A 54,110-nucleotide genomic window follows, 5' to 3' on the forward strand; every position below is an offset into this window, starting at 1 on the left:
TACATGACGGTCATACCACCGATTATGGTTTGACAACGGTTCGATTCCGTTGATCGGCGTTAGGGCGGCCACAGCGGCGGGGCACCTCCCGTACCCATCCCGAACACGGACGATAAGCCCGCCTACGTATCGGTGAGTACTGGAGTGAGAGATCCTCTGGGAAACTCGATTCGCCGCCTCCACTCATACTCATACTGAGTTGCCCCACACAGCAGCGGCTGTGTGGGGCAGTTTGTATTTCTCCAATGTGAAGTACCTTGGATCCCTGCTTATCCCGTACCGCTATACTTAAACGAACGCAGTAATAACACTCACTCGCGCCAAGGTGGCAGAGTCCGGCCGAACGCAGCGGCCTGCAGAGCCGCCCACCGCCGGTTCAAATCCGGCCCTTGGCTTATATTAGATACTTACAACCCAACCGGTTTGTAGGGATCAACCCCAACACGATGGGGTCATATTGAACTTTCCGACTTTTTCAATACAGATACCAATTAATCGCATTCCGCGATAGCAACGCCTAACCGAGGTGTCGCGACATGACCAGTCTCGCGAGTACTCTGGCGACTCGATCGACGGGACGCACCATACATCTCCGCGCGCCCTGAGCTGACGAAGAGACTGGCACTGTCGAACAGTTCATGCATTACTACAACCATCACAGACCGCATCAAACGCTCGACGGAAATACTCCAGCTGAGGAGGTTCAGAACTAGACAGTGCCAGTCATCTCAATTTCTGATAACAATGACACCTCCTAAGAAAACCGTCTGGGTGCCGATCAGTAGTTTTGTGGATGGATCCGGGACGAATGGCCATCATGGGAACGATGGTGATAATTGTGGTTCGCTCTTCTAGCGGAGATTGTTGATCTTCTGTAGCTGTCGCTCAGAAGTCGAAGAGGGCGAGGGCACCGCGCCAGCGGTGCCCATCACGAATGATTCCGCTGGATATGTTTGGCTCGGAATCGCTCGCAGCGGACCTGTTACAGCAGGTTCGCTGGCGTGACGGCGTTGAATGCCCCCGCTGCCGTTCTGACCGGACGGTCAAGAACGGCAGCTACGGGCACTTTCAACGGTATCTCTGTAAGGATTGCGACTGCACGTTCAACGACAAGACCGGCACGATTTTTGCCCACTCGAAGATCGCGCTCCGCAAGTGGTTGTTTTCGATCTACGCGTTTCTCCGGTTCAACACCAGTATTCGACAACTGCAGACCGAGATCGACGTCACGTACGAGACGATCCACCGGCACGTCGAGTGCTTCGTCACAGCGCTCGACGCGCCTCACCTCGACCTCGTCGGCCCCGTCGAGATCGACGAAGTGTACGTGACCGCCGGCAAGAAGGCTCGCGACCGCGAACGGGAGTCGCGGTCGCGTGGCCTCTCCACGCGTGGACGCGGATCGTACCAGAGCGACAAGCCACCGGTGTTCATTCTCGTGGAGCGTGGCACCGGTGACCGCTACGTCGTGCCCGCGAAATCCGCCGACGAATCGACCGTCCGACTCCTCCTCGCCGACCGCGAGGAGGAGTCGTTGACCGTCTACACTGACGGATTTCGGGCCTACGACCCACTTGACGAAGACGATGAAATCACCCGAGAATACGTCGTCCACAGCGACGGTGAATACGCCGACGACGAGGTCCATGTCAACACCTGCGAGAGCCAGGGTCGCAGGAGCGACCCGTGGCTCTCGCCCCATCGAGGCGTCTCGAAAGACAAGCTCACTCCCTACGTTCCGGCGTTTCAGCTACGCAGAGAACTGTTCCGGAAGCCGGGGAAAGAAGCGCTCAAACACGCTATCCGAGCAACGCTGTGAATCAACAATGTGCCCTAGAAGAGCGATTGTGGTTATGGAGAGCAGGGAACTGCCTCCCAGACATGAATCGACATAATGGAGCTACGTCTCCTGCTACTGCAATAATTCGCCCATCTCGCCGTAAAGAACGGCCAATTTGATAATATCGACTGGAAATAGGATACTAGTTGAACGACTCAAAATCACTGTTCGTCGAGAAGACGAGTTCATCGACTGCCTGCATGAGCGGGGTGTTATGACTGGCGCGGAGTTCATCAGAGAACAGCCGTGCCTGGAGTGCGAGATCGGGACCGTAGTGTTCGACTAGGTCCGCGAAGCCGACCAAGGCGATCGCCCTGCTCGCGATCGCCCGCACGTTCTCTGGCCGGCATTCTATTGATTGTACACGAGAGGGAACCTCTATCAACTATTATATAGTCACTTAGGTTGAATATCCTAAAGTTGGAACATAATTGATGTTGATGATATTGCCATCAGTTATATAGTCCTCTTTGTAGTTGGTTGACGATACATCATGGATCCTGCAAAATCTCACTTACGAGATTTGTTGTTCGGGCAAATGAAAGGGCAAATCCTTGGAACTGGGATAAAACTGGGCGTGTTCGAGGTTGTTGATACAGAACCCAAACCCGTTGAGGAGATTATCACGACACTAGATATCGATCCAAATCACGGATATCGGTTTCTTAGAGCTCTTTCTCACTTGGGTGTAGTAAATGAAGCTGGTGGAACGTTTTCATTGACGTCTTCGGGAAAACTTCTCACTGAGGATCATCCTCACACATTTAAGGATTATTTCCTTCTTGAGGTCAGCCAGATGAATTATTCGCTTTGGTCACAGCTTCCGTCCTTAATTGAGGACGGAGAACAGAATACGTATGTTCGTGAATTCGGGGAGCCATTATTCGATTACTTGGATTCAAACCCGGAAGTTGCGTCCTTGTTTAACGATGCAATGGAAAGTTATTCTCGACTTCAAGGAACTGAAATACAAGAATTGCTAAACGATTTCGAAATCACCGAGCAATCACATATCTGTGACATCGCCGGTGGATACGGCTACTTGCTATGTGATTTTCTTTCTACACGTCAATCTCTTACTGGTACTGTATTCGAACAACCAGAAATCGTCGAACAAGAGGCACAGCACTTAGCAACAGAGTTTGGAGTGGCGGACCGCTGCTCATATGTTGCAGGGGATATGTTCGAAGCAGTGCCTAGTGCTGATGTCTATTTTCTCAAACACATAATTCACGACTGGAGCGATACTCAAGCCATTCAAATCCTCACAACAATCCGGGAACATGCTCCCGATGATGCGCAATTAGTGCTTCTTGAACACGTGCTCCCCGAGTCGAATTCATCACATTTTGGGGCACTTTATGATATTCAGATGATTGTCTGGACGACCGGTCGTGAACGGACGCCTGATGAGTATGCATCGTTGCTTGAACAGAGTGGTTGGGAACATAATGAAACTACATTCGGCAAAAATAATCTATTGGGTGCTATCAAGGCAACTCCCACCTAAAACGAGAAGTCGAAGGATAACATCTCAGAAATCACTCTTCATTCTTGTCACTAATGCAGATAAGTACGCTATCTCCAGCTGCTAAACGAACTTGCCGACGCTACAGTTTTCTCTCTCTCTCTGAGGAGTTGTAGAAAAGCTATTCAACAGGATATTTGAAACTACTTTTTAGCGTGGTTTCGGTTGCTAAGTTGAGCTGATCGCTCAATTCGTAGCGAACGAAATCGGATATCTGCCAGCATCAACGAGGGGGGCTCTATCTCGTCGATATCGTGTTTCTCGGTGAGTTGGTGCAAGAACACCGTCCTCAGAATGGAGCGCATTCTGGTGAACTGCACGAGAGCGTGGTTCCGCTGATTTAGCTAGGACCATGATGGGGCGATTATTCTGACAACGCGAACATACCGTAGAGTTGTGTGCCGGCGAGGAGAACAACGGCGAGGCCACCGCCGACGTTGATGACGGTGACAAGCGTTCGTGTGTTCTCGAGCACGAACGGAGAGACGATGACCCAGAGGCCGAGGAGAGCGAGGAGGAGTGTGAGAGCGATATTTGGTGACTGATAGGTGTCTGATAGCAGTGCGTTGACGGAACCGAGGGTTGCAATAACCGCACCGAGAAGGACGTTGTGGAGGTTGAGGAGCCCGGTAATGGTGACGACGATGGACGAGGCCAGAAGGAGGAGGCCGACGACTGCGGTTGCACCGGCCGTTCGGACGACGATCGGGGCAACTGATTTTGCAGTTGGTGATGTGGGTGTCGCGGATTCCGAACTGCCCATAGATACCATTCGTGAGCGATCCATATAGAGCCACTGCAGGGATTGTACAAAAAGTCATTTAAACATCATATTCTGGCGATTGGGATTTGTTGGTGATAGAACGAGGCTGGGTACGATTGTAACCGACGCGAGGATGTCTCCTCTCTGCATTACGTGCGATCGCATTGCATCTAAAACTTCGCTGGTTCCAATGCTCACGCTTACAGCCGTGATCACAGTAAGAAGCGGGCTGGGCGCGATTTGAACACACGGTCGGATGTGCTTGCTCCGCTGCGCGCGACCTCCCTGCGATTCAAATCACGCTAGTCGCGTTGCTCCTCGCCTGATTGCTCGGAGCAAAAGCGGGCCGGGCGCGATTTGAACACGCGACCGTCTGGTTAAAAGCCAGACGCTCTGCCAGACTGAGCTACCGGCCCCGTGGTTTTCACTATCGGCGAGTAGTGGTTAAACGTTTCTTTCTTCGCTGCCGACTGGCCGACGGTAATAGTATATCTTCTGATGTATGATCTCCGTAGAACTGGATCCTGTGTTGTCAGCGCTCAATTCGCTACCTGCTAGTTCATTCGAAGTATTGTTCGAGTGCATCGGTGACGAGTTCACCTGGTGTGGTATCGTTGAGGGAGGCGCGGCGGCGGAGGTCGCGATAGGTGTCGGGAGAGAGCGAGAGTTCGAGTTGGCCGAGGTGGACGCCATGGTTGGTCAGGGCGCGATTGACGGGGGTTCCGTCGTTGATTGTGCTGGCGACGGTGCGGATGTCGCGGACGGTGAGGTCGCCGTCGATTGCGGCCCAGGCGAGGAGGAGGCGGGCTTCGCCGCCGACGCGGGCGATGTGTTTGGCGGCGGTGGGAGCGATTTGGCCGAGAGCGACTTGTTTGCGGACGGATCGGGGGAGGTCGTGGACGCGGGCCCATTTTCGGATGAACGAGACGGTGACGTCGGGGCCGGCGCGTTCGGCGGCGGCTTTGTAGGAGCCTTCGCCGCGGACGAGTGCGGCGCAGGCGGCGGCACCGCGGAGCATGTAGAGGTGGTCGTCTTCGGTGGTGCCGGTTGCGAACTGCGAGACGGTGTCGGCGGCGGCGTCAAGGCTATCGGGATCGGTCGGATCGAACTGGACGGCTTTGCGGGCGCGTGTTCCGGTGACGGATTCGTCGCCACGGATGACGGGTGCGCCGACGGGTGATTCGCGGTCGGTTGGAATTGGCCGTCCATCGGGACCGCGATTGCGCCCGCGTGAATTTTCTTCGGGCCGGTTGTCGGTCATGGGTCTGCACTGGTCTATGGAACAGAGGGGGAAAAGTGTCGCTCCCTGTGAAGCGGTGGGAGAGTACTCGAGTGGCGAGTATGTGTCTATTATCTATTGTCTATTGTCTGTTATCCGTTGTCCGTTGTCTATCGTCTGTTCTCTATTGTGCGAGTACCAACTGTGGGTAGGGAAACAGGGAGTATATCATCATGAGTGTTGTTATCTAATGACAATGATGAGCGTTTCACAGCAGGTAGAGAAGACAGATCGAGGCACAGAGCCGTGGTAACGCAGGGACGAGTTCAGGGCTGGGTTTTCGTCACTCCTCGTCGTCGCGCTGCTCGGCGAGGTGTTCCCAGATTTCGGTACAGCCAGCGCCTTCTTCGACATCGTCGAGGTGGGCGTCATCGCGTTCTCGGTCCTGGTCTGGTGTGTCCGAGTTCGGATTGTGGCTGGGTCGTTGGCTTTGTTCAGCCGTGTCAGTCATGACTGCTCATTTGGTTGGAGAGCGCATAAGTGACGCCTCGTGTGCAATGGATACCTGTACTCGGTTATAGCGGAGATGGTTGCCGTCATCTCGGTTCGGGAGAGTGGCATGAAGGTCGCCGTTGTCGGTCGGTTCGGTCGATCTGGAGTGTCATCGGCGAGGCAAAACGTTGCAGCCATCGACGGACAGAGGTGGGTCCAGCACAGAGTGTCCATAGATACCGATGGCGATTGCACTGCGAACGCTCGACGATGGGGCTTGGATCAGCATCAACGACTCCCGTGAGGTCGGTGTGAGTGATATCTGGGCCCTTCCGACGCGCGAGTTCTGTTCGTGTGAAACGCCCCACGTTCTTCTCGAGGCGTTTTCCGCCGTTCACGTTTCGGATCATCGAGTACTCGCGGATGCGGTGGGGATGTGTATCGAGTGTGGGACGCGGGACAGTATCGATTCGTTGCCGGTTGGTCGGATCGTTGGCGGCGAGTTCAAGCCGTACGAGCCGGCGGGTGTCCAGTCGACGATTACGGGGGCTGTGGATGGGGCGGCCTGTTCGAGTTTCGAGTCGGTGGAGTAATTCGACTCCGAGGTCGGCTGTCGTGGGGTTGACGGCGAATCCCCGGTTGTTGTGGTCGGTGCGGGCGGACCGAATCGCGTCAGTATGTGGTGGCAAAAACCTCCGCAACTGGCTAGAGGCGGCCGGGTCTGACGCGACGCACGGGCGTATAAGACTCGTGGTCTATAGACTGAGCAAATGCCTACTGATGTCGAGGAGTGGAAGGACGAGGTCTACGGCACGGACATTCGAGACCACATAGAGCGATTCGCCGAGGAAGGCTGGGAGTCGATCCCGGAAGACGAGCGCGACGCCTGGTTCGAGCGCTTCAAGTGGTACGGACTGTACCACCAGCGCGCCGGTCAGGAGTCGTACTTCATGATGCGGATCGGGCCGCCAAGCGGCGTGCTCGAGCCGGGTCAGTTCCGCCGGATCGTCGAAATCGCGGACGAGTACGCCCGCGGTCCGGTCGCGAATCCCGAGTTCGGTAACGGCTGGCTCGACGTGACGACGCGACAGGCCGTCCAGCTGCACTGGATCCGGATCGAGGACGTACCCGAGATTTTCGATGAACTCGAGGACGCCGGACTGTCGACGGTGCAGGCCTGCGGTGACTCCTGGCGGAACATCGTCGGCTGTCCGGTTGCCGGAAAGGACAAACACGAGCACGTCGATGCCAACGAGCTGGCCTACGAACTCCACGATACGTTCAAGCAGAACGAAGCACACTCGAACCTGCCCCGCAAGTGGAAGGTTTCCGTGACCGGCTGTGACGAGGGCTGCGGGCAGGGCGATATCAACGACCTGGCGTTCGAGCCCGCCGAGAAGGAGGTAGACGGCGAGACGGTGACGGGCTACAACGTCCGCGTCGGCGGCGGACTGGCGCGTAACGAACCCCGCTTTGCGAAGAATATCGACGTTTTCGCAACGCCGGAGCAGGCGGTCGAGGTCGCGGGTGGCCTCTCCAAGCTCTTCCGGGATCACGGCGACCGCGATAACCGCTACAACGCTCGCATCAAGTTCCTCGTCGACGAGTGGGGTCCCGAGAAGGTTCGGGAGACGCTTCAGGACGAGTATATCGATTTCGAACTCGAGACGGCGGGCGAGGACCTTCGGCACTCCTACAGCTACAACGCCGGCGATGCGGACGGCAAGCACGACCACGTCGGCGTCCACGAACAGGTCGACGGCAACAACTACATCGGCCTGAACGTCCTCGTCGGCCGACTCGGTATCGACGACGCCTACGAAATCGCCGACGCCGCCGAGGAACACGCCTCCGGTGAGGTCCGGCTCACGCAGCGCCAGAACATCATCCTGACGGACGTGCCGGACGAGGAAGTCGACACCTTGCTCGATAACGAGGTCTTCGACGAGTACAGCCCCGATCCGCACCCGTTCCGGCGGGGCTCGATCGCCTGTACCGGCACCGAGTTCTGTTCGCTTTCGATCGTCGAGACGAAGAACCGGCAGGTTCGGTTCTCGCGCTGGCTGGTCGAGAACGTCGACCTGCCGGCGGGCGTCGAGGACTTCCACATCCACCTCTCGGGCTGTACCGCCTCCTGCGCCCAGCCCCAGATCGCCGACGTCTCCCTGCGCGGGATGAAGACCCGCAAGGATGGCGAACCCGTCGAAGCGCTCGACATCGGTCTCGGCGGCGGCCTCGGCGAGAACCCGCAGTTCGCCTCCTGGGTTGCAGACCGCGTCCCGGCCGACGAAGTGCCGGGTGCGATCGAGAACCTGCTCGAGAACTTCGCCGACCGCCGAACGGACGGCGAGAGCTTCCGCGAGTTCGTCGCCGACCGCGACGACGAGGAGTTAGCCGAACTCGTCGAACCCGAGGAGACGAGCTACGAGGATCCGTACATGCACAACACCAAGCAGACCTGGTATCCGTACGCGGCGGAGGACGGACTGGACGACGGACCTGCGCCCGCGCGAGCGGACGGGACGCCGATTCCGTCGGACGACTAACCCGCTAACTCCCCCGTCTTCGATATCAGTAGCCGCGGCGGGTATCCATGACCCGTCGGTCGCCACTTTCCGTTCTCGGCGTCGGCATCGAACGACTGTTCGTGCCTGGTAGGCCTGGAACGGTTCCGAGTTCGCGCTGTGCCGTCGTTTCCGATCGCGGTAAACACCGCGTGGCTCGCGTCCGTTGCGTCGCTGTTCTCGATATCCGCTCGCTGAACTCTCTGCTCGAACGTGAGACCTGTCTCGTCAGCGTCGGTTAGCGGAACTCGGACACTTCGTGGGTGGGATATCACGAGACCCCGGTCTGCCCGCCGGTGGGTTGAGCCGTGTCCGTCTCCATCGTCGCCTCGATACCAGTGTGGGCTGGATCAGTCGCGTTGACCGGCGTGACGATTCCGGTCGCTCGATGCGGTCGGTGTCCGTGGCCGTGTCAACCACTCGGACCGGCCACCCGTTGGAAGTCCCTAAGTAGCCATACCCCGAGACCCTAGCCATGTCCGACCGACTGATGCGAGTCAATGCGTACACGACGCTCGACTACGTCGAAGCCACGGCGACGGGCCACGAGTTCGAGTTCGATTCCGTCGCCGTCGCCAACGCCACGACGGACCGCGAGGAGCCCGAATGCGTGCGCTTCCAGGTCGAACTCGACAACGCGACCGACCAACATTTCCCCAAGCACATGACTGAACTCGAGTTGACGCCGGATCAGGCCCGCGAGCTCGCGAGTGAACTCGAAAAGTACGCGGATCGGGTCGAGGACGCCGCGGAGTAGCCGCTTACCGGGCTCGCCGTGCGCCTGCGACGGCAGGCGTCTCGCTTTTTCGCTCGTCCGGCAAAGCCTCGTGTGATCGTCCCATGAGCGTTGACACCATTCAGGATCTGTTCGAGCACGGCCTCGAAAACATCTACCACGCGGAACACGAACTGCTCGACGCGCTCGATGAACTCGAGTCGAACACCGAGCGCGAGGAGATCGCGGAGGCGTTTGCGGAACACCGCGAGGAGACCCAGGGGCATATCGACCGTCTCGAAGAGGTCTTCGACATGTTCGGCGAACCGCCGGAGAAAGAAGAGTGTGTGGGTATCGAGGGGTTGATCGAGGAGTACGAAGAGTTCACGTCGATGGAGCCGTCCCAGGAGGTACTGGATTATCACAACATGGCGGCGGCGGAGAAGACGGAGCACTACGAGATTGCGGCCTACGGCAATTTGATCCCGCTTGCGGATCAGATTGGAATGGACGAGGCAGCGGATCTTCTCGAGGAGAACCTTCGAGAGGAACAGGGTGCACTCGACGAACTGAAGGAGTTGACCGAGACGTACGAGATGGACGCCATTCCGGCTGAGTAAGCACCGCTATCAGCGACTACCACTCTCTTTTCTCGGTGAGTGTTTCGTAAACGTACGAGATACTTATACGATGGTCCAGTCCGTTGACACAGGCAGTGGTAGATAATGTCAGACACATCCCCGAAAACGGCTCGTGACGAGTGGGGGACCCGATTCGGGTTCCTGATGGCGATGATCGGTGGCATGGTTGGTGCAGGAAATATTTGGCGTTTCCCCTACGTAATGGGGGATAACGGAGGTGGTGCGTTCGTACTGGCGTTCCTCACCCTCCTGTTTTTACTCGCAGTCCCCGGGTTGATGGCGGAGGTTGCACTCGGGCGATATACGAACAAGGGCATCATCGGCGCGTTTCGTGATGTCGTCGGCCGAGGTGGAATGGTCGGGTTCGGCGTCGTCGTCTTGCTCGTCAACATCGCCCTGATGTCGTACTACTCGCCGTTGATCGGCTGGACGCTGTACTACGCGGTTCATTCCCTGTTGTTTACCTTCACGGCACCCGGGTTCGAGGCGCAGGCGTTCATGGATAGTTTCTTCGCGAACCCGGCGCTGATGATCGCCCTTCACACGGTCGTGATGGGCTCGATCGCAGCCATTCTCGCGCTCGGTATCCGACGCGGCGTCGAGCGGATCGTCGTCTACGCGGTGCCGGCGCTCGTGATCTCGCTCGTCATTATGGCGATCCGCGGGCTCACACTTCCGGGGGCCAGCGAGGGGATCGCGTTCACGTTCGGCGTGCAGTGGGAGTACCTGATCGCGAGCGAGACCTGGATCGCCGCGCTCGGACAGGCGCTGTTCTCGACCGGACTCGGGTGGGGTATCGCCCTGACCGTCGGCAGTTATCTCCGGGAGTACGACGACGTTCCACTCGGTGGCGGGGTCTTTACCGCGATCGGCGAATCGAGCATCGCTATCCTCGCGACGCTTGCCATCTTCCCCGTCGTCTTCGCCGTCGGCGTCGAACCCGACGCCGGAACCGGTCTCGCGTTCGTCTCCCTGGTGCAGGTCTTCCCGGAGATTCCGCTCGGCGGACTGGTCGCCATCCTCTTTTTCGCCGGGTTCTTCCTCGCGACGTTTACCTCCGGCCTGCTCATCACCGAAGTGAGCGTGACGACGGTAAGCGAGGAAACCCGACTCAGCCGGACGCAGACCGTCCTCGCCGTCTGTGGCGGTATCTGGCTCCTCGGGCTCCCGAGCGCCTACTCCACCGAAGTCCTCGACTTCCTCGATTTCGTCTTCGGAAACTGGGGGCTCCCCCTCGCAACGCTCGCCATCATCGGCGTCATCGGCTGGGTTCTCGGCCCCGAACGACTGCGCGTGCTCACGGTCAACCGAAACGCCGGTATCCACATCGGTACGTGGTGGAATCCCGTCATCAAGTACGTCATCCCCGCCGTCATGCTGTTTATCATGGCGTACTTCGCCTGGGAGAACTTCCGCGAACCCGAGATGATCGCCGGGATGCTCGTCCTCGTCCTCTTCCCGCTCATCGGCTACGCGATCATGTCTCTCGTCGAGGGCCGCCGCGATACGACTGATACGGCCGGCGTCACCGGAGGTGACGACTAATGGCGCTCTCCGCAGAGGTTCTCGGCATGCTCGCGTTCACACTACTCGCGTTCTGGGGCGTCTCCCTCTGGGCGCTCACCCGAACGCTTCGCCAAGAAAGCCGCAAAGTCGACATCCTCGAGCATCAGGACCGGATGGACACCTACTCGCCGGAAGCGCTCGCCGAACTCCGCGAGTGGATCGAGGACCACCCCAACGACCCGCTCGCCGACCGGGCCCGCGCCCAGTACAACGAGTGCGTCGATGTCGTCACCCAAACCGATCGACACTTCTACGACTGGTCGGACGCTGACATCAATCGGCTCGAACGTCTCTGAACGCTCGATCGAACCATCCGTTTTTACCACCTGGCATCGTACGTTGCCCTGTGACAGTACGGGCCCCAGAGGGTGACGATCATGGCCACGGCCACGGCGACCGAAACGACGGTGAACTCGCGATCCGTCCCGCCGAACGGGCGGACCTCCTGGCCGTCGTCCGCATCGAAAACGAGTCGTTCCCCCAACCCTGGCCGTACGAGGCCTTCGACCGCTTTCTCGGCGACCCCGGCTTTCTCGTCGCCGTCACGAACGGCGATATCGCGGGCTACGTCGTCGCCGACGTGTCACCCTCGTTCGGCCGCCAGCTCGGCCACGTCAAGGATATCGCCGTCCATCCGGACCGCCGCAAAATGGGCGTCGGCTCTGCACTTCTCTCGCGATCGGTTGCCGTCCTCACTGCCCACGGCGCAGATTCGATCAAACTCGAAGTACGACGCTCGAACGACCGCGCGAAACGACTCTACCGCCAGTTCGGATTCGAACCGATCCGGCGGATTCCCGGCTACTACGGCAACGACGAGGACGCGATCGTGATGGTCCGACAGCTCGAGTGATAAGCGGCTCGCACGGACCACAGTCTCATCCCGACGGTACCGATGCCAGCGAGGGAAAGGACGAGGACGTTTTACCGTCCGCGTGCGTACGACGCCTATGGGATACGCCTGCCCGGTCTGTGACGCCGAACAGGCCGACGCGGAGCACCTTGCGAACCATCTCGCGATCACCGCATCGCTCGACCGTCCGGATCACAAGGAATGGCTCGAGGAACACGCTCCGGACTGGGCCGATCACTCCCCGGCGGAGTTAGGGCAAATCGTCCGCGAGCACGCATCCGAGATCGACACCCCCGAGTTCGAGAGCGCAGGAACGGGTGGTCACGACAACCCCGACCACGATCACGGCCACGCCCACGACCATACTCCCGGCCGTCCGACCGGAATTGAATCCGACCTCGCCGGACAGCGCCGTCAGCCAAACCGTGGCTCGATGTCGGCCGAGGCCGAACGTGCACTGCAGGAAGCACAGGAGATGACCCAGCAAATGCTCGCAGATGCGACCGACGACGCGGACGCAGCGGACCCGGACGACGAAGCGACGGACGACTAACGGCCCCCGCGAACACGCAATTGGTAACTGGCCGCCCCGCGCATACCGAGACATGCACACTGTTGGGACGGTTACGCCGGCGTCGATCGAGGAGGCACGCGAACGCTACGATGAACTCGGCCCAGCGGCGCAGACGGTCGTCCGCGAGGTCGCAAAGGCCATGTCGTTCGATCGCGAGGAGTACGACGAGCGCGTCACCAGCGCCGTCGTCGAAACCGCCCGCGACGCCCTGTTTGCAAGTCTCCTCGAAATCTCGGTCGGCACCAGCGACGAGTTCAGCGAGTGGCGCGACGGCTACGACGGCGAGGTGACGGTGGTCGGGAACGAGAACGTCGAGAACGTCGTCTGGCACGCCGGGCCGGCCGACGAGGCGGTCGCCGCAACCTTCCAGAACGAGGAGGAGGCGGCCGTCGGGACGGTGCGCCGACAGGCGTTCGGGCGGTTGTATCGCGATTACTTCGAGGCCGCCGACTAGCTGTGCGTCGGCGTTGCGGTCACGGTCGAGTCACAGTCACAGGTACGGCCGAAGCAACGCGCCGTCGTGGAGGTTGTCGGGGAGCGTGTCGAACCATCGTGCGGCCCTGATTTCGTCGGGAGAGACGCCGAGTGATTCCGCGTCTGCGATCGGCCCGTCGGCGCTGGCCGCAAAGACGACGTATGCTGCTCGAAAGGAGTCGTCGGCCGCCGAACGGTACGTCTGCCCCAGAACGAGCAGCGGGTCGTGTATCGTCGCTCGCAGTCCCGTCTCCTCGCGGATTTCGCGCCCAGCGGCGTCACGCAGTCGTTCGCCAGGTTCGACCGCACCGCCGGGAAGTACCCAGCCGTCGGCCCAGTGGTTTTTGACGAGCGCGATTCTCCCGTCACTATCACGGACGCGTGCGGCGGCGGTGAGCGCTGTTCCCTCGACGCCCCACTCGCGGAACGATTCGAACGACGGTTCGGAGAGGTGAAGCGTCTGCTCCTCGTGCGGCACGTCAGTGTCGGTGAACTCGTCGTCAAGCACGTCCGACCAAGCGCGCGCTTTCGACAAATACGTTCGGTCGTTGTCTCGTTCGAACAGTACCTATTACGTCTTCGAGCGCCCACACTCCGACGATGACTGCCGACGAGTGGAGCGTTCTCGAGGAAGTGATCGAGTACGAGACGCCGTGGTACGACGGCGGCTACGACCTGCTCGAACAACCGGATGGCACGGAAAAACGCTACTACTGGGCAGACTTGCCGTCGTCGGTCGTCGTCGTCGCGCGCGTCGACGGCCGCGTGCTCGAAGATGTATCGGACACCGAAGCCACGGCCGCACGCGATGGTGACGCAGACGGCTCCGGCAGCACCGGTACTGGAATCGACGCAACCGACGACCACCTGCTGTTCGTCGAACAGTACCGTCCACCCGTCCACGAGACCCACCTCGAACTCCCCGCCGGTATCGTCGAGGACGGCGAATCCTACACGGAAGCCGCGACGCGCGAACTTGAGGAGGAAACCGGATTTCGCCCGTCGAGTACGGTCCTCCTGCAGGAGTATGCGGTCGCGACGGGCGTCCTCCGACACGACCGCGGCATCGTCTACGCCGATGGGCTGGTGCCCGGCGAGCGTGAACTCGACAGCAACGAGTTCCTCGAGATCACGACGGTGCCCGTGACGGAGGCGCTCGACCGGGCGCGCGAGCGACCGGCGAACGATGCGACGCTGACGGCGTTGTTACTCGCGGCGGAAGACGGGATGCTCGACCTGGGGTGATTGTGGCGGTGTCCCCGCCTTCCTCCCTTTGTATCTCCGCACCTCCGCGTCGTCGCAGACGACGCACCCGACCCGTGGCCTTATTCTTCCGGCGTTCCAACGCGGGAGTGATGGATGGCGAAATCTCTCCGGACGAGGTCAAAGATCTCCTGAACACGGATACCGATGATACCGGTTCGAACGGGACGAACGGAGCGAACGCGGATGCGGACTCCGATACCGTCGTTCGAGTCGTCGATATCCGCGACGAACGCAGTTTCGCCCACAGCCGTATCCCCGGCAGCGAAAACATCCCCTTTCAGGAACTGACCGGCCGCGTCGACGAACTCGAGGACGCGGATCGGATCGTCACCGTCTGTCCGCACGGCAAGGCGAGCGTGCAGGCGGCTCAACTCCTCGGATCGTACGAAGGAACGGCGGATGCGCGAATCGAGAGTATGGCCGGCGGCCTCGAAAAATACGGGCTCAAGTACGGCCTCGCCGCCGGCGACCGGAGCTCCGATGGGAATGGGGCCAACGAGCCGGCCAGTACGAACGCCGAATCCCCGTTCTAGCGATGCTATCCTGTCCCCCGATCGACACTCTTCGAGGCGGACGCGTGTCGCCATCCTTTTCGGCGATTCGCCGTTCGGTACCGTCGATGGCGCGTTTTGACAGTGAGAGACGTTGTAGTCGGTGGCGACGCTATTCAGACCGTTGGCACTCCGGAGACTCGAAACAAAACCGACAGTGAAGTTGACGGCCCGATACAGCGGGTCGCGAGTTCGGAAGTCGTCTCAGAGCATCGCGGGCATCAGTTAGGCGACGTTGAAGCCGCGGTCCCGAAGGAACTCCTCGATGCGTCCGGTGTGGTTGCCCTGGAGTTCGATGTGACCGTCCTCGACGGTCCCTCCGCAGGCAAACTTGGACTTGAGATCCGACGAGAGACTGTCTAGGTCGACATCCTTCGGATCGAATCCTTCGACGATCGTTACCTCCTTACCGTATCTGCGCTCGTCAATGCGGATGGNCGAGAGACTGTCTAGGTCGACATCCTTCGGATCGAATCCTTCGACGATCGTTACCTCCTTACCGTATCTGCGCTCGTCAATGCGGATGGTGAGTTGCTGTTGTCCCTTGGCCACGTCCTCGCAGACGCAGAGTTCCTCGGGCAGCCCGCACGTCGAGCAGACTTCCGACATTACGTTCCTTGCTACGAAATGGCCATATTAAACACTATCGGGACCTACATGCTGTCGCGTGGTTCTTTTTCAGTAACCCGTGGTCTGATGGGCCCAGTCCGGACCGAATGCGGTCAGTGGTAGCCCGCGTCGGGTTCCGGATCGTCTGATACGGTCTGCTGTACCGATTGCCCGGCGCAAGCGCGACCGTCCTGCGGTTGCGGCGGTTGCGCCGGAACTGACTTACAGCAGTCCGTCTGCGTCCGGCCCTGTGTCTGTATCCGATCTCACGAACGGTAACCGCTCGCGTGCGAGTTCATCGACGAACTCGATGGCGGTCGCGGCGTCGTCGGGGGTGACGCCGGTCCCGTAGATGGCCTGCTCGTAGCACGCGAGGACGTGTTCGACCCGTGGATCGGTTGGGTCGGGTGTGTGTGGTGACTGTGAGTGGGTGGGCAAGTGTGCCTGTGAATCCGAATGGGCGTCTGAACGTGACTGTGGATCTCCCTGTGATCGGGGCTGTGGCCCTGACTCTGCTGACTGGTCCGACGGTAACGTAGTCGCTGCCTGCGCTCCCAGGGCACTCACATACGCCCGCGGTGATTCACCGGGACGGCGCGACCTGAACTCGCGTTCGAAGAGGCGTTCGAGGCGGCGGTAGGCGCGTTCGGTGTCCCGGGCGGGGTCGTCGTGGCGGCGCTGCCAGTACAGTCCGATCGTGCGGAAGTAGAGTTCGCGTCCGCCGGTGCGGTGGACGGCGGCGGCCAGTCCGACGAGGGCGACGGCCGTGAACGCGAGGAACTCGCGCGGGATCGTGGTCGCGAGCGGGTTGGTATCGTCGTCCTCGCCGTCGCCGTCCTGCGCGGCCGGCGTGCCGGGGTTGGGACGGGTGGGATCGGTGGTATTCGTTCCGTTGGGGTCGCTGGAGTTGTTCGGGTCGGTCGGATCGGTTGGATCGGTTCCGTTATCGGGCGGACTGGGTTCGGTCGGGTCGGGTGACGACCCGTCGTCGGGATCGTCCTCGCTGTCGTTGCGGATCGGAACGCCCTCGCTGGCATCGGTATCGACGTTTTCGTTGCCGTTCTCGCGGGCCTCCTGCAGGCGATCCATGTGCACGGCGTCGCGCTCGCCGCCCGGGGTGGGATCGAACGAGACCCAGCCGTGGTCGGGGAAGTAGACTTCGACCCAGGCGTGGGCGTCGAGACCGCGGACGACGTGGGTATTGTCGTCGACTTGCTGGCCGCTCGTATAGCCCGTGACGTACCGGGCGGGGATGTCCTCAGCGCGAAGCATTTGCGTCATCGTGGTCGCGAAGTAGATGCAGTAGCCCTCGTCCATCTCCAGGAGGAACTCGTCGGCGACGTTCCCGTTTGGTTGCTCGATGTCGAGTGAGTAGCCCTTCGACGAGCGGAGGTACGATTCGATCGTCGCTGCTGTTTCGTACGGATTGTCAGCGTCTTCGGTCACCGTGGCGGTTCGATCGTCGAATTCTGACGAGGTTCCTTCCGGCAGTTGCAGGTAGTACTCTTCGATTTCGTCGGGGTAGTCCGTCCCCGCTTGCTTGAGTGAAGCGGGATCGCTGTCGATGATCGCGCTCTCGACGACGTAGCTGTCGTCCTTGATCAGCGTCGTCGATGGGTGAACCTGGCCGTGTCGCGTCACTTCGGCGTACTGTGCGGCTCCCTCGCTGACGGACAGCGGCTGGGGGGCGACCGGCATGACGCCGAGTTCAGTTTCGGCGGTGACGACCTGCCGGGCGACGTCGTACTCGCCGGGCGGGGAGTTTATCGGTCCGTTGAGCGACTGCAACTGTCCGCTTCGGACCCATTCGTCGCCGGTAAAGCGATCGTAGACGCCGGTACGCCAGTACGAGGCCTGCTCGGACTCGACGGTGAACCGGACCTCGGGTGAGAGGTCGACCTGGCCGGTAAAGCCGGAGCGCTGGCCGGCGGAGTCGATGGCTCCCTCGAGTGAACTCGGGCCGCCGCGATCGAGCGTGACCGGGCCGGTTGCGTTTCCGGGGACGAACGTGACGGACAGCGAGAGGACGATGATCAGTGCGAAGAGGACGGCAAGCAGGTCCGCCTGGGCGATCGAGCCGCCGCGGCGCTCGAGTTCACCGAAGCCGACGGTACCCAGTGCGGCGAGAGTGCCGATCAGGGTGATCGTAAGGTCGGCGTCGCCGGTCAGGACGAGAAAGCAAAGCGCGAAGCCGCTGGGGAGCACGCTCAGGGCGTATCGACCCCGGAGTGCAAGGTACCACGAGAGGAAGACGGGTGCGGGAACGAGACCGAGCGTCAGGGCGCTGGCTTCGACCGTTCGAAGCAGCGAGAGACCGGTAACGAGCGTGACAACGTCTGCGAGCAGCGACTCGGTTGCCGAGAGGACGACGCCGACGCCGACGCCGCTGGCCTCGAGATAGTACGCAAACCCGAGGCTGGCTGCCGTCACCGCGGCGATCGTGGCAGTCCGCGGACGGATCAGGCGGGCGAGAAGCGTCGCGGCGAGCAACATCGTGCCCGCGAGGACGAACAGCGAGTCCGTTCCGCCGACGACCCGCGTCACGTCCTGTAGAACGGAGACGATCGACGCGAGCAACACCAGGACGCAGCCGAGTGCGAGCGTGCGGAACGCACCGGGGCCGACCGTTCGTCCGGTTTCGTTTCGACCCGTCCCCGTTCCGCCGAGGGAGATCGTCCGCTCCGTGCGACGAGACTCGGCGTCCGTGCTCATGTGAGCACCCCCGATCGCTGCGTCCCCGTCCCCGTCCCCCCCGTACCGTCACCATCTCCTGTCCCCGTAGCCCGCTGTCCGGCGTTCCTGCGATTACCGCCGTCAGCGGCCGGCCCCGGCCGCGCGCGCTCGCTAGCGCCTCGCAACCGCTCGAAGGGAATTTCGTGTTCGGCCTCTCCCTCGCCGATGACGACCGAAACTGCCCTCGTTCGCGCTGTAACGCGGATCTCAGCATCGCCCCGGTCGCGATCCGTGAGCGCCGCCGTCCCTGCACCCGTCTCGAGGGCGGCGAGGACGGCGAGCAGTTCGTAGTAGTGTCCGGCGTCGGAACTCGGCTGAACGACCGTTCCGTCCACGACGAGGCCGACCCGAATACTCGTCTCGCGAAGCGCCGTCACGATGCTCGCAACCGCCGTCGCGAGTTCGTCTTCCAGTCCCGTCACACATTCGGCAGCGATAGTAACCGTTTCGAGGCTCGCATCGGCAGCGTACTCCGTGACGACGAGGTCGTCTTCGGGCTGTTTGGCCGCTGCCTTCCAGTGGACATCGCGCAGCGAGTCCCCGCGGCGATACTCCCGGAGGTGATCGAACTCCTCGCGGTTGCGTCGGGCCGTCGCGTCGGCGAACTCGTGCAATCGCTTGTCCAACGCGCCCTGCAGCTCGTACACCTGCGGGTAGACCGTTACCGAACTCGTCTCGCTGAACTCGAACCGACGCGTGACGAGTCCGAAGACATCGCGTATCGTGATCGTTGCTGGTCCGATCGTTCGATCGCCACGGGACGCAAGCGCCACGTTGTAGGTTACTCGCGTCTCACCGTCGAGAATCGTTTCCGTCGCCGGGGTGTGCGTGGTCATCGATTCCGATCCGGGTGCATGCGTTCTCGTCTCATCCGTTTCGAGGACGAGTCCCGTTCCGATTTCGTCACGGACGGTCGCCGCCACGTCGCCGGTCGTCTCGACGGCGAACGCGGCTTCGCGGGCCTCGCCGACGAACCCGTCGTCCATCGGCAGCCGTCTGACCGTGGGACGGTCGAGACGGAGCGTCACGACGAAACCGGCCAGCAGGATAACGAGCAGCGGCGCGACGACGGCGTTCAGCGACCGCGGGCCGTACTGCCACCCCATCGCGACCGAGAGACAGATGATGGCGAGGACGGCCCAGCCGCGGCGTGTGAGTGTCACGTGCATACGTCCGTTTCGGTTACCTCCGGTTCGATCGCGCTCGCGCTCGCTTCGCTCGCGGCCGTGTCACCCGTCTCTCCCGCGTCATCCGTCTCGTTCCTCGACCGGGACCCGCTCGAGCGCGTCCGCGACGATATCACTGCCGTCCCGGGCACGATCGTTCGTCTTTACGCGATGACTCAATACGACGGGTGCCTCCACCTGTACGTCGTCGGGCGTGACGAACTCGCGGCCGTCGACGACTGCCCGCGCCTGGGATGCCCGGAGGAGCGAAATCGCCCCTCGCGGACTGACGCCGATGTGTGCGTTCTCGCGCGTATGGCCGACAAGCCGCGTTACGTACTCCCGAATCGGTTCTGCAACCTGCACCTGCGAGACCGCCTCCCGTGCTCGAACGAGCGTTTCCCGGTCGGTGACGGACTCGAGTTCATCGATCGGATGCGTGCCGACGGTTCGGCCCAACAGTTCGGCTTCGTCCTCGGGACTCGGATAGCCCAGATGGAGTTTCTTCATGAACCGGTCGAGTTCGGCGAAGGGCAGGTCGTAGGTCCGGTTCGGCTCGATGGCGTTCTGCGTCGCGATGACGGTAAACGGCGAGGGAAGCCCGCGCGTCTCCCCGTCGGCGGTGACCTGTTCTTCTTCCATCGCCTCGAGCAGCGCCGACTGGGTTTTCGGCGGCGCGCGGTTAATCTCGTCGCCGAGGACGATATTGCCGAAGATGGGGCCGGGCTGGAATTCGAACTCGCGGGTCTGTTGGTTGAAGACGTTCACGCCGGTCACGTCCGTCGGAAGGAGATCGGGCGTAAACTGAACTCGCCTGAAGGTACAGTCCACCGAGGTCGCAATCGATCGGGCGAGCATCGTCTTGCCGACCCCGGGAACGTCATCGAGCAGGACGTGTCCGCGGCCGAGCAAGGCTGTGATGACGTGATCGATCACGTCCTCGTGACCGACGATGACGCGCGAAACGTTCTCCGCGATGTCGGTTCCGATCGTTTCCACCGTCGAGAGCGCCAGTGGCTCAACGGCCGTCTCGTCGGCCGGAGGCGTCTCGAGTACCGTCTCGGATGTCGGGTCAGCGTCAGTCATCGGTCGAAATGAGGGCGAACTCGCGGGGAGATTCGGACACACGCCACCTGCAGACTCATCGTGCTTGTGCGACCTCCGCGTGTCGGAACTATATGCTTTGTGTCGAGACAAGTGAGTGTTTCACCTTGCGGGTGGTCTCACCGGGCGCACCCATCCCTGAGGCAGTAAGCAGACGCACCGCTGTTCGTCGCGTTGTCACTCAAAAACGAACGGTCGGAGAACGATACTGCCTTCGGATCGCCGATCTAGAGGCGCTCGACGCTCGTCGCGCGCGGGCCCTTCTCAGCCTCCTCGATTTCGAACTCGAGTTCCTGACCCTCTTCCAGATCAGGACCGCCAATGTCCTCCATGTGGAAGAACACGTCCTCGTCCGCGTCCTCGGTCTCGATGAATCCGTAACCGCCGGTGTCGTTGAAGAATGCAACCGTACCTTTCGCCATTGCACGTCAACAAACTCACGACGGAGATATAAATGTTCGGGAGATTGCCACCGAATTCGTCCGAAAACAGTCCATTACCCGCAGTCAGTCGGCACTTACCAGGTTTTGCACGCGGGGCAGACGAACGTCCCGTCGTCGCGCCAGCGGCGGGTGCTCGCTTCGCCGCACTCGCTGCACACCGCCGCATCCGCGGGCGGACTCCACGCGTACGTCGCCAGCGACGAGTTCAGTGTCTCCGAACTTGAACTCGAGGCCGAGTCCGGATCGGTATTTGAGTCGGATGAGGAGTCCGTCTCTGTATCCGTCGCCGTTGCCGACGGGGCGGGTTCGCGTTCGGACGGTTCGTCTGCGTGTTCCTCGGTCGCTGCCGTCTGAGAGTCTGAACGCGCCCTGTCATCTGTCATAGCTGGGACTATGATCGGCAGTCGGTTAGCTATCGGTGGTTTTCCCCGACTCACTCAGCGTCGTCGTTCAGGTTGCTCTCTATACCGAGCCGTTTTACTACTGATGGCGATTATTAGCAGGTTGGTATCGGAGAAAGTTTTTTCACTGAATTGGTAGAAACTCAACCAATGGGGCTCCGTGAATCACTCGCTGCACTCGGTGCCGTTCTGGAGGGCGATGAGATAACGGGCCGGCAGGCGGCGATCATCGTCGCAGTCTGGATGGGCGGGATCGCCGTCTTCGGGATCGTCGCCTACCTCATCGTCTTCGTGATCATCGGCTTTTGAGCGGGTACGGCGCACTCACATCGCGGCACGTACAACGCCCTGCCGATCGTACGGAACAGTCCTCGGAGCGGGACCGGCACGGCCAAGTACCACCGGTGACAATCCCCACGCATGGAAACCGCCGTAGTGCTGAACGTCATCGTTGACAACCTTATGGAGATGAACGAGTACTTCAGTAACGTCGCGACGGGCGAGGGAGCCGCACCGCTGCTCATTCTCGTCGGAACGCTCCTCATCGTCTTCTCGCTCGGCGTCTTCGGCGTTCTGACCCTCGGTGCGCTCGGTAGTCTCGTAACCGGTAACTGAGTTCGTCTTCTTCGTTTCTCTTCGCAACGCGAGTGCGTTTACTGACGAGAGCCACGGACGCGTGCAACCGCTTCGCTTGCGCGCTCGATCGCATCATCGAGTTCAGGACCGAGCGGCGAGCCGACGACGATCCCGTCGACGTGGTCGAGCATCGCGTCGAACCGATCCGCGACCTGCGCCGTCGTCCCGGCGACACAGAACGCGTCGATCATCGCCGGCGTGACGCGGTCGAACGCGTCGGTGAGATCGCCCTTCGAGAGCGCGTCGCCAACCGAACTCGCGGCCTCGCGGTCGATGTCGTGGCGGTCGAGCACTGGGTCGGCCGCCCCGCCGACGATAAAGGCAACCGGGGGACGTGCGGCCTCCCGCGCCGCCGCTTCGTCCGCCGCGACGCTCACGCTCGCAAACGCCAGCGCTTCGAACGCACCGCGGTCGTCGGGCCGCTCGTCCAGTCCGTGTTCGAGTTGGCCGGCCGCCCACTCGAGATCGCGCGGATGGGCGGCATTGACCAGCACGCCGTCGGCGTGCTTGGCGCTCATCCGGAGCATGTGCGGCCCCTGCGCGCCGACGTAGACCGGAATCCGGCCCGACGCTGGCTCGAGATTGAGCGACGCGTCGCTGGCCGCGAAGGTCCCGTCGTGGCTGACGGTCTCGCCCGCCCAGAGGTCGCGTGCGACGCCGAACGTTTCGAGGACGCGCCGGAGCGGTCGCTCGTGTTCGATACCGAGGTTTGCGAGCGACGACCGGTCGCCGGCACCGATACCGAAGACGGCACGACCGTCGCTGAACTCGTCGATCGTCGCCGTTTGGGCGGCGAGTTTGACTGGGTGGGTCTCGTAGGGATTGACGACGCCCGGGCCGAGTCGAATGCTGTCCGTGGCGTCGGCCATGCGCGAGAGCGTCACGAACGGGTCGCGGTTGAAGTAGTGGCTGCTCGCGAACGCGATGTCGAATCCTTCGTCCTCGGCGAGGGCCGCGAGTTCGGCGATGCGATCGACTGGGTGTTCGGGCGTGAGTTCGATGCCGACGGTCGGCTCGGTATCGGCGTTCGTGCTCATTCGTCGGCCCTCCACTCCCATCCGCGAAGCGCTTGTCTGATGAGATCGTCTTCGACCGAGCGGAAGAGTTCGTCGCTGCCGTCGAGGTCGCCGAAGGCCCAGTCGCTGACGACGACGGCGGGGGTACCGCCGGCCCCTTCGCCGGTGACGAGGTTCGCGGCGGCCGCGAGTTCGTCGACGACGGACTGGACGGTGACGCCGAGTTCGCGGCCGTCGCGGTCGCGTTCGCCGCGCCAGTCGCGGCTGGCGGGGAGGCCGTCCCAACCGATGGCGACGCCGCGCTGGCCGTGGCGGAAGGGGCGGCCGCAGGTGTCGGTGACGATCACGGCCACGTCCTCGTAGCCGCGATCGGCGAGTCCGTCCCGGATTCGCTCGGCGCTCTCGGTCGGGCGTTTCGGCAGGAGCAACAGGTCGTGATCGGGTACGTTCGAGCGGTCGATGCCCGCGTTCACGCAGATGTGACCGAATCGTGTTTCGGTGAGCAGGAAGGGGGCGTCGATCAGCAGTTCCGTGCTTTCCTCGAGAACGGCCTGTGCGAATCGGGGGTCCTTCTCCTCGCCGGTGAGGTCGCTGATGCGGTCGGCGAGTTCTTGCGCGCGGCCGCTGACCGGGTAGTCGTCGAGGTCGGCCGTTCGCCCCTCGGCCTTGGAGACGATCGTGCTGGCGACGGTGAGCACGTCGCCCTCGGCGAGGGTGTCCCCTGCCTGATCCGCGACGAGTTCGGCGATGTCGTCGCCGGGGCGGATCTCGGGCAGGCCCGCCACTGGTGTGAGTTCCATATCGGTGGGTGGGCGAGTACCGCCAAAAACGCACCGTCACCGGAGAATCGAACCAGCGGTCGGCAGCGCGTCACCCGCTCGTCGCTTATCGATCGCGTTCGAAGAGCGCTCCCGGCCCATCGATTGTGAGTCGGTTCTCGCACCCGGGGTCAGCCTCGCTCGCGCTCACGCTCGTACTCGCGCGTTCGCTCTCGTTCTCGTTTTCGCGTTCGCTCTCGCTCTCGAAATCGGCAACCCGCGCGAGATCCCACAGCGTCGCTCCGTTGCTCGTGACGACCGGGATACCGAGTTCCGACTCGAGATCGTCGACGGCGGCGAGCGAACGGTAGTTGGTACACGAGACGAAGATCGCGTCGAGGCCGCTCGAATCGTACTGCCCGACGTGGTCGACCACCTGTTGAAACGCCTCGGTCTCGTCCAGCGCGCCGATGGCCGTGTTTCGCTCGAGTCCGCGCCCGTCGATCGTCGCGACGTCGAAGCCGCGTTGCTCGAGAAACCCCCGTTCTTTCTCGTCCAGGTCAGCAGTGTACGGTGTGACGACGGCGATTCGCGTCGCGTCGATGAACTCGAGCGCGCGGACAACGGATCGTGCTGTCGCGACCGCCGGAACGCCCGCCGCTTCCCGGATGGTCGCCTCGAGTTCGGTGTCGAAACCGGGCCCGTGCAACAGGCTGCCGGTCGTGCAGGCGTAGGCGATCGCGTTAACGTCGGCGTGACCGAGCAGTTCGGCCGCGCGGGCCGCGTCGTCGCTCATCGCGTCGAGTTCGTCGACGGTTACCGATTCGAGGGACATCCGCGCACCGTGGACGGACACGGGGGCCGGAAGCGCCGCCCGGAACTCCGGTTCGGCCGTCGTGTTCGACGAGGGGACGATCAGGCCGATTCGACCGCGCTGGTTCCCGTCGGGGTCTGTCTCACTCATCGGTATCAGCATCGTCAGCTGCTGCGTTCACGTCGCGTTCCTCCTCGACTCGCCCGTCGGTTTCGAGCGCCGTGGCGTCTCGTGCTGCTGGCTCGCCGTGGCCGCCGCCGCCCGGCGTCCGGACGGTGACGGTCGTTCCTGCCTCGACATCGACCGTCGTTTTCGCGGGCACCGCCTCCCCGTCGATCAGGTTTTCGCCCGTCGCGCCGCTCTCGCCGCCCGCGACGCCGTCGGGCGCGTGGCGTCGGCGCTCGGTCAAAAGCGATACCGTCGCGTCTCGTTTGACGGTGACGGTGCGCTCGAGTCCACAGCCGCCACGGAACTCGCCGCGGCCGCCGCTATCTTCGCGCAGCCCGTAGCGGTCGACGCGGAGCGGGTACTCCGTCTCGATCGATTCGACGGGCGTGTTGAGCGTGTTCGTCATGCCGACCTGGACGCCGTCCATGCCGTCGCGATCGGCGCGTGCCCCGAAGCCGCCGGCGATGGTTTCGTAGTAGGTGAACGAGCCGTCCCGCGCGCCGATGGTCAGGTTGTTCATCGTGCCCTGGCCCTGTGCGGGGACGCGGTCCGGCGCGGCGCTCGCGAGCGCGGTAAAGACCACGTCCGTCACCCGCTGGCTGGTCTCGACGTTTCCCCCGACGACCGCCGCGGGGGGCTCCGGATTCAGGAGCGTCCCTTCGGGAGCGCGGACGCTCACCGGCTCGTAACAGCCGTGGTTCGGCGGAATCTCGGGATCGGTGAGACACCGGACGACGAAGTACACCGCGCTCCTCGCGACCGCGAGCGGCGCGTTGAGATTTCCCGCGAGCTGGTCGTCGGTTCCGTCGAAGTCGACGTCGATCGTCGCGCCGTCGACCGTCACCGTCACCGCGAGTTCGATGTCGTCGTCGGTCACCCCGTCGCCCTCGAGCACGTCGGTCGCCTCGTAGGTACCGTCGGGAAGGGTTTCGAGTTCACTCTCGATGCGCTCGCGCGAGTAGTCGATGACGGCGTCGAATCCCGCCAGAGCGGTGTCGCGGCCGTGTCGGTCGAACAGTGCGGCGAGTCGCTTTTGGGCGCGCTCGTTCGCGGCGAGTTGGGCGCGCAGGTCGGCGCGTCGCTCGCGGGGGTTGCGGACGTTCGCGAGGATGAGCGACCGGATGTCCTCGCGCACCTCGCCGGCCTCGACGAGTCGCGTCGGCGGGAGTCGAAGTCCTTCCTGGTAGATCTCCTCCGCGCCGGCGGGCATGCTTCCGGGCGTCATGCCGCCCACGTCGGCGTGGTGGGCGCGGGAGACGGCGTAGCCGACGATGTCGCCGTCCGCGGCGAGGGGCGAGACCATCGTCACGTCCGGCAGGTGCGTCCCGCCCCGGAAGGGGTCGTTAAGCACGAACACGTCGCCGGGTCGCGGATCGAACTCGAGGACGGCGTCCACGGCGGCGGGCATTGCGCCGAGGTGGACCGGGATGTGTTCGGCCTGGGCGATCATTCGCCCGTCGGCGTCGAACAGGGCCGTCGAGCAGTCCCGGCGCTCCTTGATGTTCGGCGAGTACGCGCCGCGGATCAGGGTCTGGCCCATCTCCTCGGCGATGCTCTCAAGCTGGTTGCGAAGCACTTCGAGCGTCACCGGGTCGATATCGCCGTCGGTTTCGGGGGCTGTGGCGTTCGGTCGGTCGGTGCCGTCGGTTTCGGCGTTGTCGAGTTCAGTGTTGTCGGTCGTCATTCTTCGGTCACCTCCGTCCGCGTCACGACGAGCGTTCCGTCCGCCAGGCACCGTCCCGTCCACCCCGGCGGGACGACGGCGGTGCTTTCGTCCTGTTCGAGAATCGCCGGGCCGGCAATCGTCGCGTTCGGTGCAAGGCGGTCGCGGTCGTACACGGTCGTCTCCCGGGGCTCGGGTTCCGATTTCGATTTCGATTCCGCTTCGAGGCCGAAGCCAGGGAAGTGGGCCGTCCGCGTGCCGACGCGGGCGTCGCCGCGTCCTGCGTGGCGGACGGTCGGATCGGTTCCGGGGACGGTCGCCGTCGCGCGGAGGTTGACGACCTCGATCCGTTCGTCCAGCGCGTAGCCGTAGGCGCGCTCGTGGGCTTCGTGGAACCGCTCTGCGACCGCCGCCGCGTCGAACCCGTTCGCCATCGGAACGGAGAGTTCGAAGCTCTGGCCGTCGTACCGACAGTCCGCCGTGCGCTCGACGCGCGCCGCGTCGGGGTCCGACGTCTCCGCGAGCACGTCCGCGACGAGTTCGTCGGAGACTGACTCGATGGTCTCCGGCTCGGCCGTCTCGAGGTCGACGCCGACGGTGCGGACGGCGTCGTAGCTCTCGTCGGCGGCGAGGAGGCCGAACGCCGAGAGGACCCCGCCCGGTCGCGGGACGACGACGCGGTCAACGTCGAGCGAGTCGGCGAGCGCGACGGCGTGCAGCGGCCCCGCGCCGCCGAAGGCGACGAGCGCGAACTCGCGCGGGTCGTGGCCGCGTTCGACGGTGACGCTGCGGATCGTTCGGGTCATCGTCGCATTGGCCACGCGGTAGACGCCGCGGGCGGCCGCGAGCGCGTCGGGAAGCCCGGCTTCGTCGGCCAGTTGCGCGAGGGCGTCGCGGGCCGCGTCCACGTCGAGTGTGAGTTCGCCGCCCAGGGCGGTGTCGGGGCCGATGTAGCCGAGGACGACGTTGGCGTCGGTGACGGTCGGCCGCGTCCCGCCGCGGCCGTAGCAAGCGGGGCCGGGCTGTGCGCCCGAGGACTGGGGGCCGACTCGAAGCGCCCCGCCGCCGTCGACCCACGCGATCGAGCCGCCGCCGGCACCGACGGTGTTCACGTCGACCATCGGCGTTCGGATCGGGAGGCCATCGATCTCGGCGTCGGTCGTCCGCTCCGCTCGACCGTCGCGGACGAGGCTCACGTCGCTCGAGGTGCCGCCCATGTCGAAGGTGACGAGTCCGTCGATCGCGTCGCCGCCGGGTTCGTCGGCGTCCGCGCTCGCAGCGTCGGTCTCTCCGTCACTGACCGTCGCCGCAGCACCCACGACGCCCGCGGCGGGTCCGGAGAGCGCCGTCGTGACGGCGTGTTCGCGGACGGTCTCGGGGTCCGCGATGCCGCCGTTCGCCTGCATGATCCGCGGGGCCGGAATCCCCGCCTCCGCGGCCTCATCGACCAGCCGCCCGACGTAGCGGTCGATCGCCGGCCGGACGTAGGCGTCGACCGCGGTGGTTGACGTGCGCTCGAACTCGCGGAACTCGGCGAGCACCTCGTGAGAGGCCGAGACCGGCACGTCGAGTTCGTCTCGCAGCGTCTCGGCGACGGCCCGTTCGTTCGCGGGGTCGGCGTAGGCGTGCAACAGGCAGACGGCGACGGATTCGACCTCCCGGTCGCGCAGCGTCGCCGCGAGTTCGCGCACCTCGTCGGGGTCGACCGCCCGCTCGATCCCGTCGACCGTCGTTCGCTCGTCGATCTCGAAGCGCAACTCGCGCGGAACGAGCGGTTCGGGCTTCTCGGCGTCGAGGTCGTACAGCGCGGGCCGGTCCTGCCGGCCGATCTCGAGCACGTCCCGGAATCCCGACGTGGTGACGAGCGCCGTCTTCGCGCCCCCGCGCTCTAAGAGGGCGTTGACCGAGACGGTCATTGCGTGACCGAACTCGTCGATGTCGCTCGGGTCGATGCCCGCCTCGGCGCAGGCCTTTCGAATGCCCTCGAGGACGCCGACGTGTTGTTCGTCCGTCGTCGGCACCTTCGCGGTGACGAGGCTGTCACCCACGGAGAGAGCCACGTCGGTGAAGGTGCCGCCGACGTCGACGCCGATTCGAACGGCGTCGGTCCCCGCGTTCCGAGCCGCCGAGTCGCTGTGTGCCATCGATACGTCCGTGTTCGTGTCAGAGGTATGTGAATCGCTCATGTCGTCGAATAGGAAACTGTTCTGCGTGTCCGTGCGTCGTGGTGAGACGAGTTCAGGTGGTGGTCGTGTTGTCGCTGTCGTAGCTGTGGGTGCATAGTCAGGCGAAGAGCACGTCGTACAGCGTCTGCAGCCCGATCCCGATCACGACGAGCGTGACGAACCCGCCGAGTGCGTTCTGGAGCCGGCTGTTGGTGTGCTCGCCGAGCAGCCCCTCGTTGTTCATCGCGTAGGTGAGGAAGACGGCGAGGATCGGCAACAGCAGTCCGTTGGCGACCTGCGCGAAGACGATCACGGTGATCGGGTTGTAATCCAGCGCCGAGAAGACGATCCCGGTCCCCAGAATCGTCATCCAGACCGCTCGGAACCGGGTCGCCGTCAGATCGCGCTCCCAGCCGAGCGCGCCGGCCGTCGCGTAGGCCCCGGCAAGCGGCGCGCTCATCGAACTCGTGAATCCGGCTGCGAAGAGCCCGATCGCGAAGAAGGTCAGCGCGTAGCCGCCGAAGACCGGCTCGAGCTGCGTTGCCATCGCCCCGACGTCGTCGATCTCGGTCCCGCTGGGAAACACCGCGGCGGCCGTGACGACGATCGATGTCGTGATGAGCCCGCCGATGGTGACCATCAAAATCGTGTCAGTCCGACACTCGGCGAGATCGGCCGCGCCGTCCCAGCGCTCCTGGACGGTGCTCGCGTGCAAGAAGAGGTTGTAGCCGACGACGGTCGTCCCGATGAGTCCGGCGATCAGGTAGGCCGACCCGTCGGGAATCGTCGGCACGAGTCCGTCCGACAGCGCGCCCAGATCCGGGCGGACGATGATCGCATTGAGGACGAACGCGAGCCCCATGACGATCACGAGGCCGATGAAGACCCGCTCGATCAGTTTGTAGTTTCCCGACCACAGCAAGCTGGCTGCCACGAACCCGATAAGGGGACCCCAGACGCTCTCGCTCACGCCGGTTATCGTCGCAAGGCCGGCAGCGCCCCCGACGATGTTGCCGGTCTGAAAGGCTGCCGTTCCGATCCCGATCGCGCTCACGACGAGCGCAACGGTCGCGCCCTTCGCGATCGGATTCGAGAACTCGTTTCGAAACGCTTCGCCCAGTCCCTCCGCGGTTATCAGGCCGAGCCGCGCGCTCATCTCCTGTAAGACCATCGTCGCCAGAATCGAAAACGCGATCGTCCAGACGAGCACGTACGCGTACTCAGCACCGATCACGCTCGCCGTCGTCACCGTTCCCGGTCCGACGAACGCGGCCGCGACGAGTGCGCCCGGTCCAATCGCTTTCAATCGCTCCAGAATGCCCATGGTATCTGTACACACATATCGCTCTCCGAACGAGTCAAAAACGTTGTTAAGAGTCGATCATACACGCGCCCCGAGTTCTGTCAGCGGCAGCCGTTCGTATGAACTCGTGTGAACGTTTCCCGTTCGCCGCGGGCGGGCCGATCAGTCGACGTGCTCGGTGATAATCGCCTTCGAGACGCCCTGCTCGATATCGATCTCGGTCGGGAACGTGGCGGTGCTGCGCTCGATGAAGCGCGTCATGAACCAGCGGATCGCCTCCGACGGAAAGACGAGGTGATAGTCGGCGTCCTCGCGGCGTACTTCGAGAAAGCCGCAAAACGAGAGCCACTCGAGGACCTCGCCGACTGTCTCGAACCGATCTGCATACTCGCGGGAATGGTACTCCGAAACGCGATCGGCCGCCTCGACGAACGCCGGATCCGGGTCGCCGCCGTCGTAACAGAACTCGAGAAAAGCGTGCAGAAAGTCGACATCGAGCAACACGTGCTCTCCCGACGCCAGCATTCGGTAGTACTGCTCTAAATTGTCGCTGGGCTGTTGATTCGCCGCCTCGAAGTTCGCCGCGTAAAAGGCGAGCGCGCGGCGGACGACCTCGCTCTGCCCGGCACCCGTCTCGGTCACCAGCGTCTCGAGGGCGGCCGCTGACTCCTCGTCAAGCGATACCGTTACGCGCTGTGTCATACTGACTCGTCGAACTCGAGACGGGTATAGCTCACGTCATCCGCGCAGCGGTTGCATTTCCAACCCGCTCGAACCCCGATCCCGAAAGCGATTCCCCCGTTGCCGCCATGGAATCGGATATGAACGACGCTTCGGATGCGACCGACGACACCGACCCGGCGACGGAGCCGACCCAGGCCGATGTCGTCACCGCCTTCCTCCGCAACCGCGGCGAGATCCTTCTCTTGTGTCGCAGCGACGCCGTCGGCACCTATTCGGGTCAGTGGGGCGGCGTCTCCGGCTTCGCCGAGGGCGATCCCGACAGCCAGGTTCGTACCGAAATCCGCGAGGAAACCGGCCTCGACGACGACGATTGTGAACTCGTCCGCGCCGGTCGCCCGGTGACGGTCACCGATCCGGATCTCGACCGCGAGTGGACCGTCCACCCATATCTCTTCGACGTGGACCACCGGGAAATCGACCTGAGCGAGGAACACGACGAGTTCAGGTGGCTCCCGCCGACGGCGATCGTCGATCCGGCCGACGACCGCGAGACGGTGCCGGCGCTGTGGCCGGCCTACGAGCGGGTGGCACCGACGGTCCGATCGATCGCAGCGGACGACGAGCACGGCGCTGCAGCCCTTTCGATCCGCGCGCTCGAAGTTCTGCGGGATCGGGCGGGGTTGCTGGTCGCCGAGCGGGACGACGGCGGGGACGGGAACGAAGCCGCGGACGGAGACGAGGCGGGGACCGCCCGGCCCGAAGACGAGTGGGACGAACTCGCGGCGCTGGCGGGCCGGCTGCTCGAGGCTCGGCCGTCGATGGCCGTCCTCCGAAATCGGGTCAACAGAGCGATGGCGGACGCAAGTGGAACCGTCGACACCGACGACGCGGCTGCGGTCGCCGGCGCACCCGCCGTCCTCGCCGCCGCCGTCGCCGGTATCGACCGCGCGACGGCCGCCGACGAGGAGGCTGCAGCGGCCGCAAGCGAGTTCACCGAGGGAACCGTGATGACCCTCTCGCGGTCGGGAACCGTCCTCGATGCGCTGCGGAACGGGTCGCCGTCGCGGGTGTTCGTCGCCGAATCCCGGCCCGCTCGGGAGGGGATCGACGTGGCCGAACAGTTGGCTGCCGAACTGGATTGTCCGATCGCGGTCCACACCGACGCCGCGGTTGCCCACGTGCTCGCGACCCAGGCCGTCGACCGGGTGCTCGTCGGTGCGGATACGGTCCGTCCCGACGGTGCCACGGTGAACAAGACCGGCACGCGAACGCTCGCCGTCGCCGCCGCGCGGGCGGACGTGCCCGTCACGGTCGTCGCTGCCGCTGATAAGGTCTCGACCCGCGAGGACGTGAACCTGGAATCCGGCTCCCAGGACACCGTCTACGACGGCGACTGCGACCTCGACGTTTTGAATCCGACGTTCGACGTGACGCCCGCCGAGTACATCACCGCGTTCAGTACGGAGCGGGGCGTGCTCGACGCCGCAGACATCGAGGCGGTCGCCGACGAGTTCACTGAACTCGCGGACTGGCGCGAACACGGTTTGTCGATGGCGGAGTGACCGCGACTCTAATAGCCAAATTGAACCATATCCTGTGCGGTAGATGACCGCCGGTTGGACGATAACTCGCAGGTCTCTAGATACTGTTTATGAGATTAGATAGGACGTTTGATACACCCGAATAGTATTCTAGTGACTGTGTGACGACTCCGCATATCTACCCCAGTAAGGGAGATGAAATAGACTAATCTCTAAAATATAAATGTCTGGATGACAAACAGGAAATGTGTTTGATGACTACGTCTCAAGCGCACTCCAACTATATAGCGGTCCTTAGTGAAATCAGCGGTGAACTTCCCTACAAGATTAGTTTGTTAACACATCAGTTATTGGCGTCATGGAGTTCTGTCAGTTCTATTAGGGGGACAAATCCATCAATCAGGAAATAACTACGGTAGTATGTATCATAGTATTCATTTAAAATAAACTATGTATGGTATTAATATCAGGTCTCGTCACCAGAACGCCCTTTTAATCATAGCTGCTCTCCTTCTAATTCTAACGCTTGGGATCGCAGCTAATGTACTTGAATCAACGCCGATAGACTCTTCATACGCCGTTCCTACAGAGAGTAATAGTAACTCTGGTCTCTCCCTCTGGGGCGTTCTTTTACTGTTGATTAATTCACTCCTTGACTTTTTGGGCATAAACATTGGTGGTTATAGCCCTGAAAACGGAGCAGGATCCTGGATTGAGATACTCAACCTCGCCTTTACTACTATTCGTTCAGTAGCTTTTCCACTGGTTATACTCGGTGTCGTCACGGTAATTGCTCTACTCACCTCACATCATCTACCAAAAATAAATGCTTATCCTAGAACGGCATTTATGATTAATGGGTTACACTCTACAAAACAGACCTCACAGTCGCGCTCTTCGAACGATAGTTGGCCACCTACTGCGCCGGAAAACAGTGTGGCAGAAGCATGGCTCGAAATGGTTAAGAAAATCGATGTTTCCAACCCCCATTCTCGAACAACCGAAGAATGGGCTGATGCTGCGCTTGCCGCTGGGTACAACGAGGAGGCTGTAAAATCATTAACAAAATTGTTTAGAGAGACTCAATATGGCGGTGTAACCGTGACTACTGACCGGGAACGAAAAGCAAAGCGCGAGTTCGAACGACTTGAAGGTGACACTAGATGAAAAACCCATCTTCGATTATTCGAGGGTTCTTTGTGATAATCGGCATTTCTACGCTCTGTACTGCCCTACTAGTCTTATTCTTTCCAACCGTTGAGGAGTGGGCCCAGTGGCCATGGGATGGAGAGTTGCTTCTCGTTACATTCTTCACAGTAGTGTTTACGATTGCTTGTTTACTCAGCCCATTCATTCTACTTAATGAACCAGTTCGTTCGAACGAAGAAAACGAACCGCCAGAAACCATGCCTTCAGTCTCTCCTCCCGGTTACGAGTTCGAACAAATTCTGGATAGGCGATGGCCAGCATCACTACCGCCTGCTCGGCGTCAACGGATCCGGTCCCAGTTACGAGAAACAACAATACAAACGATCGTTCGAACAACAGACTGCACTACTGCTAGTGCTTGTGAACAGATTAAGCGGGAAACGTGGACAGATAACTCAGTCGCTACAACATTCGTTCGTATAGAAAACAAATCCGAACTGAAGTCATCTCGTCTTCAATCGATCATAGAGCGAGTGTACTTTCCTCGACAAGTTCGACAAACTGTCCGAGCGATACAGACTTTCGATGAAGAAGCGAAGAATCAACAGTGACAACACACCGAACAACGCGCTGGAATATCGCTCTGGTCGCTGCTTTACTCACGAGTGGAACTGGTGTTCTATTGGCGGAATCAAAGTTACTGTTCTTAGCGATACCTGGCGTTGTCTTCACTATTTATTCGCACTTACATTCTGTGCCAAACACGACACTTGATATTGAAAGGGAAATAAAAGCGAATAATCCATCGCACGGGGAAGAAGTCGAGATTCTGGTTACACTCCGGAATACTGGCGAACAGACGCTCTCAAACGTTAGTATTGTTGATGGTATTCCCCTAATGCTGTCGGTTGAGAACGGTTCAGCTCGGCACGCAACAGCACTCGGGTCTGGCGAAGAAACGACATTCTCCTATACAGTCACAGCAAAGCACGGGGTCCACTGTTTTCAACCAGCAACTATCGTTTTCAGAGACATAAGTAGCAGCGTTGCAGTCGAGACGACCATAACGGTAGAAACAAAACTCACCTGTCGTTCCCCGATTCAAACGATTTCCCTGGGCCACATAGCACATCAGCACGCAGGGTCTACTGTCGCCACCAACGGTTTAACTGGAATAGAATTCTCAAAGGTCCGCTCCTACCGATTTGGCGATCCACCGAACAGAATCGACTGGAACCGCTATGCTCGAGACAAGGAATTAACGACGATTAGCTTTCGAGAAGACCGATCCCGAGCAGTCATTCTTTGTATCGATGCCCGGGCTATCTGTTATCGCTCCTCTAGCAGAACCGAACCTCATGCTGTTTTTTACGAACGCGCTGCGGCACGTGAACTGCTTGGCACAGTCTCGAGATCGGATGAACCAATTGGACTCTTGGTTCTTGGACCTGACCATTACTGGATTGCCCCAAATACTGGCTCTCACCACAGTACGATATTACAACGTACATTAGATGATACCGACATACTTCCACTAAAACCACCCTCACGAAACGGAACGAAAAATAATGTTGATATGCAGATGAATTCACTTAAAACAAAAATTGCCAAGAATACGAGTATCATTCTCCTTTCTCCATTAGTTGACGACGTTCCACTCGAGACAGCACAAGTACTCCGAGCAACTGGCCATTCAGTAACTGTTCTTTCTCCGGACGTGACAACTACTGGATCTTTGGGAACAGAACTCGCACGACTGCAACGGACCAACCGCATTAATGTTCTTCGCCGAACACCTATTTCAGTTATTGATTGGAATCCAAAGACCCCACTTGAAACAGCACTATACAGCACAGTAAATCCATGAGTGGCCTTCCAAATAATCCGCAAAACCCGTCACCGACACGAGTGAGTGCTAGTGTTGCGTTCATCACAATTCTTGGCGCTTGTTTTGCCGGTTCTGTCGGGCCAATACAGACCGCACCCTTTCTCTTAGAGGCGACAGGACTAACACTCTATAGTAGTGGTATATTGCTTCGGCAACGTACTAACCAACTCACTGGGAAAGCACTTACTTTACTCGGCCTCATCGTCGCCACTTCAGCACTCGTTGGCGTTATAGCGATTCCACTGCCATTTTCAATCTTACTTACATACTTCTCATGTGGACTTGGGATGTTGCTGTTGACGATGGGTGTCTTTCCGGTATACAGGAAGTTCACGCAGTGTCTCACACTTACTGGTGTTGTGTTCGTATTTATCGGTGTGGCCGCAAATGCTATTATTGATTCACCACCGCTTTGGCGGTCGGTGATAGCTGTAACGATGGTATTTCTCTCCTGGGATGCATCCAGACGTGCAATTACACTCGGTACCCAGGTTGGAAATACTGCTGAGACGATTTCAGTGGAAATAGTAGGGATCGCAGCGAGCTCTGCTGTAGCAATTGCGGCAATTATGCTCACGATTGCTGTCTCTCAGATCTCAGTTCATCGCTCCTCTCTCGTAGGATTAGCGCTCGCGTTGGCCGCAACTATCGCGTTTGCTGTCGCTCTCGCTCACTTTCCGCAACTGCCGGAGCCACAGGAGTAAATTGGAACCTATTTATAAAATTAAACGTTCCGTGAATTTACACCTAGTTCTATCTGCAACTATCTATGCCGTAGGACTCCCTCTATGGACAACCACATTGGACATCGACATTACAGACGGGGAGGAGCGGGATTGGAATCCGAACTTCGTACGTTCCTTCTCCGAGACACCCCTCAGGGTCAATACATTCATCCTCACAGTCATCAGCGGGTGTTATCTTCTCTTCGTCCGCTAGATCAATTTGACCTTCGCTTGGGTGGTACACGGTATAGTCTCCCTCTGACTCGATAGTTGCATACGACGCCTTATTCTCCTCGTCAATGAAGATATTAAGCGTTCTCTCACCAATGTTCGTCGATACCAGTAAGACCTCGGGTGTACTGATCATACGAGTCACACCAGACGAACCGGAAGCGATATCACTCACACTCCGTGGTTTGAGTCTGGTTTCGGGTATTGATGGCCGGTCAATAATGCCTTCTTCACTCAGAAGTTTGAGAGTACTTTCTGCGTACTGATCAAGCGTTTTACTGGCTTGAGACTGAGTCAAATCCACCGGCACGTTGCTTGCGCTATATCTATTTGCGGAACCGATTCCACTCATTCCCATACTGATGACTCCTGTACTACCAATCGCTTGTAACACACGTCTTCGACTTTTATCTGTCGACATACACGGAAACTAACATCAGAAAACAATAAGAAACTATCGAATCCACGGATAATAGCAATCTCGGTCCAATTAGTAAATAGACAGCAACGCTAAAAGACATCACCAAGGGTGATTCTATATGTAGTTCTATTAATTGTACTCATGGATAATCGGTTGACGATCAGCGGCACGTAATCACGCCTCGTCAGTAAGAACCGCTCATCAAGCGGTGACTGGCTATTTAAACCGCCAGTAATCCTGCTTTGTTCCTCTGTTGCAAGCTCTGAATCGATTCTGAGAAACGGCACCGCTCGAATTCCGATTCTAATCGAGTTCACTCGGTCGTCGCGTTTGCGGGCCGAGTTGTAGCGGCAGGTGGGGTTCCGCTGGTTGTGGTGGTCCTTTCGGCTCTTACCGCCAACTCGGCTGGCCGCCGCGACCCGAGTTCAGTTCGGACGAACTCGTCTCGCGGTCTTACTCCGAGTCGGGTTCGGATTTCGTCTCGACGACGGGAGCGACGCGACAGCCGCAGGGACCGGCGACGGCTTCGCCCGGCCCGATCATGGTCCGCCGGACGATGGGCGTGTTACAGCGCGGACAGCGCGGGAACGTGCCATCATCGTCACTCGGCTCGGACTCCGCATCGGTCTTCGCGTCCGGCGAGTCATCCGGTCCGTCCGACGTGAACTCGTCGGTCATGTTGCATCTCCGCTGAACTCGGCGGGTGAGAATCGAACGCCGGCGGCTACGTGTGCGGTCCAACGCGTCAATCGTGCGGGATGTTTATATCCCGTGAGAATGTACGCAAACATGGCTTCGAACGGTCGCAAGTTGGAAGCCACGTCTCGGGTGTCCTAGACCCGGGACATTTTACGTCCGTTTAGCGGCTTCCGTTCTAATTGTTAACTGGTAGGGCCTTATATCTACCGCTCGAAAGACGGAAGGAGCGTCCGAACGGGTGCTGTCGCTCGCTTCGAGTTCGTTCGAGCGAGTGCAGACGAGACCGCCACACAGGACCGACAGACGGAAAGTCATCCGCCGAGTACGCTCCGTCGGCGGCCGTGACGAAGTGTTACCCCCNGTGCAGACGAGACCGCCACACAGGACCGACAGACGGAAAGTCATCCGCCGAGTACGCTCCGTCGGCGGCCGTGACGAAGTGTTACCCCCACCGAGCCCCTTGTGACGAGGGTTTTTCCCGAGCCGCCTTTCAGAACCACCAGTCGAGAGCGACGGCACCGTGCAAAGCTTGAACGTCCGCTCGTTCGTACCACCGCGTATGCCCACCCGCGAACCGAACGCAGCAGACGCGGACGCAGACACGGACACGAACACGAAACCGAACGCAGACACCGACACACCCGCGGACACAGCTCCTCCCGCTATCGACCTCGACCACCTTGGCATCCACGACTCGGTCTCCACCGTCTTCCCACCGACTGAACTCGCGACCGAACTCGCCGACCTTTCCACGGCCGTCGACGTGATCGGCGACGACCAAATCTCCGACTGCGACGCCGTCGTCACCCTCGACCACCGCGAGGCGTTCCTCGACCTCGACTGGGTGCACTCGATCCAGGCCGGCGTCGACCGCTTCCCCTTCGACGAGTTCAGGGCGAACGACGTCGTCCTCACCAACAGCACCGGCATCCACGGTCGGTCCATCGGCGAGACCGTCGCGGGCTATCTCCTCTCGTTCGCGCGCCGTCTCCACGCCCACGTTGCCGCCCAGCAGGACCGCCGCTGGGACCAGCCCGAGTGGGACGAGGCGTTCACGCTCGCCGGGAAGACAGCCTGCGTCCTCGGCACCGGGACGCTCGGCAGCGGCGTCGCCGATGTCCTCGGCGCGCTCGATATGCGCGTGACCGGCGTTCGACGGTCGGCCGACCCCGTCCCCGGCTTCGAGGAGGTCTACGCGACCGACGACCGCCGCGACGCTATCGCCGACGCCGAGTTCGTCATCGTCACGCTCCCGTTGACCGACGACACCCACCACCTGGTCGACGCCGACGTGTTCGACGCCATGCGCGAGGACGCGTATCTCGTCAACGTCGGCCGCGGCCCCGTCGTCGACGAGGTCGCGCTGATCGACGCGCTCGAATCCAACTCGATCGCCGGCGCGGCGCTCGACGTTTTCGAAACCGAACCGCTCCCCGAGAACTCGCCGCTGTGGGGGATGGACGAGGTGATCGTCACGCCCCACTGCGGAGCCTTCACGGTGGACTACTTCCGCGATGTCGCTGAACTCGTCTTCGAGAACGTCGAGCGACTCGCGGACGACGAGCCGTTCGTCAATCGGATCGTCTAATAGACCGATCGTCTTCGAAAACTAACTTCGGCCAAAACGGATGGTGAAACCCGTGTCTCGGCTGACTGGGTTATCTCCCGGTAGCGCATCCGCGACCGAAGCGAGCGGTTCACCGCCGAAGCGGACATCGTCCGCCGAGGCGGTTTTTTTATCGTAGATTTTTGCAAGCGGTTCGACCGAACGAAGTGAGGGAGGACCCGCAGTAAAAAGGTACTTAGAAAAACTTGAACAGGTCGTCCCGTTTCTGGTCGTGTAAGTGCTCGCGGACGGCCTCGTTCAGCGAGCTAATCTGTCCCTTCTTTGCGGTAATCGGCGCGATGGTTTCCTGCCACTGCTTCCAGGGTGGCAACAGCCCGAGGCGATCGCAGAGTTCGTCTAGTCGCTCGTCGCGGTCGTCGACTTTGTCCATCTTGTTGACGGCGACGACGGCCGGAATCCCGAGGTCGCGCAGGAAGTGGAACATTTCGACATCGTAGGGAATCTCGTCGGGGCCGGAGTGGCGATCGATGATGTCGATGACGCTCTTGCCGTCGACGACCAAAATTGCGACGAGAATATCATCTGCGTGCGATTCGAGGTACTGGACGATGTCCGTCTTGATCTGCTCGCGGTGCTCCTCGTCGACGCCGCTCATGAAGCCGAAGCCGGGAAGATCGCTGATGACGAAGTCCTCAGCGGCCCAGTCGTAGTGGTTTGGGCTGCGGGTAACGCCTGGATTGCCGCCGGTATCGAAGCTGTGACCGGTCACCTCGCGCATGAGCGTCGACTTGCCCACGTTCGAGCGACCGACCAGGGCGACTTCGGCCTCGCGGTCGGGACGGGTATCGAACATACCCATTCGTAGACCGCTCGCGGATTTATAAGCACCGCGACGGATCGGCCGTTCCGATCCCTTCGCCCCGTCCGCCGTTGACTCGGTCCCTTCAGTCTGAACTCGGCTGCAGGGAGGGGAAGTTCGTGTACGCAATCCCTGAAGTTATGCCTGCAGACATACTCAGGAGCGCACGTGCGCCTCGTCCAGTTGACGGTTCCGACAGGAGAGCGACAGACGATCCTCGAGACGCTCGACGAACGGGAGATCGATTACGTCGTCACCGACGAGAACAGCGGCCGGGAGTACACCGCCGTCGTCTACTTTCCGCTGCCCACCCCGGCGGTCGAACCCGTCCTCGACGACCTCCAGGAGGCCGGCATCGACGAGGACGCCTACACCGTCGTCGTCGACGCCGAAACAGTCATCTCGCGCCGGTTCGAGGCGCTTCGCGACGAGTACGAACAGGGCGACGTCGAATCCGACCGCATCTCCCGACAGGAACTCCTGGCGGAAGCCGACTCGCTGACCCCAACCTTCGGCGTCTACGCGACGATGACGATCGTCAGCGCCGTCGTCGCGACCGCCGGTCTCCTACTCGATTCGTCCGCCGTCGTCGTCGGCTCCATGGTCATCGCACCGTTGATCGGCCCCGCACTCGGCGCGAGCGTCGGCTCCGTGATCGACGACGAAGAACTGTTCACCGAGAGCGTCCTCTACCAACTCGTCGGTATCGTCCTCGCCATCGCCGCTGCAGCCGTCTTCGCCTGGCTCGTCCGGACGACGAACGTCGTTCCACCCGGGCTCGATATCGGCTCCGTCGACGAAATTTCCGAGCGGCTGACGCCGGATCTCCTCTCTCTTGCCGTCGCCCTTGGTGCCGGCGTCGCCGGCATCGTCAGCATCGCTACCGGCATCTCCGTGGCACTCGTCGGCGTGATGATCGCGGCCGCGCTCATTCCGCCCGCCGCCGCCGCCGGCGTCGCCATCGCCTGGGGCCAACCGTCCGCTGCCATCGGCTCGACGGCGCTCGTCCTCGTCAACGTCCTCTCCGTGAACCTCGCCGGCCTCCTGACGCTCTGGTACGTCGGCTATCGCCCCGAAAGCCTGTTCTCCCTGACCGAAACCGAACAACGAGTTCGTAAACGCGTCGTCGCTCTCGGCGTCATCGTCCTCGTCTTCGCCGTCTTCCTCGGCGGGATCACCTACTCGTCGTACACGCTGGCCACGTTCGAAGAGAACGCCCAGACCGAAGCTGAACTCGTCCTCGAGGAGCCAGCGTTCGAGGAGTACCAACTTCTCGGTGTGAACGTCATCACCGACGACGAGTACCCGTTCGTCGGCCCCGAACGCGTCATCATTCGGATCGGCGGCCCGCCGGGCGAACCGGAACCCGGCATCGCAGACACGCTGGCCGAGCGGATAAACCGCCACACCTCCGAACAGGTCGGCGTCGAAATCCGCTATATCGGGCTGGTCGAACGGTGATCGCCGCGGGACCCTTCCCGCTCACCGACCGAACAACCGTTCGAGCCGACCGCTCCCTCCCGACTCGGTCGTTTGCTCGCGGCCGCCAGCCCGGTTGTCCGAACTCGATCCATCGTCGCGTCCGGTGCTGCCGGTGTTTCTATTACCGTCGCCGTCACCGCCGCTCTCACCACCGCCGCCACCGAGCCAGCGCCGTCGCTCGAATCGCCGCCGAATCCACGCCCGCGGGCCGCCGATTCTGTTGATAACGTACGTCGGCAAGTAAAGCGTCAGCACCCCCAGAACCAGAAAGATTCCACCACCGATGATCCGGTCCGTACGGATGAACTCGAAGCCGACGACGAACATCGGGCCGGCCATCGAGAACCCGGCCGCGAGTTGGAGCATGTCGAACAGTCCTGGTCCTTTCATGTGTACCCGGTTCGATCGATTCGGTACTCGATACTCGGCCGCGTTACTCGGCGTTCGCTCCGCCCGCGGTAGCCGACACTTTCCAGTGGCTGGTACGGCCGACGCTCATTGCTCCTCTTCGAACGGTAACGTGGGTTCGTAGTCGACCGCCTCGACGGCAGCCTCGAGGACGGTCTCGACGTTCTCGCCGGTTTCGACGCTCATCGTGTAATCCGCGTTCATCGCGTCGGTCCGGCTATCGTCCCAGACTTCGGCTCGGTCCGTCTTGTTCGCGATCGTCAATACGGGGACGGTCTCGAACTGGGCGGCGATCGAATCCCGAAGTTCGAGTTGCGAGTCGAGCGGGTAGCCGCATTCGGCGCTCGGATCGAGCATGACGAGCATGCAGTCGGCGAGGTGTTCGATGGCGCTGACGGCCTGGGATTCGATCTCGTTTCGCTCCGCCGGCGGTCGGTCGAGCAGGCCGGGCGTATCGACGATCTGGTAGCGGATGTGGTCGCGCATCGCGGACCGATCGGTCCGCTCTGAGTCGGCGGACAAGTCCGCCCCTTCGAAGTGGCCGAGGCCGATCCCCTTCGTCGTAAACGGGTACGAGGCGGTCTCGCCGCGGGCGCTCGTGACGTCGTTGACGAACGAGGACTTGCCGACGTTCGGATAACCGGCGACGACGATCGTCGGTTCGTCCGGATTGATTTCGGGCAGGTCCCGCAGGTCGTTTCGTGCCTCGTTGATCTGCAGCAGGTGGTCGTCGACCTGTTCGACGATGTCCGCGAGCCGCGCGAAGGCTTGTTTGCGGTGCTTGCGAGCCGTGTCGACATCGGTCTTTCGCAGCCGCGGCTGGTACTCCTCGTGAATCTCGCGGGCCTTCCGGCTGGCCCACATCACTTCCGAGAGGCTCTGGCGGAGCGCATCTACGTCCACGATGGCGTCGGCGAGTTCGTAGTAGAACGGGTGGGCGTCGTACTCGAAGTCGGGCCAGGCCGTGACGACGTTTTCGAGGTTATCGGAGATGATGTTCGCCGCGGTCTGGAGCATGGACTGCTGGGCTTCGAGGCCGCCTTTGGCCTTGCCGGCCCGTGCTGCCCGCGAAAACGCCTTGTCGATCAACTCTTCCGACGTGGGCGTCGTCGGAAGGTCTTCGAAAATCATGCTCACAGGTAGGACGCGCGGTCTTAAAAGGTCGTTCGTTACGCGGCGAGGGCTTATGCGCACACGTCGCGAACGGACGGCTACGATGACAGACTGGCATGCCGTTATTATCGGCTTTCTCGTCGCAACGGTCCTCAGCATCGTCGGACTCGCAATCCCCGGCATCGGTCAGTTCGTTGCGGGACTGGCCGGCGGCTTCGTCGCGGGGTATCTCGCGGGCGGCGGCCTCGGACGCGGATTCTGGCACGGGCTGTTAGCGGGTGCGTTCGGCGGTATCGTCGTCGGCGTCCTTCTTGCCCTCCTCGTCGCCTTGACGGGATGGGCTGCCGGGCCCATCGGCGGCCTCCTCTCGGGCGTCGCCGGCATCGGTATTCTCCTCGCCGCGCTGCTCGTCTCGTTCATCCTGGCGCTTGAGAGCGCGCTCGCCGGCGCGGTCGGCGGGCTGTTTAATCCCCGATCTCAATCGTCCGGGCGCGCTCGTGGCCGTCGCCGCTAAGTTGGCCGCCCAATCGCCCGACTACGCCGATGCCATCTCCCGGCAACTCTCGGCACACTCCGGCAAAATCTCTGCACACGCTTGGCAGTGCTCGTTATCGTGTTGCTCGCACTCTTCGGCACACTCCTCGCAGAGGTCAGCGCAGATTTCCCCGAGTTCAGCGTGGTAGCCCGAGTTCCGCGCCATCCAGCGAGCGTGAAGCGACGCGATGTCGGCGACGTCCCTGCAGAGCCTGATACACCGAGCCATCTCCTCGCCCTCGCCGGCGCAGGCGTCGGCACACCACTCACAGACCTGCGCGGCGTCGAGACAGTTGTCGATACACTCCTGCATCTGCTCGTCTGCATGCTCGAGTTTGTCGAGTGCCATCACCTGAACTCGTCATCGTCGAATGGCATGAACGTGTGACGGGCGACTGCAGGCGTTTCCTTAACCGCCCCACCGACTTCCGACTAGCGGCGCGCCTCGAGTTCAGTCTCCAGTTCGTCGAGAGACATGTCCTTCATCGAAAGCAAAACGAGCAGGTGGTAGACGATGTCGGCGGCTTCGGCGGCGATTTCGTCCTCTTGGTCGTCTTTCGCGGCGAGAACGAGTTCAGTCGCTTCTTCCCCGAGTTTCTCGAGGACGGCGTTTTCGCCCTTCTCGTGGGTGAAAAGCGAGGCGGTATAGGAGTCGTCGGGTAGGGTTTCCTTGCGATCCTCGATGACGGCGAACAGTTCGTCGAGTGTATCCTCCATTTATAGATCACCGGAGACGTTGCGGATGTCTTCGAGTTGGTCGAACTTCTCACTGTCGTCACGGCTGTCCTCGAAGACGGCGTCGCTGACTTCGATCGAGGCGTTGGTCCGGGCGGCGAGCGCAAGGGAGTCGCTCGGCCGGGCGTCGATGACGGTTTCGCCGCGCGGCGTCTCGACGTACAGATCCGCGAGATAGGTGCCGCCCTGGCCGTCGTCCCGGTCTTCGATTTCGGTGACGACGACGCGGTCGATGCGACTCCCGAGTTCTTCGATCACGTCGAGCAAGAGATCGTGCGTCAGCGGTCGGCCGATGTCCTCGGCCTCGAGACCGCGGGCGATACTGGTCGCCTCGGTGAATCCGATGAAGATGGGGACGACATCGTCCTCATCGTCGATATCGAGGACGACGACTGGGACCGGGCCCTGTGGCGTCCCAGCGACACGGACTGCGTCGATAGCTGCCTGCATATCCCTCTCGTTGGGTCTCCGGGAGGAAAAACATGTCCGGTTGCGAATGCATACAGCGTCCCACCGCTCACCCGGCGGGGCGACCGCCGCGCGTGCCGCCCGACATTGTATCTGGGCAGGCTGACAGCGGCGCTGCACTCCTCGCGGTCCGTCCGAGCCGATTTCCCGCCGTTACTCGGCGGTTGCGGACGGGAGAACGGCGTCGTCGTTCTCGAAGAACGCCAGGCCGTGAATCCGGCTGTCCCTCGTCAACTCCGGATGGAACGCGGTGCCAACGACGGGCCCGTCTCGAACCGCGACCGGCCGCCCGTCCCACGTCGCCAGCACGTCGACCGCTGCTGAACTCGCATCGTCGATCGCGGGCGCGCGGATAAATACTGCCGGGAACGGCGCGTCGTCCGCGAGTCCCTGCACGTCGAGCGGGGCCTCGAAACTGTCCGCCTGGCGACCGAAGGCGTTTCGCTCGACGGTTACGTCGACTAGCCCGAGTTCGTCGACGCGGTCGTCACCGGCGTCGGTTGCGGCGACGATCAGTCCGGCGCAGGTGGCAAACAGGGGTTTGCCCGCGGCGACGTGAGCTTCGATTTCGGCGGCGATACCCTCGTCGTGGAGCAGTCTGGAGATGGTCGTCGACTCGCCGCCGGGTAGCGCGAGCACGTCGCAGTCGGGGACGGCTCCAGCGGTACGGATCTCCTCGATATCGATCGTTCTGTCGTGAGCCGCGGCCGCACGTTCGATCGCGGCTGCGTGTTCTGCAACGTCGCCCTGAACGGCGACGACACCGGCGCGCAGTGTCATAGCCGGGCCTACGAACACCGGAGTCAAAAAGGACGCGACGCGCCGATTCAATCGCTGGCCGAGGGTGTCGCGAGAGAACCGGTAGCGCTTCCGAGACTTACGGGACTTACGAGACGAGCGTCAGAAGCTGGATGAGGACGCCGATCATGACGCCCGTCGCGATAACCGTCTTTGGGTCGATGAGAATTGCGTTCGAGTCCTCGGAGTCGAAGTAGCGGACGAGTCCGGCGCTGGACATTAGCCCGCCGGTGTTCTGTCCTTTATCCATACTCGCCTGTACGGGTTCCCGGAACTAAACCTTTCGACTCTCGGAGTGGCCCGGCCGACGGTCAGTCCACCGGTTCGTTCTGTGCCGCACGGTCATCGCGTACCGCTGTCCTGCAACCTGACAGCAATGCCGCCCGGTGGCAAAGTCACCCGCCGCAGTACGGAGAGCCGGCAAGCGGCTACGACTGGGAAACCCTTATGCGCCGCGCGTGGCAACTAGCGCTGAACCGTATGACTGTCACGCTCAAGGATTTCTACGCGGACTGGTGTGGTCCCTGCAAGACACAGGACCCCATCCTCGAAGAACTCGAAGACGACTGGGACGGCCGGTTCGATGTCGAGAAGGTAAACGTAGACGAACAGCAAGACGTTGCCAACGAATACCAGGTTCGATCGCTACCGACGCTCATTATCGAGAACGACGACGGTATCGTCGAGCGTTTCGTCGGTGTCACCCAGCGGGGGGACCTCGAGGACGCCCTCGAATCTGCGGGCGCATAAGCGCGATTTCTGCAGCTCTTCGGTTTCGATCCGATAGCAGCGGCTCAATCGCGCTCCGTATTTCTTCCTGCAACCACTTCGACACAAGTGAAACGCGCCACGGACTACTGTGGGTGCCTCGTACGGACCGCTGTCAGTCGGTTCCGGCCCAGTCGCGACTCGTCCTGCGAGTGTGCTGGGAAATCGGTACAGGAGACCGTATCAGACCCACTTGACGCCAACGTTGTGCAGTTCGTCGTTGTGCTTCGCGATGTTGATGACCAGCGGCGTCACGCTTTCGACCTCCGCGGCGTTCGCGAGCGGCCCCGCATCGAGTGCGCGCAGCCCGTCAATCTCGTTTGCGAGCGACCGAACGGTCTCCTTTGCGCTGTCGTCGTCCCCGACGAGGAGCGTATCGAGGTCGAACTCCGCGGAGAGATCCGCGAGCTTGCCGGCGGCGAGGTTGTGGAACGCGCCGACGACGGGGACCTCATCGGGTGCGCGCTGGGCGACGAGTTCACTGACGCTGCCGGCACCCGGCGGGTGGTAGTGCATGCCGTCTTCGTCGCCTTTCATGCCGACGGCGGGGGTGATGAGGACGGTGTCGGCATCGAGGACGCCGTCGATGGCGTCGACGGTATCACCGGCGTAGTAGGGTGGGACGCTGAGGATAGCAATGTCGGCTCGATCCGCGGCCATCTCGTTGCCGAAGCCGTTGATGTCGGGATCGTCGACGGCGTGTGAGTCGAGTGTAGCTTTGTAGTCGTCGACGGCGTCGCGGGCCTTTTCGGGGTCGCGGGAGCCGACGAGGAGTTCGTGGTCCGTATCGCGAGCGAAGCGGAGCGTGAGACCTTCGCCGATGTCGCCGGTTCCGCCGAGGAGTGCGATTCGCATGCGTCTCACTCGTGGGGGCACTCGAATAAAGGGTCGGGGGGCGGTGTATCTCGCCGGAAGCGGTTCGCTACTTGACTCGTCGTCCGGTGGTCGTCGAGGGCCCATCCGTCCGGTTTCGGTACGGCGGTCCATCCGCGCGCTCTCAGGCGAGCACGCGAACTGTCGTCTCGGCGGCGTCGGCGTCGCTGACGACGCGGACGGGGAACTGCTCGTTCTGCGTGGTCGGATAGGTTTCGTAGCCGAGTTGTAACTGCCGGCGCTCGCCGCCCGAGAGCGTTACCGACCGACTCTCGACGACCGTCGGATCGTGGCCGACGACGAGTTCAACGGTCGTCGTTCGCGTTTCGGAGCCGCCATTCCGGACGACCGCAGTGACGGTGAGGAACTCGCCCGCGTCGACCGGCGAGTTCGTTTCTTGAATCGAGACGGCGATTCTGCCGTTTTCTCCGTCTCCATTGCCGTCGCCGTCGTTCTCCCCGCTTCGCGCGTCGAGTTCCCAACGGGATTCGAGCGCGGTGACTGTACCGTCGGTGCAGATCACCCACGGAAGGACGGTACAGGTGTGACAGCCCGACGACAGCGAAATCGTCGCGGTGTCGCGCGCCCCCTCGAGTTCGGTCACGTCGAGGATGACGTCGGACTGGGTGAGCCACCAGACGACGCTGTCGAGGCTCCCGTCCGGATCGGTGGCGACGAGTTCGAACTCGGTCGGTGTCGTCGGGGAGATCGACACGACCTGCTCGCGTGGCCGCACACCCTCGACGGTCGGCGGTGCAGCCCCGCCGTCGGTTACGTCCACGCGCCAGCGGGCCGCGTATGTCTCCCGACTCGGCTCCGCGATCGGTGCCGTGCCCGGCAGTACGGCCGCCGTCACGTCGTGCGTTCCGCTCGACTCGAACTCGTGCCACCGGTAGTGTGCCCCGCGTTCGGCGTAGTAGGTCGACACCCAGGGCCCGCCGACGCCGCCGCCGACCCGTTCCCCGTCGACCCACCAGACGGTCCGTTGTGAGGCGTCCGGATCGACGGCTTCGGCCTCGAACAACACCGCCGTCCCCGGCTGCACAGCGAGTTCACCGTTCGGCCGCGCGGCTGGCACCGACGAGGCGGCGGCGACGCCGACGCGGCGGTCCGACGACTGCCCGCCCGCTGCAACCCGAATCGTGAACTCGTCGTTTCGGGGCACGGGATAGGTGTAGAACCCCTGCCGGATCGTTCTGGTCCGGTCGGCTTCGATGGTCAGTCCGCGGCGCGAGACGCGCGTTTCGTCGTCGCCGACGAGCAGCGAGGCCTCGGTCCGGATCGCGTCCGTCCCGGTGTTTTCGAGCGCGGTCGTCACCCGCAGGTACTCCCCGGCGGGCAGCGGCGCGTTCGTTTCGGTGATCGAGACGCGGAGTGCGTCCTGCGTTTGTGCCTGTGCCTGCTCCCGCGCTCGGGGTCGTGGTTGTGGTCGTCCCTGCCCTCCCCTCTCACCAGTACCCACCGATCCGCCCGATCCCGACCCGTCGCCCCGCCATGTGCCCGCGAGCGCCGGCGCGAGCACGACGCCCGGGGCCGTCCGCAACAGTCTGCGTCGCGTCGGTCCAGTCATCGACTGAACTCGCGGCGATCGGGGGAAAAACCGCGGTGATCGTTGCGGTCTCAACGTCGTGTTAGCGATCTCAGTGAGGGACTATCGTCCCGAATCCGAACGTACTAGCGGCCTATGGGGCCTCGTCCTCGTCCGGATTCATCGCGGCACCGAGGCCGCTGCCGTAGGCGTCCCGGTTCTCGACTTCCCGGAGCCGCTGCTCGACGCGGGTTACCAGTTCGGTGCGCCGGTCCTCGTCGGTATCGGGGTCGTTGCCGAGGGCTTGCAGGTCCTCGCGGGCCGTCCGGAGGACCGAGAGCGCCTCCTCGTCCTCGAGTTCGGTTGCGCGCTCGAGTTGCCGCGCGATGTCGTCGAGCGTGGTGCCGGTCATCGTGGTCGGTCGTTTGACGGCCAGGATGTTCATACCCGGCCTCGACGGAACTCACTCCCGTTCGAGTTCGTCGGCTGCGTTCGACAGCCCCTCGTTTGCCGGGCCCTCCAGTAGGTCCCCGTCCGGAGCGAACCGCGAGCCGTGGCAGGGGCAGTCCCAGCTACACTCGCCGTCGTTCCACTCGACGAGACAGTACATGTGTGTACAGACGGCCGAGGTCGTGTGAAGTTCGCCGTCGGCGTCTCGCGCGCAGGCGACGGGCGTCCCTTCGCGGCGGATCACCGTCCCCTCGCCGGGATCGAGTTCGAGCGATCCGGACGCGAGCATCGTCCGGAGCCAGTCGGTCGCGAGTTCGCTCATCGCGTCGACGTTCTCGGTGACGGTCTTCCCGGCCGAGGGCTTCGGCGTGAACCGCAGGGGATCGAACAGCTTCCGCTCCGGCGGCTTCTGCCCGTCGATGAGGGCGGCGAGCAGCCGGCCGGCGGCGACGCCATTGGTTATGCCCCAGCCGCGAAATCCGGTCGCGACGAAGACGTTCGGCGTGCCGGCACCGGCGCGACCGACGAACGGCACTCGATCGACCGGCTTGTAGTCCTGGTTCGACCAGCGGTACGCCACGGATTCGACGGGGAACCGCTCGCGGGCCCACTCGAGGAGTCGCCGGTAGCGGTCGACGGTCGAGCCGCCCTGGCCCGTCTTGTGGTTCTCCCCGCCGACCAGCAGGAGTTCCTCCTCGTCGCCACGATAGGTTCGCACCGAGCGGTAGTTGTCGCCGCTTCGATAGTACATCCCGTCCGGCGGGTCCCCGTCGAGTCGAAGCGCGAGCACGTAGGACCGCTTCGGGTGCATCCGCGCGAAGTACCCCGCGCGGTCGAGGATCGGAAACCCGGTCGCGAGGACGACCCGCTCGGCCGTCACCGACGCTTCTTTGGTCCGGACCTGACACGGCGTTCCCGGTTCGACGGCCGTGACGCGGGTCCGTTCGAATACCCTGGCTCCGTCATCTTCGCGGAGCACGTCCGCGATCCCGAGCAGATACCGGCGCGGGTGAAACCACGCCTGCTCGTCGAACCGCACCGCGGCCTGCGCTCGCTCGAACGGCGGCACCGACGTGACGAGCGTCGCCGGGAGTCCCGCATCCTGCGCCGCGTCGGCCTCGCGCTCGAGTTTGTCGCGACTGTCTCCGTACAGGTACGACGACTGGCGCTCGAACCCGCAGTCGATCCCGAACTCGTCGATCCGTCGCTCGACCGCATCGATCGCGTCCTCTTGCACCGTCGCGTACTGCCTTGCCGCCCGCCGGCTGAACTCGCGGCGCAAGTGGTCGTAGATCGCCCCGTGCTGGCTCGTTACCTTCGCCGTCGACTTACCCGTGATCCCCGCCGAGACGTGGTCTCGTTCGAGCACGGCGACCGTCTTCCCCCGCTCGCGCAGTTCGAGCGCCGTCGAAAGGCCGGCGATTCCCGCACCGACGACCGCCACGTCGACCGTTCGGTCGGCCGTGAGCGGACGCCCGCCACCGCCGCGCCTCGACTCGCGGTCCGGTTTCGCTTCGGGCGGCTCCGCGAGCCAGAGCGCGCTCGGTTCGCCGGGCAGGTTGGGATCGCAGGAAAATCGGTCGGGATCGGAGTCGGAATCGGGGTTGGGGTCGGGGTCAGAACCGGTCATAGGACTGGCGCGGGCTACACCGACGACGGCTAAAAAACGGGCGTGCGAACGTGCTGGCTCGCTCGCGCAGCCGGCGATTATGCCCCGAGTAGCGCCGGCAGGTCGTTCACCGATTCGAGGACGGCCGACGCGTTCTCCGCCTCGTACTTCCGTCGTCCGTCTTCGCCGGTGAGACCGCCCGTCAGGACGCCAATACCGTGGTACTCCCGAGTAGCGTCCGCTTCGTTCGCGTTCGTCGCCGTTCTGATATCGTCGAGCGTATCGCCGGCGAAGACAACGCGTTCGGCGTCGAACCGATCGGCCAGCGTCGTCAGCGCCCGCGGGTGCGGCTTGCCCTCTTCCCAGTCGTCCATCGTAAACCGGTGCTCAACGGAAACTTCGTCCGCCAGCCCGACCCGATCGAGCGCGAGTTCAGCTTCGGCTTTCGGTCGCCCGGTCAGCACGCCGACCGCGCCATCGTACGCGTCGACGAGCCGGTCGCGGGTCTCCGCCGACAGCAGTACCGGCTCGTCGTGGATGAATCCGGACTCGTCGGCGAGTTCGGCGTCCGGTTCGCCACCCTCGAGTGCGCGGTAGAGTTCGGTGCCGAGATACAGTTGCTGGAAGACGTCTCGAAGCCGCTCGCGGTCCCAGCGGCTCGTCACGCGCTGGGTTGCGCGCGCGCCGATTCCGTCGCGGACGACGGTTTCGGCCGCTTCGAGGCCGCCGCCCTCGGCGGCGATGGCGTCGGTGAACTCGTCGATCGACGCGTCGTAGCCCTCGCTCGTTGCGAGAACGTAGAGCGCCCCGGCGTGCGTGAGTTCCCAGTCGTTGTTGAACCCGCCGGCGTCTTTGAACTGCTGAATGTCCGCCTTGCGGATCGTCCGGTCGTAGACGAACTCGACGGACTCGACGATCGCGCGCCGGTAGGAGTCGGCCACGTCGACGAGCACGCCGTCGATGTCGAGGACGACGGCGTCTGCGGCGAGGGTGGCCGTGTCGGTCGCGGTTGCGTGCTCGGTCATACGCGCTCGAACGGGCCGGCGGGAATAAAGGCGGTCGGATTCGGCCGGCGCGACGGACCTGCCCGCGCTCAAAGCAGCGGCGTGCCAGCGACGGCGAACGCGACGAGCAACAATGCGACCGCGTAGAGTACGTCCGCCCACAGCCACGAGAGCACGTTCGCGACGTAGATCACGAGGATGACCGGAACCCCGAGCAGGACGAGCGGCGACCGCCGCCACTTGGCTCGTGCGTGCGCCCAGAGCGTGTTCGCATCGCCGGTGCTCGGAAACGCCTGCATCCCGACTGCGAGCCCGAGCCAGCCGAGGGCGGCCATGCCGATCAGCATCTCCCGGGAGACGCCCACCGGATCAACCGCGGGGAATCCGCCGCCCGTCGGCGACACGACACCGGTCCCCGTCGCGAGTTCGGCGAAGGCGAGACAGGCGACAAGCGCCACGACGGTGTTGACGAGAAACGGCGCGACGCCGATGAGGAACGCGTCGCGGTACCGGTCCGGTTGTTCGTGGCGGACGTAGCCGGCGGGGTCGCCGAGGCGAAAGTAGACGACCTCGTGAACGCGGACGCCGACGGCCCGGCAGGTTATCGCGTGGGCGAACTCGTGGACGACGACGCCGGGGGCTGTCGCGAGTTCGAGGGCGAACCACAGCAGTGTGCCGAAGCCGGCGATGACGGCCGCGAGAACGACGGTCACGAGCAGTATTGCGAGGAGGGACAGGACAGTATCGGGGAGCACGCGTCGGTTCGAAGCAACGTCCCCGGTGCTGTTAATTCATGCGTCTCGGCTCGACTCGGGGTGCGTGCTCACGTACAGCGTTCCAGCTTGGATCGTCTGTCGCTCGACGGGAATCGCCGGTTGGTCGCCGCCGAGCGTCGTAAAGAGAAACGCTGCGTCGGCGGCGCGGGCAACGTCCCGGGCCGGCCGGTGCAGTTCGGGCGGCAGGTTCCGGGCGTAGATCGCGTCCGCGTCGGCGTAGACAGATAGATTGGGATCGACGATGTCGTCTCGGACGAACTGAACTCGTTCGGGAACGTCTCGCTGATAGATATCTGTCGCTGTGATGGTGTGGCCCCGTTCCGCCAGCGTCGCCGCCAGCTCGGTTCGTCGGCCGATCCCCACCTCGACGAGTCGATCGTATGCTGCGAGGATAGTTGTCATCGTCGGTAGATTTCGCCGAGTGTGGCCCATGGCGGGACGTTTATGAGCGAAGCGACCATAGCGTTTGTCATGCTCGTCGACATCGTGCCGGTCGGCAATGTCCCCGCAGCGGTCAAACGGGCAGCGTCCTCGGCGTTACGATCGGTCTACGACTGCGACGTTTCGGTCACCGATTCCCAGCCAGTGCCGGGCGGGGCGTACGACTCCGGGCGCGATCAGTATTCCGCAGAGGCGTTCATCCAACTTGCAGAACGTGTCGGCCGCGGAGGGAAGAATATCGCCGTCACGCCACACGACCTCTTCTACCGCCGCCGGAACTATGTCTTCGGACTCGCCTATCTCGACGGCAGCGGCAGCGTCGTCTCGACCTATCGATTGCAAACCTCGAGCGACGGCGGCTTTTCGAACAAGAGTGCAAGCGAAATCTTCGAGAACCGCGTCCGCAAGGAAATCGTCCACGAGATTGGCCACACCTACGGGCTCGAACACTGTGACAACAACCGCTGCGTGATGAACTTCTCGCCGACCGTCCGCGAAGTCGACATCAAAGAAGAGAACCTCTGTGGCAGTTGCCAACGCTTCGTTCGCTGAACCGTTTTCCCCGCTCTCGCTGACCGTTGTGTTGCCCACCTCGCGAACTCGAGAGCGACAGCCGGCAACGATGGGTCTTCTTACTGTCATTGAAACCGTTTGATTAAAAACTTCGATTCACATTACTGCAGCCAACTCATGGCAGCAATCGAAACGAACGGAGTTTCGAAACGGTTCGACGAGACTCACGCCGTTCGAGATGTCGATCTTACTGTCGAGAGCGGCGAGGTGTTCGGCTTTCTCGGCCCGAACGGCGCGGGCAAGTCGACGACGATCAATATGCTTCTCGACTTCGTGCGGCCGACAACCGGCGCTATCTCCATTCTGGGCGTCGACCCGCAGGAACAGCCCCGCGTCGTTCGCCGGCGTACCGGCGTGCTTCCGGAAGGATACGCCTTCTACGATCGCCTTTCGGGTCGCCGTCACGTCGAACTGGCTATCGACATGTACGAGAGCGATGACGATCCAATCGCCATCCTCGATCGCGTCGGCCTGACCGGTGACGAAGACACCGCCGTCGGAACCTACTCGAAAGGCATGCGCCAGCGCCTCGCTCTCGGTATCGCACTCGTCGACGACCCCGATCTGCTTATTCTCGACGAACCCTCCTCCGGCCTCGACCCGAACGGCATCAGAACGCTTCGAGAGATCGTCCGCGAGGAGGCCGACCAGGGAACAACCGTCTTCCTCTCGAGTCACGTCCTCGACCAGGTCGAAGCCGTCTGCGACCGCGTCGCCATTATGAACGACGGCACCCTCCTGACCGTCGACACCGTTGACGG

Annotated in this window: 61 protein-coding genes, 2 tRNA genes, 1 rRNA gene and 1 pseudogene (1 of these 65 running past the window's edge); 29 read left to right on the top strand and 36 right to left on the bottom strand. The window is 62.2% G+C overall.

The window, feature by feature from the left end; translation table 11 throughout:
* Positions 1–60 precede the first annotated feature (60 nt).
* From rrf to C484_RS16975, 4 genes and pseudogenes are all read left to right on the top strand, one after another.
* Positions 61–182, top strand: a 5S ribosomal RNA gene (gene rrf / locus C484_RS16965).
* Between the two features lie 137 nt (positions 183–319).
* Positions 320–395, top strand: a tRNA-Cys gene (locus C484_RS16970).
* A 231-nt stretch (positions 396–626) separates the two neighbouring features.
* A pseudogene (locus C484_RS22480) lies at positions 627–713 on the top strand (integrase core domain-containing protein); the annotation flags it as partial.
* A gap of 221 nt (positions 714–934) precedes the next feature.
* Positions 935–1,819, top strand: a complete 885-nt coding sequence (locus C484_RS16975) for an IS1595 family transposase (protein ID WP_006827118.1) — start codon at positions 935–937, stop codon at positions 1,817–1,819.
* Positions 1,820–1,982: 163 nt separating this feature from the next.
* On the opposite strand, the gene C484_RS16980 is transcribed toward C484_RS16975, so the two are convergent.
* Positions 1,983–2,174 (bottom strand): hypothetical protein, encoded by a 192-nt coding sequence (locus tag C484_RS16980; protein ID WP_006663579.1) that lies wholly within the window; start codon positions 2,172–2,174, stop codon positions 1,983–1,985.
* Positions 2,175–2,333: 159 nt separating this feature from the next.
* On the opposite strand from C484_RS16980, the gene C484_RS16985 reads away from it, so the two are divergent.
* Positions 2,334–3,350: a methyltransferase gene (locus C484_RS16985; protein ID WP_083867367.1), complete on the top strand. Its 1,017-nt coding sequence runs from the start codon at positions 2,334–2,336 to the stop codon at positions 3,348–3,350.
* Positions 3,351–3,732: 382 nt separating this feature from the next.
* Here the strand turns inward: C484_RS16985 and C484_RS16990 are convergent, their stop codons facing one another.
* From C484_RS16990 to C484_RS23750, 4 genes are all read right to left on the bottom strand, one after another.
* Entirely contained in the window at positions 3,733–4,155 is a 423-nt protein-coding gene (locus tag C484_RS16990; protein WP_239641003.1) for an SPW repeat domain-containing protein, read from the bottom strand.
* 318 nt (positions 4,156–4,473) lie between these two features.
* Positions 4,474–4,547: transfer RNA gene (locus C484_RS16995), tRNA-Lys, on the bottom strand.
* Positions 4,548–4,690: 143 nt separating this feature from the next.
* The gene (locus tag C484_RS17000) at positions 4,691–5,392 is read right to left on the bottom strand and encodes a DUF7119 family protein (protein WP_006827121.1); all 702 of its coding nucleotides are present in this window, start codon (positions 5,390–5,392) and stop codon (positions 4,691–4,693) included.
* Between the two features lie 301 nt (positions 5,393–5,693).
* On the bottom strand, positions 5,694–5,861 hold the full coding sequence (locus tag C484_RS23750) for a hypothetical protein (RefSeq protein WP_006827122.1): 168 nt from the start codon (positions 5,859–5,861) through the stop codon (positions 5,694–5,696).
* Positions 5,862–6,084: 223 nt separating this feature from the next.
* Between C484_RS23750 and C484_RS17005 the strand changes: the two genes are divergently transcribed.
* The 9 genes from C484_RS17005 to C484_RS17050 all read left to right on the top strand — a co-directional run bounded on the left by C484_RS17005 (position 6,085) and on the right by C484_RS17050 (position 13,209).
* Positions 6,085–6,435: a hypothetical protein gene (locus C484_RS17005; RefSeq protein WP_006827123.1), complete on the top strand. Its 351-nt coding sequence runs from the start codon at positions 6,085–6,087 to the stop codon at positions 6,433–6,435.
* 177 nt (positions 6,436–6,612) lie between these two features.
* The gene (locus tag C484_RS17010) at positions 6,613–8,388 is read left to right on the top strand and encodes a nitrite/sulfite reductase (RefSeq protein WP_006827124.1); all 1,776 of its coding nucleotides are present in this window, start codon (positions 6,613–6,615) and stop codon (positions 8,386–8,388) included.
* A gap of 493 nt (positions 8,389–8,881) precedes the next feature.
* Positions 8,882–9,163 (top strand): DUF6360 family protein, encoded by a 282-nt coding sequence (locus C484_RS17020; protein ID WP_006827126.1) that lies wholly within the window; start codon positions 8,882–8,884, stop codon positions 9,161–9,163.
* Between the two features lie 83 nt (positions 9,164–9,246).
* Positions 9,247–9,741 (top strand): DUF892 family protein, encoded by a 495-nt coding sequence (locus C484_RS17025; protein WP_006827127.1) that lies wholly within the window; start codon positions 9,247–9,249, stop codon positions 9,739–9,741.
* A 105-nt stretch (positions 9,742–9,846) separates the two neighbouring features.
* Positions 9,847–11,307, top strand: coding sequence for a sodium-dependent transporter (locus C484_RS17030; protein WP_083867368.1), 1,461 nt, complete (start codon positions 9,847–9,849; stop codon positions 11,305–11,307).
* Positions 11,307–11,624 (top strand): hypothetical protein, encoded by a 318-nt coding sequence (locus tag C484_RS17035; RefSeq protein ID WP_006827129.1) that lies wholly within the window; start codon positions 11,307–11,309, stop codon positions 11,622–11,624. Before C484_RS17030 ends, C484_RS17035 begins: the two co-directional genes overlap by 1 nt.
* A gap of 50 nt (positions 11,625–11,674) precedes the next feature.
* On the top strand, positions 11,675–12,181 hold the full coding sequence (gene rimI, locus C484_RS17040) for a ribosomal protein S18-alanine N-acetyltransferase (RefSeq protein WP_006827130.1): 507 nt from the start codon (positions 11,675–11,677) through the stop codon (positions 12,179–12,181).
* Positions 12,182–12,278: 97 nt separating this feature from the next.
* Positions 12,279–12,734 carry a DUF5810 domain-containing protein gene (locus tag C484_RS17045; RefSeq protein WP_006827131.1) on the top strand — a complete coding sequence of 152 codons (456 nt, stop codon included), beginning with the start codon at positions 12,279–12,281 and terminating at the stop codon, positions 12,732–12,734.
* Between the two features lie 52 nt (positions 12,735–12,786).
* Positions 12,787–13,209 carry a DUF5809 family protein gene (locus tag C484_RS17050; RefSeq protein WP_006827132.1) on the top strand — a complete coding sequence of 141 codons (423 nt, stop codon included), beginning with the start codon at positions 12,787–12,789 and terminating at the stop codon, positions 13,207–13,209.
* 36 nt (positions 13,210–13,245) lie between these two features.
* On the opposite strand, the gene C484_RS17055 is transcribed toward C484_RS17050, so the two are convergent.
* On the bottom strand, positions 13,246–13,737 hold the full coding sequence (locus C484_RS17055) for an NUDIX hydrolase (protein WP_006827133.1): 492 nt from the start codon (positions 13,735–13,737) through the stop codon (positions 13,246–13,248).
* Between the two features lie 92 nt (positions 13,738–13,829).
* Here C484_RS17055 and C484_RS17060 point away from each other — a divergent pair, with 92 nt between their 5' ends.
* Both C484_RS17060 and C484_RS17065 read left to right on the top strand, forming a co-directional pair.
* Entirely contained in the window at positions 13,830–14,474 is a 645-nt protein-coding gene (locus C484_RS17060) for an NUDIX hydrolase (RefSeq protein ID WP_006827134.1), read from the top strand.
* Between the two features lie 110 nt (positions 14,475–14,584).
* Positions 14,585–15,028 carry a rhodanese-like domain-containing protein gene (locus C484_RS17065; protein WP_006827135.1) on the top strand — a complete coding sequence of 148 codons (444 nt, stop codon included), beginning with the start codon at positions 14,585–14,587 and terminating at the stop codon, positions 15,026–15,028.
* Positions 15,029–15,271: 243 nt separating this feature from the next.
* Here C484_RS17065 and yciH read toward each other — a convergent pair whose 3' ends face one another.
* The 6 genes from yciH to C484_RS22485 all read right to left on the bottom strand — a co-directional run bounded on the left by yciH (position 15,272) and on the right by C484_RS22485 (position 21,484).
* Complete coding sequence (gene yciH / locus C484_RS25025) at positions 15,272–15,655, bottom strand: translation initiation factor (protein ID WP_006827136.1); 384 nt, start codon at positions 15,653–15,655, stop codon at positions 15,272–15,274.
* A 222-nt stretch (positions 15,656–15,877) separates the two neighbouring features.
* On the bottom strand, positions 15,878–18,367 hold the full coding sequence (locus C484_RS17075) for a transglutaminase family protein (RefSeq protein ID WP_006827137.1): 2,490 nt from the start codon (positions 18,365–18,367) through the stop codon (positions 15,878–15,880).
* The gene (locus tag C484_RS17080) at positions 18,364–19,557 is read right to left on the bottom strand and encodes a DUF58 domain-containing protein (protein ID WP_006827138.1); all 1,194 of its coding nucleotides are present in this window, start codon (positions 19,555–19,557) and stop codon (positions 18,364–18,366) included. Before C484_RS17080 ends, C484_RS17075 begins: the two co-directional genes overlap by 4 nt.
* Positions 19,558–19,635: 78 nt before the next feature.
* Complete coding sequence (locus tag C484_RS17085; RefSeq protein ID WP_006827139.1) at positions 19,636–20,640, bottom strand: AAA family ATPase; 1,005 nt, start codon at positions 20,638–20,640, stop codon at positions 19,636–19,638.
* 245 nt (positions 20,641–20,885) lie between these two features.
* Positions 20,886–21,080, bottom strand: a complete 195-nt coding sequence (locus tag C484_RS17090) for a cold-shock protein (protein WP_006827140.1) — start codon at positions 21,078–21,080, stop codon at positions 20,886–20,888.
* Positions 21,081–21,175: 95 nt separating this feature from the next.
* Positions 21,176–21,484 (bottom strand): DUF7573 domain-containing protein, encoded by a 309-nt coding sequence (locus C484_RS22485; RefSeq protein WP_083867369.1) that lies wholly within the window; start codon positions 21,482–21,484, stop codon positions 21,176–21,178.
* Positions 21,485–21,652: 168 nt separating this feature from the next.
* Here C484_RS22485 and C484_RS23755 point away from each other — a divergent pair, with 168 nt between their 5' ends.
* Together C484_RS23755 and C484_RS17100 are read left to right on the top strand one after the other, a co-directional pair.
* The gene (locus C484_RS23755) at positions 21,653–21,811 is read left to right on the top strand and encodes a hypothetical protein (RefSeq protein ID WP_169332882.1); all 159 of its coding nucleotides are present in this window, start codon (positions 21,653–21,655) and stop codon (positions 21,809–21,811) included.
* A gap of 111 nt (positions 21,812–21,922) precedes the next feature.
* A complete protein-coding gene (locus C484_RS17100) occupies positions 21,923–22,117 on the top strand; it encodes a hypothetical protein (RefSeq protein WP_006827142.1) in 195 nt (64 codons plus the stop codon).
* 38 nt (positions 22,118–22,155) lie between these two features.
* Here the strand turns inward: C484_RS17100 and C484_RS17105 are convergent, their stop codons facing one another.
* The 7 genes from C484_RS17105 to C484_RS17135 all read right to left on the bottom strand — a co-directional run bounded on the left by C484_RS17105 (position 22,156) and on the right by C484_RS17135 (position 30,727).
* Complete coding sequence (locus tag C484_RS17105; protein ID WP_006827143.1) at positions 22,156–23,175, bottom strand: 5,10-methylenetetrahydromethanopterin reductase; 1,020 nt, start codon at positions 23,173–23,175, stop codon at positions 22,156–22,158.
* Positions 23,172–23,954 (bottom strand): coenzyme F420-0:L-glutamate ligase, encoded by a 783-nt coding sequence (locus C484_RS17110; protein WP_006827144.1) that lies wholly within the window; start codon positions 23,952–23,954, stop codon positions 23,172–23,174. The genes C484_RS17105 and C484_RS17110 overlap by 4 nt, the downstream gene beginning before the upstream one ends.
* 85 nt (positions 23,955–24,039) lie before the next feature.
* Positions 24,040–24,876 (bottom strand): maleate cis-trans isomerase family protein, encoded by an 837-nt coding sequence (locus C484_RS17115; RefSeq protein ID WP_006827145.1) that lies wholly within the window; start codon positions 24,874–24,876, stop codon positions 24,040–24,042.
* The gene (locus C484_RS17120; protein ID WP_006827146.1) at positions 24,869–26,578 is read right to left on the bottom strand and encodes a hydantoinase B/oxoprolinase family protein; all 1,710 of its coding nucleotides are present in this window, start codon (positions 26,576–26,578) and stop codon (positions 24,869–24,871) included. Before C484_RS17120 ends, C484_RS17115 begins: the two co-directional genes overlap by 8 nt.
* A complete protein-coding gene (locus C484_RS17125) occupies positions 26,575–28,743 on the bottom strand; it encodes a hydantoinase/oxoprolinase family protein (RefSeq protein WP_006827147.1) in 2,169 nt (722 codons plus the stop codon). The genes C484_RS17120 and C484_RS17125 overlap by 4 nt, the downstream gene beginning before the upstream one ends.
* A gap of 97 nt (positions 28,744–28,840) precedes the next feature.
* Positions 28,841–30,046, bottom strand: coding sequence for an Nramp family divalent metal transporter (locus C484_RS17130; protein WP_006827148.1), 1,206 nt, complete (start codon positions 30,044–30,046; stop codon positions 28,841–28,843).
* Between the two features lie 141 nt (positions 30,047–30,187).
* Positions 30,188–30,727, bottom strand: a complete 540-nt coding sequence (locus C484_RS17135; protein WP_006827149.1) for a ribbon-helix-helix protein, CopG family — start codon at positions 30,725–30,727, stop codon at positions 30,188–30,190.
* 107 nt (positions 30,728–30,834) lie between these two features.
* Between C484_RS17135 and C484_RS17140 the strand changes: the two genes are divergently transcribed.
* The 5 genes from C484_RS17140 (at position 30,835) to C484_RS17145 (ending at position 35,991) form a co-directional block, all read left to right on the top strand.
* Positions 30,835–32,271: an NUDIX domain-containing protein gene (locus tag C484_RS17140; protein ID WP_006827150.1), complete on the top strand. Its 1,437-nt coding sequence runs from the start codon at positions 30,835–30,837 to the stop codon at positions 32,269–32,271.
* Between the two features lie 429 nt (positions 32,272–32,700).
* Positions 32,701–33,417: a DUF4129 domain-containing protein gene (locus C484_RS23150; RefSeq protein WP_152422731.1), complete on the top strand. Its 717-nt coding sequence runs from the start codon at positions 32,701–32,703 to the stop codon at positions 33,415–33,417.
* Positions 33,414–34,010 carry a DUF7269 family protein gene (locus tag C484_RS25205; RefSeq protein WP_006827151.1) on the top strand — a complete coding sequence of 199 codons (597 nt, stop codon included), beginning with the start codon at positions 33,414–33,416 and terminating at the stop codon, positions 34,008–34,010. The genes C484_RS23150 and C484_RS25205 overlap by 4 nt, the downstream gene beginning before the upstream one ends.
* Entirely contained in the window at positions 34,007–35,266 is a 1,260-nt protein-coding gene (locus C484_RS22495; protein ID WP_083867370.1) for a DUF58 domain-containing protein, read from the top strand. Before C484_RS25205 ends, C484_RS22495 begins: the two co-directional genes overlap by 4 nt.
* Positions 35,263–35,991 (top strand): DUF7519 family protein, encoded by a 729-nt coding sequence (locus C484_RS17145; protein ID WP_049915595.1) that lies wholly within the window; start codon positions 35,263–35,265, stop codon positions 35,989–35,991. Before C484_RS22495 ends, C484_RS17145 begins: the two co-directional genes overlap by 4 nt.
* 82 nt (positions 35,992–36,073) lie before the next feature.
* On the opposite strand, the gene C484_RS17150 is transcribed toward C484_RS17145, so the two are convergent.
* Both C484_RS17150 and C484_RS17155 read right to left on the bottom strand, forming a co-directional pair.
* Positions 36,074–36,379, bottom strand: a complete 306-nt coding sequence (locus tag C484_RS17150) for a hypothetical protein (RefSeq protein ID WP_049915597.1) — start codon at positions 36,377–36,379, stop codon at positions 36,074–36,076.
* Positions 36,380–37,117: 738 nt separating this feature from the next.
* On the bottom strand, positions 37,118–37,342 hold the full coding sequence (locus C484_RS17155; protein WP_006827153.1) for a hypothetical protein: 225 nt from the start codon (positions 37,340–37,342) through the stop codon (positions 37,118–37,120).
* 580 nt (positions 37,343–37,922) lie between these two features.
* Here C484_RS17155 and ddh point away from each other — a divergent pair.
* A complete protein-coding gene (ddh, locus tag C484_RS17160) occupies positions 37,923–38,951 on the top strand; it encodes a D-2-hydroxyacid dehydrogenase (RefSeq protein WP_006827154.1) in 1,029 nt (342 codons plus the stop codon).
* A gap of 214 nt (positions 38,952–39,165) precedes the next feature.
* On the opposite strand, the gene engB is transcribed toward ddh, so the two are convergent.
* Entirely contained in the window at positions 39,166–39,783 is a 618-nt protein-coding gene (gene engB / locus C484_RS17165) for a GTP-binding protein EngB (RefSeq protein WP_006827155.1), read from the bottom strand.
* Positions 39,784–39,957: 174 nt separating this feature from the next.
* Here engB and C484_RS17170 point away from each other — a divergent pair, with 174 nt between their 5' ends.
* Entirely contained in the window at positions 39,958–41,250 is a 1,293-nt protein-coding gene (locus C484_RS17170) for a TIGR00341 family protein (RefSeq protein ID WP_006827156.1), read from the top strand.
* A gap of 21 nt (positions 41,251–41,271) precedes the next feature.
* Here the strand turns inward: C484_RS17170 and C484_RS17175 are convergent, their stop codons facing one another.
* Both C484_RS17175 and C484_RS17180 read right to left on the bottom strand, forming a co-directional pair.
* Positions 41,272–41,661, bottom strand: a complete 390-nt coding sequence (locus C484_RS17175; RefSeq protein WP_006827157.1) for a hypothetical protein — start codon at positions 41,659–41,661, stop codon at positions 41,272–41,274.
* Positions 41,662–41,766: 105 nt separating this feature from the next.
* Complete coding sequence (locus tag C484_RS17180; RefSeq protein ID WP_006827158.1) at positions 41,767–42,810, bottom strand: NOG1 family protein; 1,044 nt, start codon at positions 42,808–42,810, stop codon at positions 41,767–41,769.
* A gap of 85 nt (positions 42,811–42,895) precedes the next feature.
* Between C484_RS17180 and C484_RS17185 the strand changes: the two genes are divergently transcribed.
* The gene (locus tag C484_RS17185; protein ID WP_049915617.1) at positions 42,896–43,306 is read left to right on the top strand and encodes a DUF5518 domain-containing protein; all 411 of its coding nucleotides are present in this window, start codon (positions 42,896–42,898) and stop codon (positions 43,304–43,306) included.
* Between the two features lie 21 nt (positions 43,307–43,327).
* Here the strand turns inward: C484_RS17185 and C484_RS17190 are convergent, their stop codons facing one another.
* The 5 genes from C484_RS17190 to C484_RS17210 all read right to left on the bottom strand — a co-directional run bounded on the left by C484_RS17190 (position 43,328) and on the right by C484_RS17210 (position 45,577).
* On the bottom strand, positions 43,328–43,675 hold the full coding sequence (locus tag C484_RS17190) for a four-helix bundle copper-binding protein (protein WP_006827160.1): 348 nt from the start codon (positions 43,673–43,675) through the stop codon (positions 43,328–43,330).
* An 83-nt stretch (positions 43,676–43,758) separates the two neighbouring features.
* Positions 43,759–44,043, bottom strand: coding sequence for a phosphoribosyl-ATP diphosphatase (gene hisE / locus C484_RS17195; RefSeq protein WP_006107601.1), 285 nt, complete (start codon positions 44,041–44,043; stop codon positions 43,759–43,761).
* Positions 44,044–44,511, bottom strand: coding sequence for a bifunctional nuclease family protein (locus C484_RS17200; RefSeq protein WP_006827161.1), 468 nt, complete (start codon positions 44,509–44,511; stop codon positions 44,044–44,046).
* 171 nt (positions 44,512–44,682) lie between these two features.
* On the bottom strand, positions 44,683–45,309 hold the full coding sequence (pdxT, locus tag C484_RS17205) for a pyridoxal 5'-phosphate synthase glutaminase subunit PdxT (RefSeq protein WP_006827162.1): 627 nt from the start codon (positions 45,307–45,309) through the stop codon (positions 44,683–44,685).
* Between the two features lie 106 nt (positions 45,310–45,415).
* Positions 45,416–45,577 carry a preprotein translocase subunit Sec61beta gene (locus C484_RS17210; protein ID WP_006107604.1) on the bottom strand — a complete coding sequence of 54 codons (162 nt, stop codon included), beginning with the start codon at positions 45,575–45,577 and terminating at the stop codon, positions 45,416–45,418.
* A gap of 197 nt (positions 45,578–45,774) precedes the next feature.
* Between C484_RS17210 and C484_RS17215 the strand changes: the two genes are divergently transcribed.
* Positions 45,775–46,077, top strand: coding sequence for a thioredoxin family protein (locus C484_RS17215; RefSeq protein ID WP_083860886.1), 303 nt, complete (start codon positions 45,775–45,777; stop codon positions 46,075–46,077).
* Positions 46,078–46,278: 201 nt separating this feature from the next.
* Here the strand turns inward: C484_RS17215 and npdG are convergent, their stop codons facing one another.
* The 7 genes from npdG to C484_RS17250 form a co-directional block, all read right to left on the bottom strand.
* Positions 46,279–46,950 (bottom strand): NADPH-dependent F420 reductase, encoded by a 672-nt coding sequence (npdG, locus tag C484_RS17220; RefSeq protein WP_006827163.1) that lies wholly within the window; start codon positions 46,948–46,950, stop codon positions 46,279–46,281.
* A gap of 142 nt (positions 46,951–47,092) precedes the next feature.
* The gene (locus C484_RS17225; protein ID WP_006827164.1) at positions 47,093–48,538 is read right to left on the bottom strand and encodes a hypothetical protein; all 1,446 of its coding nucleotides are present in this window, start codon (positions 48,536–48,538) and stop codon (positions 47,093–47,095) included.
* 112 nt (positions 48,539–48,650) lie between these two features.
* On the bottom strand, positions 48,651–48,941 hold the full coding sequence (locus C484_RS17230; RefSeq protein ID WP_006827165.1) for a hypothetical protein: 291 nt from the start codon (positions 48,939–48,941) through the stop codon (positions 48,651–48,653).
* 18 nt (positions 48,942–48,959) lie between these two features.
* On the bottom strand, positions 48,960–50,576 hold the full coding sequence (locus C484_RS17235; protein ID WP_006827166.1) for an FAD-dependent oxidoreductase: 1,617 nt from the start codon (positions 50,574–50,576) through the stop codon (positions 48,960–48,962).
* Positions 50,577–50,653: 77 nt separating this feature from the next.
* Complete coding sequence (locus tag C484_RS17240; protein WP_006827167.1) at positions 50,654–51,580, bottom strand: TIGR01548 family HAD-type hydrolase; 927 nt, start codon at positions 51,578–51,580, stop codon at positions 50,654–50,656.
* 68 nt (positions 51,581–51,648) lie between these two features.
* Positions 51,649–52,314: a DUF3267 domain-containing protein gene (locus C484_RS17245; protein WP_006827168.1), complete on the bottom strand. Its 666-nt coding sequence runs from the start codon at positions 52,312–52,314 to the stop codon at positions 51,649–51,651.
* Between the two features lie 36 nt (positions 52,315–52,350).
* Complete coding sequence (locus C484_RS17250; protein ID WP_049915599.1) at positions 52,351–52,767, bottom strand: UPF0146 family protein; 417 nt, start codon at positions 52,765–52,767, stop codon at positions 52,351–52,353.
* A 39-nt stretch (positions 52,768–52,806) separates the two neighbouring features.
* Between C484_RS17250 and C484_RS17255 the strand changes: the two genes are divergently transcribed.
* Entirely contained in the window at positions 52,807–53,328 is a 522-nt protein-coding gene (locus C484_RS17255; RefSeq protein ID WP_006827170.1) for an archaemetzincin family Zn-dependent metalloprotease, read from the top strand.
* Positions 53,329–53,466: 138 nt separating this feature from the next.
* Positions 53,467–54,110, top strand: partial view of an ABC transporter ATP-binding protein gene (locus C484_RS17260; RefSeq protein ID WP_006827171.1) — the 5' portion only. It continues 301 nt past the right edge of the window; the window shows 644 of its 945 coding nt (coding positions 1–644); its start codon is at positions 53,467–53,469; its stop codon lies off the right edge, out of view.

Origin of the sequence: Natrialba taiwanensis DSM 12281, from assembly GCF_000337595.1 — an archaeon.
Lineage (GTDB): Archaea > Halobacteriota > Halobacteria > Halobacteriales > Natrialbaceae > Natrialba > Natrialba taiwanensis.

Excerpts from the sequence above, each read along its gene's own strand:
- C484_RS16975 (WP_006827118.1), top strand. The coding sequence starts at position 935 with ATGATTCCGCTGGATATGTTTGGCTCGGAATCGCTCGCAGCGGACCTG.
- C484_RS16985 (WP_083867367.1), top strand. The coding sequence starts at position 2,334 with ATGGATCCTGCAAAATCTCACTTACGAGATTTGTTGTTCGGGCAAATG.
- C484_RS16990 (WP_239641003.1), bottom strand. The coding sequence starts at position 4,155 with ATGGATCGCTCACGAATGGTATCTATGGGCAGTTCGGAATCCGCGACA.
- C484_RS17000 (WP_006827121.1), bottom strand. The coding sequence starts at position 5,392 with ATGACCGACAACCGGCCCGAAGAAAATTCACGCGGGCGCAATCGCGGT.
- C484_RS23750 (WP_006827122.1), bottom strand. The coding sequence starts at position 5,861 with ATGACTGACACGGCTGAACAAAGCCAACGACCCAGCCACAATCCGAAC.
- C484_RS17005 (WP_006827123.1), top strand. The coding sequence starts at position 6,085 with ATGGCGATTGCACTGCGAACGCTCGACGATGGGGCTTGGATCAGCATC.
- C484_RS17010 (WP_006827124.1), top strand. The coding sequence starts at position 6,613 with ATGCCTACTGATGTCGAGGAGTGGAAGGACGAGGTCTACGGCACGGAC.
- C484_RS17020 (WP_006827126.1), top strand. The coding sequence starts at position 8,882 with ATGTCCGACCGACTGATGCGAGTCAATGCGTACACGACGCTCGACTAC.
- C484_RS17025 (WP_006827127.1), top strand. The coding sequence starts at position 9,247 with ATGAGCGTTGACACCATTCAGGATCTGTTCGAGCACGGCCTCGAAAAC.
- C484_RS17030 (WP_083867368.1), top strand. The coding sequence starts at position 9,847 with ATGTCAGACACATCCCCGAAAACGGCTCGTGACGAGTGGGGGACCCGA.
- C484_RS17035 (WP_006827129.1), top strand. The coding sequence starts at position 11,307 with ATGGCGCTCTCCGCAGAGGTTCTCGGCATGCTCGCGTTCACACTACTC.
- C484_RS17045 (WP_006827131.1), top strand. The coding sequence starts at position 12,279 with ATGGGATACGCCTGCCCGGTCTGTGACGCCGAACAGGCCGACGCGGAG.
- C484_RS17050 (WP_006827132.1), top strand. The coding sequence starts at position 12,787 with ATGCACACTGTTGGGACGGTTACGCCGGCGTCGATCGAGGAGGCACGC.
- C484_RS17060 (WP_006827134.1), top strand. The coding sequence starts at position 13,830 with ATGACTGCCGACGAGTGGAGCGTTCTCGAGGAAGTGATCGAGTACGAG.
- C484_RS17065 (WP_006827135.1), top strand. The coding sequence starts at position 14,585 with ATGGATGGCGAAATCTCTCCGGACGAGGTCAAAGATCTCCTGAACACG.
- C484_RS17075 (WP_006827137.1), bottom strand. The coding sequence starts at position 18,367 with ATGAGCACGGACGCCGAGTCTCGTCGCACGGAGCGGACGATCTCCCTC.
- C484_RS17080 (WP_006827138.1), bottom strand. The coding sequence starts at position 19,557 with ATGCACGTGACACTCACACGCCGCGGCTGGGCCGTCCTCGCCATCATC.
- C484_RS17085 (WP_006827139.1), bottom strand. The coding sequence starts at position 20,640 with ATGACTGACGCTGACCCGACATCCGAGACGGTACTCGAGACGCCTCCG.
- C484_RS17090 (WP_006827140.1), bottom strand. The coding sequence starts at position 21,080 with ATGGCGAAAGGTACGGTTGCATTCTTCAACGACACCGGCGGTTACGGA.
- C484_RS22485 (WP_083867369.1), bottom strand. The coding sequence starts at position 21,484 with ATGACAGATGACAGGGCGCGTTCAGACTCTCAGACGGCAGCGACCGAG.
- C484_RS23755 (WP_169332882.1), top strand. The coding sequence starts at position 21,653 with ATGGGGCTCCGTGAATCACTCGCTGCACTCGGTGCCGTTCTGGAGGGC.
- C484_RS17100 (WP_006827142.1), top strand. The coding sequence starts at position 21,923 with ATGGAAACCGCCGTAGTGCTGAACGTCATCGTTGACAACCTTATGGAG.
- C484_RS17105 (WP_006827143.1), bottom strand. The coding sequence starts at position 23,175 with ATGAGCACGAACGCCGATACCGAGCCGACCGTCGGCATCGAACTCACG.
- C484_RS17110 (WP_006827144.1), bottom strand. The coding sequence starts at position 23,954 with ATGGAACTCACACCAGTGGCGGGCCTGCCCGAGATCCGCCCCGGCGAC.
- C484_RS17115 (WP_006827145.1), bottom strand. The coding sequence starts at position 24,876 with ATGAGTGAGACAGACCCCGACGGGAACCAGCGCGGTCGAATCGGCCTG.
- C484_RS17120 (WP_006827146.1), bottom strand. The coding sequence starts at position 26,578 with ATGACGACCGACAACACTGAACTCGACAACGCCGAAACCGACGGCACC.
- C484_RS17125 (WP_006827147.1), bottom strand. The coding sequence starts at position 28,743 with ATGAGCGATTCACATACCTCTGACACGAACACGGACGTATCGATGGCA.
- C484_RS17130 (WP_006827148.1), bottom strand. The coding sequence starts at position 30,046 with ATGGGCATTCTGGAGCGATTGAAAGCGATTGGACCGGGCGCACTCGTC.
- C484_RS17135 (WP_006827149.1), bottom strand. The coding sequence starts at position 30,727 with ATGACACAGCGCGTAACGGTATCGCTTGACGAGGAGTCAGCGGCCGCC.
- C484_RS17140 (WP_006827150.1), top strand. The coding sequence starts at position 30,835 with ATGGAATCGGATATGAACGACGCTTCGGATGCGACCGACGACACCGAC.
- C484_RS23150 (WP_152422731.1), top strand. The coding sequence starts at position 32,701 with ATGTATGGTATTAATATCAGGTCTCGTCACCAGAACGCCCTTTTAATC.
- C484_RS25205 (WP_006827151.1), top strand. The coding sequence starts at position 33,414 with ATGAAAAACCCATCTTCGATTATTCGAGGGTTCTTTGTGATAATCGGC.
- C484_RS17145 (WP_049915595.1), top strand. The coding sequence starts at position 35,263 with ATGAGTGGCCTTCCAAATAATCCGCAAAACCCGTCACCGACACGAGTG.
- C484_RS17150 (WP_049915597.1), bottom strand. The coding sequence starts at position 36,379 with ATGATCAGTACACCCGAGGTCTTACTGGTATCGACGAACATTGGTGAG.
- C484_RS17155 (WP_006827153.1), bottom strand. The coding sequence starts at position 37,342 with ATGACCGACGAGTTCACGTCGGACGGACCGGATGACTCGCCGGACGCG.
- ddh (WP_006827154.1), top strand. The coding sequence starts at position 37,923 with ATGCCCACCCGCGAACCGAACGCAGCAGACGCGGACGCAGACACGGAC.
- engB (WP_006827155.1), bottom strand. The coding sequence starts at position 39,783 with ATGTTCGATACCCGTCCCGACCGCGAGGCCGAAGTCGCCCTGGTCGGT.
- C484_RS17175 (WP_006827157.1), bottom strand. The coding sequence starts at position 41,661 with ATGAAAGGACCAGGACTGTTCGACATGCTCCAACTCGCGGCCGGGTTC.
- C484_RS17180 (WP_006827158.1), bottom strand. The coding sequence starts at position 42,810 with ATGATTTTCGAAGACCTTCCGACGACGCCCACGTCGGAAGAGTTGATC.
- C484_RS17185 (WP_049915617.1), top strand. The coding sequence starts at position 42,896 with ATGACAGACTGGCATGCCGTTATTATCGGCTTTCTCGTCGCAACGGTC.
- C484_RS17190 (WP_006827160.1), bottom strand. The coding sequence starts at position 43,675 with ATGGCACTCGACAAACTCGAGCATGCAGACGAGCAGATGCAGGAGTGT.
- hisE (WP_006107601.1), bottom strand. The coding sequence starts at position 44,043 with ATGGAGGATACACTCGACGAACTGTTCGCCGTCATCGAGGATCGCAAG.
- C484_RS17200 (WP_006827161.1), bottom strand. The coding sequence starts at position 44,511 with ATGCAGGCAGCTATCGACGCAGTCCGTGTCGCTGGGACGCCACAGGGC.
- pdxT (WP_006827162.1), bottom strand. The coding sequence starts at position 45,309 with ATGACACTGCGCGCCGGTGTCGTCGCCGTTCAGGGCGACGTTGCAGAA.
- C484_RS17210 (WP_006107604.1), bottom strand. The coding sequence starts at position 45,577 with ATGGATAAAGGACAGAACACCGGCGGGCTAATGTCCAGCGCCGGACTC.
- C484_RS17215 (WP_083860886.1), top strand. The coding sequence starts at position 45,775 with ATGCGCCGCGCGTGGCAACTAGCGCTGAACCGTATGACTGTCACGCTC.
- npdG (WP_006827163.1), bottom strand. The coding sequence starts at position 46,950 with ATGCGAATCGCACTCCTCGGCGGAACCGGCGACATCGGCGAAGGTCTC.
- C484_RS17225 (WP_006827164.1), bottom strand. The coding sequence starts at position 48,538 with ATGACTGGACCGACGCGACGCAGACTGTTGCGGACGGCCCCGGGCGTC.
- C484_RS17230 (WP_006827165.1), bottom strand. The coding sequence starts at position 48,941 with ATGAACATCCTGGCCGTCAAACGACCGACCACGATGACCGGCACCACG.
- C484_RS17235 (WP_006827166.1), bottom strand. The coding sequence starts at position 50,576 with ATGACCGGTTCTGACCCCGACCCCAACCCCGATTCCGACTCCGATCCC.
- C484_RS17240 (WP_006827167.1), bottom strand. The coding sequence starts at position 51,580 with ATGACCGAGCACGCAACCGCGACCGACACGGCCACCCTCGCCGCAGAC.
- C484_RS17250 (WP_049915599.1), bottom strand. The coding sequence starts at position 52,767 with ATGGGCCACACTCGGCGAAATCTACCGACGATGACAACTATCCTCGCA.
- C484_RS17255 (WP_006827170.1), top strand. The coding sequence starts at position 52,807 with ATGCTCGTCGACATCGTGCCGGTCGGCAATGTCCCCGCAGCGGTCAAA.